The sequence below is a fragment of the Pseudomonas sp. 7P_10.2_Bac1 genome, from assembly GCF_025465935.1.
Lineage (GTDB): Bacteria > Pseudomonadota > Gammaproteobacteria > Pseudomonadales > Pseudomonadaceae > Aquipseudomonas.
The window spans coordinates 1-56,801 of sequence record NZ_JANLNV010000088.1 but is presented as its reverse complement, the minus strand read 5'-3'; the positions used below and the strand labels follow the sequence as shown (position 1 = coordinate 56,801).

General features: G+C 56.5%; 55 protein-coding genes, 1 tRNA gene and 2 pseudogenes (1 of these 58 running past the window's edge). 28 read left to right on the top strand and 30 right to left on the bottom strand.

Translation table 11 applies throughout. The annotated features are described in order from the left end of the window. From NTD86_RS20695 to NTD86_RS20675, 5 genes are all read left to right on the top strand, one after another. On the top strand, positions 1-694 hold the 3' portion of the coding sequence (locus tag NTD86_RS20695; protein WP_262205070.1) for a transporter substrate-binding domain-containing protein. 164 nt of this gene lie to the left of the window's left edge; the window shows 694 of its 858 coding nt (coding positions 165-858); the start codon falls outside the window, past its left edge; its stop codon occupies positions 692-694. 65 nt (positions 695-759) lie between these two features. Beyond that, a complete protein-coding gene (locus NTD86_RS20690) occupies positions 760-1,476 on the top strand; it encodes an ABC transporter permease (RefSeq protein WP_262205069.1) in 717 nt (238 codons plus the stop codon). Between the two features lie 21 nt (positions 1,477-1,497). Further along, entirely contained in the window at positions 1,498-2,235 is a 738-nt protein-coding gene (locus NTD86_RS20685) for an ABC transporter permease (protein WP_262205068.1), read from the top strand. A gap of 18 nt (positions 2,236-2,253) precedes the next feature. Further along, positions 2,254-3,045, top strand: coding sequence for an ABC transporter ATP-binding protein (locus NTD86_RS20680; protein WP_262205067.1), 792 nt, complete (start codon positions 2,254-2,256; stop codon positions 3,043-3,045). Positions 3,046-3,371: 326 nt separating this feature from the next. Then, positions 3,372-4,556, top strand: a complete 1,185-nt coding sequence (locus NTD86_RS20675; protein WP_262205066.1) for an MFS transporter — start codon at positions 3,372-3,374, stop codon at positions 4,554-4,556. Here the strand turns inward: NTD86_RS20675 and NTD86_RS20670 are convergent. Next, positions 4,553-5,584: an alpha/beta hydrolase family protein gene (locus NTD86_RS20670; RefSeq protein WP_262205064.1), complete on the bottom strand. Its 1,032-nt coding sequence runs from the start codon at positions 5,582-5,584 to the stop codon at positions 4,553-4,555. The two genes, NTD86_RS20675 and NTD86_RS20670, sit on opposite strands and share 4 nt — an antisense overlap. Positions 5,585-5,750: 166 nt before the next feature. Then, on the bottom strand, positions 5,751-6,362 hold the full coding sequence (locus NTD86_RS20665; RefSeq protein WP_262205063.1) for an FMN-dependent NADH-azoreductase: 612 nt from the start codon (positions 6,360-6,362) through the stop codon (positions 5,751-5,753). A 126-nt stretch (positions 6,363-6,488) separates the two neighbouring features. Here NTD86_RS20665 and NTD86_RS20660 point away from each other — a divergent pair, with 126 nt between their 5' ends. Beyond that, positions 6,489-7,397, top strand: a complete 909-nt coding sequence (locus tag NTD86_RS20660) for a LysR substrate-binding domain-containing protein (protein ID WP_262205061.1) — start codon at positions 6,489-6,491, stop codon at positions 7,395-7,397. 17 nt (positions 7,398-7,414) lie between these two features. Then, a complete protein-coding gene (locus NTD86_RS20655) occupies positions 7,415-7,759 on the top strand; it encodes an MmcQ/YjbR family DNA-binding protein (protein WP_262205215.1) in 345 nt (114 codons plus the stop codon). Positions 7,760-7,775: 16 nt separating this feature from the next. Here the strand turns inward: NTD86_RS20655 and NTD86_RS20650 are convergent, their stop codons facing one another. Together NTD86_RS20650 and NTD86_RS20645 are read right to left on the bottom strand one after the other, a co-directional pair. Continuing rightward, positions 7,776-8,174 (bottom strand): DUF1294 domain-containing protein, encoded by a 399-nt coding sequence (locus NTD86_RS20650; RefSeq protein WP_262205059.1) that lies wholly within the window; start codon positions 8,172-8,174, stop codon positions 7,776-7,778. Positions 8,175-8,209: 35 nt separating this feature from the next. Further along, complete coding sequence (locus NTD86_RS20645; protein ID WP_262205058.1) at positions 8,210-9,037, bottom strand: undecaprenyl-diphosphate phosphatase; 828 nt, start codon at positions 9,035-9,037, stop codon at positions 8,210-8,212. A gap of 241 nt (positions 9,038-9,278) precedes the next feature. On the opposite strand from NTD86_RS20645, the gene NTD86_RS20640 reads away from it, so the two are divergent. The 8 genes from NTD86_RS20640 (at position 9,279) to NTD86_RS20605 (ending at position 17,867) form a co-directional block, all read left to right on the top strand. Continuing rightward, on the top strand, positions 9,279-10,913 hold the full coding sequence (locus NTD86_RS20640; protein WP_262205056.1) for a methyl-accepting chemotaxis protein: 1,635 nt from the start codon (positions 9,279-9,281) through the stop codon (positions 10,911-10,913). 173 nt (positions 10,914-11,086) lie between these two features. Then, entirely contained in the window at positions 11,087-11,926 is an 840-nt protein-coding gene (locus NTD86_RS20635; protein WP_262205055.1) for an AraC family transcriptional regulator, read from the top strand. 52 nt (positions 11,927-11,978) lie between these two features. Then, a complete protein-coding gene (locus NTD86_RS20630) occupies positions 11,979-12,590 on the top strand; it encodes a LysE family translocator (RefSeq protein WP_262205054.1) in 612 nt (203 codons plus the stop codon). A 115-nt stretch (positions 12,591-12,705) separates the two neighbouring features. Then, the gene (locus tag NTD86_RS20625; protein WP_315974764.1) at positions 12,706-13,728 is read left to right on the top strand and encodes a LacI family DNA-binding transcriptional regulator; all 1,023 of its coding nucleotides are present in this window, start codon (positions 12,706-12,708) and stop codon (positions 13,726-13,728) included. A gap of 86 nt (positions 13,729-13,814) precedes the next feature. After that, complete coding sequence (locus NTD86_RS20620) at positions 13,815-14,597, top strand: sugar phosphate isomerase/epimerase family protein (protein ID WP_262205052.1); 783 nt, start codon at positions 13,815-13,817, stop codon at positions 14,595-14,597. Then, positions 14,590-15,534, top strand: coding sequence for a sugar kinase (locus NTD86_RS20615; RefSeq protein WP_262205050.1), 945 nt, complete (start codon positions 14,590-14,592; stop codon positions 15,532-15,534). The genes NTD86_RS20620 and NTD86_RS20615 overlap by 8 nt, the downstream gene beginning before the upstream one ends. A 57-nt stretch (positions 15,535-15,591) precedes the next feature. After that, the gene (locus NTD86_RS20610; protein WP_262205048.1) at positions 15,592-16,887 is read left to right on the top strand and encodes an MFS transporter; all 1,296 of its coding nucleotides are present in this window, start codon (positions 15,592-15,594) and stop codon (positions 16,885-16,887) included. A gap of 20 nt (positions 16,888-16,907) precedes the next feature. After that, positions 16,908-17,867: a 2-hydroxyacid dehydrogenase gene (locus NTD86_RS20605; protein WP_262205047.1), complete on the top strand. Its 960-nt coding sequence runs from the start codon at positions 16,908-16,910 to the stop codon at positions 17,865-17,867. Positions 17,868-17,949: 82 nt separating this feature from the next. Here the strand turns inward: NTD86_RS20605 and NTD86_RS20600 are convergent, their stop codons facing one another. The 4 genes from NTD86_RS20600 to NTD86_RS20585 form a co-directional block, all read right to left on the bottom strand. After that, the gene (locus NTD86_RS20600; RefSeq protein WP_262205046.1) at positions 17,950-19,029 is read right to left on the bottom strand and encodes a polyamine ABC transporter substrate-binding protein; all 1,080 of its coding nucleotides are present in this window, start codon (positions 19,027-19,029) and stop codon (positions 17,950-17,952) included. Positions 19,030-19,091: 62 nt separating this feature from the next. Then, a complete protein-coding gene (locus NTD86_RS20595; protein WP_262205044.1) occupies positions 19,092-19,433 on the bottom strand; it encodes a cupin domain-containing protein in 342 nt (113 codons plus the stop codon). 29 nt (positions 19,434-19,462) lie between these two features. Further along, positions 19,463-20,869, bottom strand: a complete 1,407-nt coding sequence (locus NTD86_RS20590) for an NAD(P)/FAD-dependent oxidoreductase (RefSeq protein ID WP_262205043.1) — start codon at positions 20,867-20,869, stop codon at positions 19,463-19,465. 49 nt (positions 20,870-20,918) lie between these two features. Further along, entirely contained in the window at positions 20,919-21,737 is an 819-nt protein-coding gene (locus tag NTD86_RS20585) for a helix-turn-helix domain-containing protein (RefSeq protein WP_262205042.1), read from the bottom strand. A gap of 247 nt (positions 21,738-21,984) precedes the next feature. Here NTD86_RS20585 and NTD86_RS20580 point away from each other — a divergent pair, with 247 nt between their 5' ends. Beyond that, positions 21,985-22,257, top strand: coding sequence for a DUF1652 domain-containing protein (locus tag NTD86_RS20580; protein ID WP_262205041.1), 273 nt, complete (start codon positions 21,985-21,987; stop codon positions 22,255-22,257). Positions 22,258-22,330: 73 nt separating this feature from the next. On the opposite strand, the gene NTD86_RS20575 is transcribed toward NTD86_RS20580, so the two are convergent. Further along, positions 22,331-24,805: a UvrD-helicase domain-containing protein gene (locus tag NTD86_RS20575; protein WP_262205040.1), complete on the bottom strand. Its 2,475-nt coding sequence runs from the start codon at positions 24,803-24,805 to the stop codon at positions 22,331-22,333. Positions 24,806-25,076: 271 nt separating this feature from the next. Here NTD86_RS20575 and NTD86_RS20570 point away from each other — a divergent pair, with 271 nt between their 5' ends. Next, positions 25,077-25,772, top strand: coding sequence for a pirin family protein (locus NTD86_RS20570; protein WP_262205039.1), 696 nt, complete (start codon positions 25,077-25,079; stop codon positions 25,770-25,772). Positions 25,773-25,860: 88 nt separating this feature from the next. Here the strand turns inward: NTD86_RS20570 and punC are convergent, their stop codons facing one another. Beyond that, positions 25,861-27,045, bottom strand: coding sequence for a purine nucleoside transporter PunC (punC, locus tag NTD86_RS20565; RefSeq protein ID WP_262205038.1), 1,185 nt, complete (start codon positions 27,043-27,045; stop codon positions 25,861-25,863). A gap of 118 nt (positions 27,046-27,163) precedes the next feature. Between punC and punR the strand changes: the two genes are divergently transcribed. Continuing rightward, a complete protein-coding gene (gene punR, locus NTD86_RS20560; RefSeq protein WP_262205037.1) occupies positions 27,164-28,108 on the top strand; it encodes a DNA-binding transcriptional activator PunR in 945 nt (314 codons plus the stop codon). A gap of 139 nt (positions 28,109-28,247) precedes the next feature. On the opposite strand, the gene NTD86_RS20555 is transcribed toward punR, so the two are convergent. From NTD86_RS20555 to NTD86_RS20540, 4 genes are all read right to left on the bottom strand, one after another. Further along, complete coding sequence (locus NTD86_RS20555) at positions 28,248-28,775, bottom strand: DUF4174 domain-containing protein (protein WP_262205036.1); 528 nt, start codon at positions 28,773-28,775, stop codon at positions 28,248-28,250. Between the two features lie 169 nt (positions 28,776-28,944). Further along, complete coding sequence (locus NTD86_RS20550) at positions 28,945-29,532, bottom strand: DedA family protein (RefSeq protein WP_262205034.1); 588 nt, start codon at positions 29,530-29,532, stop codon at positions 28,945-28,947. Between the two features lie 59 nt (positions 29,533-29,591). Beyond that, positions 29,592-30,638 (bottom strand): EamA family transporter, encoded by a 1,047-nt coding sequence (locus NTD86_RS20545; RefSeq protein ID WP_262205033.1) that lies wholly within the window; start codon positions 30,636-30,638, stop codon positions 29,592-29,594. 66 nt (positions 30,639-30,704) lie between these two features. Beyond that, positions 30,705-30,884: a hypothetical protein gene (locus NTD86_RS20540; RefSeq protein WP_262205031.1), complete on the bottom strand. Its 180-nt coding sequence runs from the start codon at positions 30,882-30,884 to the stop codon at positions 30,705-30,707. A gap of 233 nt (positions 30,885-31,117) precedes the next feature. Between NTD86_RS20540 and NTD86_RS20535 the strand changes: the two genes are divergently transcribed. Then, positions 31,118-32,332 (top strand): EAL domain-containing protein, encoded by a 1,215-nt coding sequence (locus NTD86_RS20535; protein ID WP_262205030.1) that lies wholly within the window; start codon positions 31,118-31,120, stop codon positions 32,330-32,332. A gap of 131 nt (positions 32,333-32,463) precedes the next feature. Here NTD86_RS20535 and NTD86_RS20530 read toward each other — a convergent pair whose 3' ends face one another. From NTD86_RS20530 to NTD86_RS20515, 4 genes are all read right to left on the bottom strand, one after another. Beyond that, a complete protein-coding gene (locus tag NTD86_RS20530) occupies positions 32,464-32,916 on the bottom strand; it encodes an inhibitor of vertebrate lysozyme family protein (RefSeq protein ID WP_262205028.1) in 453 nt (150 codons plus the stop codon). Positions 32,917-32,921: 5 nt separating this feature from the next. Continuing rightward, the gene (locus NTD86_RS20525) at positions 32,922-33,521 is read right to left on the bottom strand and encodes a disulfide bond formation protein B (RefSeq protein WP_262205027.1); all 600 of its coding nucleotides are present in this window, start codon (positions 33,519-33,521) and stop codon (positions 32,922-32,924) included. 40 nt (positions 33,522-33,561) lie between these two features. Continuing rightward, positions 33,562-33,774 carry a hypothetical protein gene (locus NTD86_RS20520; protein WP_262205026.1) on the bottom strand — a complete coding sequence of 71 codons (213 nt, stop codon included), beginning with the start codon at positions 33,772-33,774 and terminating at the stop codon, positions 33,562-33,564. A gap of 480 nt (positions 33,775-34,254) precedes the next feature. Further along, entirely contained in the window at positions 34,255-35,184 is a 930-nt protein-coding gene (locus NTD86_RS20515; RefSeq protein WP_262205025.1) for a LysR family transcriptional regulator, read from the bottom strand. A 106-nt stretch (positions 35,185-35,290) separates the two neighbouring features. Here NTD86_RS20515 and NTD86_RS20510 point away from each other — a divergent pair, with 106 nt between their 5' ends. Further along, a complete protein-coding gene (locus tag NTD86_RS20510; protein ID WP_262205023.1) occupies positions 35,291-36,493 on the top strand; it encodes an MFS transporter in 1,203 nt (400 codons plus the stop codon). Continuing rightward, positions 36,490-37,062 carry an OprD family porin gene (locus NTD86_RS20505; protein ID WP_262205022.1) on the top strand — a complete coding sequence of 191 codons (573 nt, stop codon included), beginning with the start codon at positions 36,490-36,492 and terminating at the stop codon, positions 37,060-37,062. Before NTD86_RS20510 ends, NTD86_RS20505 begins: the two co-directional genes overlap by 4 nt. A gap of 45 nt (positions 37,063-37,107) precedes the next feature. Here the strand turns inward: NTD86_RS20505 and NTD86_RS20500 are convergent, their stop codons facing one another. Beyond that, a complete protein-coding gene (locus tag NTD86_RS20500; protein WP_262205020.1) occupies positions 37,108-37,884 on the bottom strand; it encodes an AraC family transcriptional regulator in 777 nt (258 codons plus the stop codon). Between the two features lie 256 nt (positions 37,885-38,140). On the opposite strand from NTD86_RS20500, the gene NTD86_RS20495 reads away from it, so the two are divergent. From NTD86_RS20495 to NTD86_RS20490, 3 genes and pseudogenes are all read left to right on the top strand, one after another. After that, a complete protein-coding gene (locus NTD86_RS20495; protein ID WP_262205019.1) occupies positions 38,141-40,417 on the top strand; it encodes a TonB-dependent receptor in 2,277 nt (758 codons plus the stop codon). Between the two features lie 138 nt (positions 40,418-40,555). Then, a pseudogene (locus tag NTD86_RS24390) lies at positions 40,556-40,876 on the top strand (PepSY domain-containing protein); the annotation flags it as partial. 41 nt (positions 40,877-40,917) lie between these two features. Continuing rightward, positions 40,918-41,376 (top strand): PepSY domain-containing protein, encoded by a 459-nt coding sequence (locus NTD86_RS20490; RefSeq protein WP_262205017.1) that lies wholly within the window; start codon positions 40,918-40,920, stop codon positions 41,374-41,376. Between the two features lie 102 nt (positions 41,377-41,478). On the opposite strand, the gene NTD86_RS20485 is transcribed toward NTD86_RS20490, so the two are convergent. Further along, on the bottom strand, positions 41,479-42,342 hold the full coding sequence (locus NTD86_RS20485; RefSeq protein ID WP_262205016.1) for a DNA/RNA non-specific endonuclease: 864 nt from the start codon (positions 42,340-42,342) through the stop codon (positions 41,479-41,481). A 465-nt stretch (positions 42,343-42,807) separates the two neighbouring features. Here NTD86_RS20485 and NTD86_RS20480 point away from each other — a divergent pair. Next, positions 42,808-42,894, top strand: a tRNA-Leu gene (locus NTD86_RS20480). A gap of 78 nt (positions 42,895-42,972) precedes the next feature. On the opposite strand, the gene NTD86_RS20475 is transcribed toward NTD86_RS20480, so the two are convergent. Continuing rightward, positions 42,973-43,155, bottom strand: coding sequence for a hypothetical protein (locus NTD86_RS20475; RefSeq protein WP_262205015.1), 183 nt, complete (start codon positions 43,153-43,155; stop codon positions 42,973-42,975). Between the two features lie 2 nt (positions 43,156-43,157). Then, a complete protein-coding gene (locus NTD86_RS20470) occupies positions 43,158-43,580 on the bottom strand; it encodes an NUDIX hydrolase (protein ID WP_262205014.1) in 423 nt (140 codons plus the stop codon). A gap of 311 nt (positions 43,581-43,891) precedes the next feature. Between NTD86_RS20470 and NTD86_RS20465 the strand changes: the two genes are divergently transcribed. After that, a complete protein-coding gene (locus NTD86_RS20465; RefSeq protein ID WP_262205213.1) occupies positions 43,892-45,220 on the top strand; it encodes an OprD family porin in 1,329 nt (442 codons plus the stop codon). 149 nt (positions 45,221-45,369) lie between these two features. On the opposite strand, the gene dctM is transcribed toward NTD86_RS20465, so the two are convergent. The 8 genes from dctM to NTD86_RS20425 all read right to left on the bottom strand — a co-directional run bounded on the left by dctM (position 45,370) and on the right by NTD86_RS20425 (position 54,001). Then, positions 45,370-46,650 (bottom strand): C4-dicarboxylate TRAP transporter large permease protein DctM, encoded by a 1,281-nt coding sequence (gene dctM / locus NTD86_RS20460; RefSeq protein ID WP_262205013.1) that lies wholly within the window; start codon positions 46,648-46,650, stop codon positions 45,370-45,372. Then, positions 46,647-47,285, bottom strand: coding sequence for a TRAP transporter small permease (locus NTD86_RS20455; RefSeq protein WP_262205012.1), 639 nt, complete (start codon positions 47,283-47,285; stop codon positions 46,647-46,649). The genes dctM and NTD86_RS20455 overlap by 4 nt, the downstream gene beginning before the upstream one ends. Before the next feature lie 139 nt (positions 47,286-47,424). Beyond that, positions 47,425-48,417, bottom strand: coding sequence for a TRAP transporter substrate-binding protein (locus NTD86_RS20450; RefSeq protein WP_262205011.1), 993 nt, complete (start codon positions 48,415-48,417; stop codon positions 47,425-47,427). Between the two features lie 63 nt (positions 48,418-48,480). After that, positions 48,481-49,308: an HpcH/HpaI aldolase/citrate lyase family protein gene (locus NTD86_RS20445; RefSeq protein ID WP_262205009.1), complete on the bottom strand. Its 828-nt coding sequence runs from the start codon at positions 49,306-49,308 to the stop codon at positions 48,481-48,483. A gap of 36 nt (positions 49,309-49,344) precedes the next feature. Continuing rightward, the gene (locus tag NTD86_RS20440; protein WP_262205008.1) at positions 49,345-50,550 is read right to left on the bottom strand and encodes a CaiB/BaiF CoA transferase family protein; all 1,206 of its coding nucleotides are present in this window, start codon (positions 50,548-50,550) and stop codon (positions 49,345-49,347) included. Then, positions 50,547-51,929 (bottom strand): MmgE/PrpD family protein, encoded by a 1,383-nt coding sequence (locus NTD86_RS20435; protein WP_262205006.1) that lies wholly within the window; start codon positions 51,927-51,929, stop codon positions 50,547-50,549. Before NTD86_RS20435 ends, NTD86_RS20440 begins: the two co-directional genes overlap by 4 nt. Before the next feature lie 33 nt (positions 51,930-51,962). Continuing rightward, positions 51,963-53,126: an acyl-CoA dehydrogenase family protein gene (locus NTD86_RS20430; protein ID WP_262205005.1), complete on the bottom strand. Its 1,164-nt coding sequence runs from the start codon at positions 53,124-53,126 to the stop codon at positions 51,963-51,965. 47 nt (positions 53,127-53,173) lie between these two features. Further along, on the bottom strand, positions 53,174-54,001 hold the full coding sequence (locus tag NTD86_RS20425; RefSeq protein WP_262205003.1) for a MaoC family dehydratase N-terminal domain-containing protein: 828 nt from the start codon (positions 53,999-54,001) through the stop codon (positions 53,174-53,176). A 142-nt stretch (positions 54,002-54,143) separates the two neighbouring features. Between NTD86_RS20425 and NTD86_RS20420 the strand changes: the two genes are divergently transcribed. Next, positions 54,144-55,052: a LysR family transcriptional regulator gene (locus NTD86_RS20420; protein ID WP_262205002.1), complete on the top strand. Its 909-nt coding sequence runs from the start codon at positions 54,144-54,146 to the stop codon at positions 55,050-55,052. 84 nt (positions 55,053-55,136) lie between these two features. Continuing rightward, positions 55,137-56,481: pseudogene (locus NTD86_RS24385) on the top strand (MFS transporter). The last annotated feature ends 320 nt before the right edge of the window (positions 56,482-56,801 follow it).

Genomic DNA, 56,801 nt, shown 5'->3' with positions numbered 1-56,801 from the left:
CGAGCCGGAGTTGATGGAGACCATCTGCCCGCGCATGCAGCTCAAGTGCAACATCGTCGTACAAAACTGGGACGGGATGATCGCCAGCCTCAACGCAGGTAAATTCGATGTGTTGATGGACGCAATCGTGATCAACGATGAACGCAAGAAAGTGATGGCCTTCTCCACACCCTACGCGCAGACACCTGCCAGTTTCGTTGCACTAAAAGCCGATTTGCTGCCGGGTAAAACCGGCGCTGACGCAGCCATCACCCTAGGCACCGATCAAAAGGAAGTCCGCGCAGGTGTGGAAGAGCTGCGCAAAGCACTCAAGGGCAAAACCATCGGGATCGCCTCTGGCACCATTTACACCTCATTCATTGATCAAAACTTCAAGGATGTGGCGACTGTCCGTGAATACGGCAGTTCGGCCGAAGCCATTCTCGATCTGCAGGCCGGCCGTATCGATGTCGTCTTCGATGACGTGACCTTCTTCAATTCGCTCATGGACAAGCCAGAGAACAAAGCACTGGTTTATACCGGCCCGATCATCGAGGGTCCGATCTGGGGTGAAGGCGAGGCACTGGGCTTCCGCCAGAAAGATCCCGAGCTCAAAGCCAAGTTCGACGCGGCGCTCAAGGAGGCCATGGCTGACGGCACGATCAAAAAACTCAGTGAGAAGTGGTTCAAGCAAGACCTTACCCCTAAGCAATGATCCGAATGGCCCGGCGGCGTGAAGGTTGCCGGGCTGCTTAAGCCTTTTGATATGTGGGACCCACTATGGACCTCTTGCAGCTACTCAGTTTTGGTGATTCAGGTTGGGGGATGGCGCTGCTCAAGGCAACGGGCATGACCGTGATACTGACCCTGGCAGCGCTGCTGGTGGGGGCGGTGTTTGGCAGCCTGGTCGCAGCGGCCAAACTCTCTCGCCACCGCAGTTTGCGCTGGGTGGGCAATCTGTACTCGATACTGTTCAGGGGGATTCCCGAGTTGCTGGTGATCTACCTGTTCTACTTTGGCGGAGCCAGTGTAGTAACAGCCGTTGGCCATTGGTTCGGCGCAGAAGGCTACATCGATGTGCCGCCCTTCCTGATCGGGGCATTGGCGGTCGGGCTGATTTCCGGCTCTTATCAGGCTGAAGTCTACCGGGGAGCATTTCTCGCGGTATCGCGGGGCGAACTGGAAGCCGGCCTCGCCATCGGCATGAGCCGAGCAATGCGTTTCAAACGAATTCTGGTGCCCCAAGTGCTGCGCTTTGCACTGCCTGGGTTGGGCAATGTCTGGCAGATGAGCCTAAAGGACTCCGCCCTGATCTCCGTCATAGGACTGGTGGAATTGATGCGTGCCAGCCAGGTTGCCGCAGGTTCCACACGTCAATATTTCACGTTCTACATCATCGGGGGTGCTGTGTATCTGGTTCTCACCGGCCTGTCCGGCCGGCTTTTCAACATGGCTGAAACTCGCGTGCGCCGCACGCGTCAGCGCAGCCCAGTTTAGTTCGAGTCCGGAGCCATACTTATGATCGATTTTGCGTTCCTTGCGGACACCATGCTCAAACTTCTGGGCGCACTGCCGACAACGCTGACGCTGTTTTTCAGCTCTCTGGTGATCGGCCTGACCTTGTCTGTCGGCATTGTCAGCCTGCGTGTCAGCCGCTGGTGGTTTTTCAGCTACCCGGCGCGTTTCTACATCATGTTGTTTCGCGGTACACCCCTGCTGATTCAAATGTTCCTGATTTACTACGGCCTGGGCCAGTTCCCGGCCATTCGCGACAGCTTCGCCTGGGTGGTGCTCAAGTCACCCTATGGTTGCGCCGTCGTTTCATTGGCCATGTGCACCGCCGGTTACACCGCCGAGATCATTCGCGGTGGGCTGCTTAGCGTGCCCCAAGGGCAGATCGAAGCCGGCAAGGCCATCGGCATGTCGCCTTGGGAACTGCTGCGCCGGGTCATTGCGCCGATCACACTGCGCCAGGCCCTGCCGGCCTACTCCACCGAAGCTATTTTGCTGGTCAAGTCCACTGCCCTGGCCAGCCTGGTGACTGTCTGGGACGTCACTGGCGTCGCGCAACAGATCATTCAGCGCACGTATCGCACCATGGAAGTGTTCATTTGCGCAGCCTTGATCTATTTGGTGCTGAACTTCCTGATCGTGCGGGCTGTTGCCTGGCTCGAGTATCGCCTTTCGCCGCACTTGCGTGAGCGCCCTGTTGATGTCGTCAAAAAATCCAGCGCTTCACTGCCAACCCATTCCTGATTTGATACGGAGCACGCCATGAATACTCAGCCCGCTTCAGCCTTGTCGATCACAAACATCCAGAAGTCTTTCGGCAGCGCCCATGTGCTCAAGGGCATTTCTCTGGACGCCCACAAGGGCGATGTGATCTCGATTCTCGGTGCCAGTGGCTCCGGTAAAAGCACGTTTTTGCGTTGCATCAATCTGCTGGAAACCCCTGATCAAGGCATCATCAGCGTCAATGGTGAAGTGATCGAAATGAAAAAACATGCCGACGGCCGCCAGACGCCAAGCAACAATCGGCAGGTCGAGCGCCTGCGCAGCAGCTTGGGCATGGTGTTCCAGAGCTTCAATCTGTGGTCGCACATGACCGTGCTGCAAAATGTCATTGAAGGCCCGATGCGCGTGCTCAAACGCCCCCGTGCTGAATGCATCGAGGAGGCCGAGTCCCTGCTGCACAAGGTCGGTCTGTACGATCGCCGCGACTATTACCCTGCCCACCTGTCCGGCGGCCAGCAGCAGCGTGTCGCAATCGCCCGCGCGCTGGCGATGAATCCACAAGTTATGTTGTTCGACGAACCCACTTCGGCACTAGACCCTGAACTCGTCGGGGAGGTGTTGCGGGTGATGCGCTCCCTGGCCGAAGAAGGCCGCACCATGCTGGTTGTCACACACGAAATGGGCTTTGCCCGCCACGTATCAAATCGGGTAGTGTTCATGCACGGCGGCTTGATCGACGCACAAGGGACGCCCGCCGAGCTGTTCGAAGGCTTACCGACCGAGCGATTCCGTCAGTTCGTCTCCAGCCATAACCACAGAAGCGCTGAGTAGATATTAAAACGCCCAAGGCCAGCGAGGCCTGGGCATCTACAATCTTCAAGCCCGGTATCCAGTTAATCGAAATGCAGCTGCGTTCACGAAAACAACAGCTCCAGTAACTGGATGCCAGGGATTTCCTTTGACAAGCACCGCAAATTCAGGGAGCTGCCTTTAATTGCAAAGAAGGCGGTCGAGTAGATATCGGTGTCATTGCTCAGGCGAAGAAAAAGGCTTATCCCCAGTTCACTGAGCCATCAAGCATATCGTTAGCCTGCTTTCTTTTATCCAACGGGCACGCCATCATAGCGCCGACCAAATGTTAGCCGGACTCGCTGCTCATGCCTGCGCAACACCCTCCCCCCGAGAGTTCTCTGTCGGTTACCCTGCAAATCCTGTCGATTGTTTTCTATACCTTCATTGCCTTTATCTGCATTGGTCTGCCCATTGCAGTCTTGCCGGGCTACGTCAATGACCAATTGGGTTTCAGCGCAATAGTTGCTGGCCTGACCATCGCGTCGCAATACCTGGCTACCCTGCTGACGCGACCTTCAGCCGGACGCATCGTCGACAAGCACGGCACCAAGCCGGCGGTGGTCTATGGGCTGATCGGCATCGCGGTCAGCGGCGTCCTGACTTCACTGGCCGTAATGCTGCAAGACATCTCTGTTTTGAGCCTGAGTATCTTGATAATCGGCCGGGTGTTTCTGGGGATTGCCCAAGGGCTTATTGGCGTTGGAACGATCAGTTGGGGCATAGCCCAGGTGGGCTCACAACATACCGCCCGGGCCATTGGCTGGAACGGTATAGCCTCTTATGGCGCCATTGCCCTTGGGGCGCCGCTCGGTGTGCTGATGATCGACTCCCTGGGTTTTGCCAGTCTGGGCGTGGCGCTGCTGGGCTTAGCCTTGCTGGCATTGCTGATCATCCGCAACAAGACCTCCATTCCTGTGATCGCCGGCGTGCGCTTGCCCTTTTGGTCGGTGTTCGGCCTGATCGCGCCTTACGGTCTGAGCCTGATGCTGGCTTCTATTGGCTATGGCACCCTGACCACTTTCATCACGCTGTTTTATATCGACCGCGGCTGGACAGGCGCCGCCTATTGCCTGTCGGTCTTTGGCGTGTGTTTTATCCTTGCCCGGCTGATCTTCACCAACAGCATCAACCGCTTGGGTGGGTACCGTGTCGCTATAGCCTGCATGGCCCTGGAGACTCTTGGCCTGATCCTGCTTTGGCTGGCTCCGTCGACCGTCTTCGCCCTGCTCGGCGCTGGATTGGCAGGGTTTGGCCTGTCACTGGTGTATCCGGCGCTGGGCGTTGAAGCCGTCAAACAAGTACCGAGTTCGAGTCGAGGTGCTGGCCTGGGTGCTTATGCCGTGTTTTTTGATCTGGCGCTGGCCATCGCCGGGCCGCTTATGGGAGCCATCGCCTTGAACCTGGGCTACCCCTGGATCTTCTTCTGTGCCGCCCTGCTCTGCATAGTGGGGATGCTATTGACTCTCGGGCTATCACGGCGGATCAACTAGTGGTCTGCCGTTCTCAGCATGCGGTGGGAATTGTTATTAAGGGCCTTGCTGAAAAAGCGTCCTGACTCGTAAATCAGGTCGCGATGGATGTCCTCACGATCAACCCCTTCGGCATCAGTACAGGCCCATGCCATGGTCGTCCGCTGTTCATCGGAGCAAGGTGCCATAAACACAAAGTGACCGGCGCCAGGGATCAAGTTGAATTGTGGGGCAACCGGCAACTTGCGCGCCAAGGCCTCGGCATTTTTGTCCGGGAACACGGTTTGATCGCCCTCACCGCTGTACAGCAATACCGGCACATGCACCTGCGCCAGAGTGTCGCGTCCGAACATCAAGCTCAGCGGCGCCATCAGCAGCAGCGCCCGTACCCGCGGGTCGGCGACAGGCAGCAAATCATTGCGATCAGGGATCAGCTCACCTTGCGTGGTGCACGCATCACGATCGTCTGGCCGCTCTTGGCAATAGTGCCGCAAACGATTCAAATCCGGCTCGGCGCCCGCCAGGATCAACGCCGTTTCGCCACCCGCTGAATAGCCGATAACCCCTACCTGATCGGCATCGACATAAGGCGACAAGGTGTTTTCATCGAGTACAGCGCTAATCGCTGCCGATATCTGCATAGGGCGCCCGTAAAGATTACTCAGGGTTCCCGTGCGGCTGTGATCTTTGAAGTTATCGCCAGGATGCAGCACTGCCACCACGACAAACCCTTTGCGAGCCAGCGCGGTGATCAGATCGTGCAACGCCAGCGGCGTGCCGACATTGCCGTGTGACAACACCAGTAATGGGTAATGGCCTATGGCAACTTTCGCATCTTCAGTGGCATCAATGTCATAGACGCCCATCCTGCTCCTGGCCTCCTCGTCGGTCGACGGGTAAAAGGCAATGGCGTTCATTGGCTGCCCATCCACCGGATCGAGAAAGCTGAGGCGATGAAACCCCACACTCCACTCAACTGCAGGTTCGGCGTGCACCACCACAGGGCAAGTTGCCATTATCAGGAGTAATACAGCGCATAAACGCATCATGGCGGCTTACCTTTACTAGCGCGCAACTTACTGCGGGCAATCAAAAAGGAGGGTCACCCTCTTCTCTGCATAACCCAAGCCATTGAAGCCAGATGCAAAAAACTCCGTACTCTGGCCAAGACGTTCACCAGAATACAGAGTTTGGGGGTACAAGCACTACACGGGTTTATGCGGCGCTGAACAGACCCTGACGGATGTGCTCATTCGCTTCGTTCAGGGCCTTGCCGCGAATTTCGTCGCCACGGCTCAAGCCTTCAGCGCGCACGAACTCGATATCCGTGATGCCCAAAAAGCCCAGCAGCACTTTCAAGTAGGCTTCGTGCGCGACACCGGTGGCTTGACCGGCATGGATGCCGCCTGAGGTCGAAACCACGATGACTTTCTTGCCGCCGCACAGGCCGACCGGGCCGGTTTCGGTGTAACGGAATGTCTGGCCGGCCACCGCAATGCGGTCGATCCAGGCTTTGAGCTGAGTAGGAATAGTAAAGTTGTACATCGGCGCACCGATCACCACCGCATCGGCTGCCAAAAACTGCGCCAGGGTGTCTGCACTCAATTGCGCTTCAAGCTTTTGTGCGGCATCGCGAAGTTCAGCCGGGGTACCAGCAGCCACCAGGGTTGCCGCCGAGAAATGCTCAATGCTTTCGCTGGCCAGGTCGCGGTAACTCACTTCAACACTCGGATCAGCAGCTTGCCAAGCCTTGACTACTTCACCACTCAGCTGACGCGAAACCGAGTTGTCGCCCAAGATGCTCGAATCGATATGCAAAACTTTCATGCTGATCTCCAAATAAAGACCGCCGCCAGGCGATCAAGTGAGGGTGATGCTACCGATGAAAGCAATCGACGATAAGTCAGCGAGCATGCGATAGTTCGTCCCACCTGTAGGACAGTGAGAACAGCAATGCAGGATCTTAATGATCTGTACTACTTCGCCAAAGTGGTCGAAGCCGGTGGGTTTGCCGCGGCCGGACGCCTTTTGGGGATTCCCAAATCACGTTTGTCGCGGCGAGTGGCCGAGCTTGAAGAACGCCTGGGTGCACGCCTGTTACAGCGCACTACACGCCAGTTGAAACTGACAGCGGTAGGCGAACGTTACTTGAGCCATTGCCAGGCAATGCTGCTGCAAGCAGAAATGGCCGACGAGGCGGTGGCCAGTATGTCCAGCGAACCCCGGGGGCGGCTGCGCGTATCTTGCCCGGTGGGCTTGGCCCACCAGTTCATGCCTGAAGTCGCCAGCTCTTTTCTGCGCGCCTATCCGCATGTGCAACTGGAAGTCAGTTTGCTCAACCGTCGCGTCGACTTGATCACCGAAGGCATTGATGTGGCCATGCGCGTGCGTGAACTGGGGGATGAAGACCCGCTGCTGGTAACCCGGCGACTGCGCAAGGCCGTGACGATCATGGTGGCCAGCCCCGAGTTCGCTGAACAATGGTCAATCACCACTCCGGACGACCTTAAAAATGCACCGGTGCTGGGTGCACTTGAGGCCGATCGCATGGTGCATATGCGTATGCTCGACGAGCACGGCAAACAGTGCGATCTGGTGCTGGAAGCACGCCTGGGCATTGATGACTTCAATGTGCGTAAAGCCTGCGCCCTCGAAGGCTTGGGCTTCACGATATTGCCCTTGATCTATTGCGAGCAGGAGCTTGAAAACGGCCAACTGGTGCAACTGCTGCCCAAATGGTCATTGCCCGGCGGCTGGCTGCAAGCTGTGTATCCACACCGGCGCGGTGTCATGCCTGCAGTGCGAGCCTGGATCGAGCACCTGGCTGAAACCTTCGAACGCTGTGGAGAAAAAACCCTATGACCCGTACATCCAACACCCTGACCAAAGCCCAGGTCGCCGAGTTCTGTCGCAGCCTGCCAGGCGTCAAAGAGGATGTTAAATGGGGCGGGGTCGAAGTGTTCTATGTCGATCAAAGCAAGATGTTCGCCCTGTTCAACCTCAACAGTAATGGCTTGTCATTCAAGGTCGAAAAGGAGCTGTTTTTGGGCTATGTCGATCGCCCCGGGATTCGCCCCTCGCCTTATCTGGCGCGGGCCCACTGGATCAACATGCAAGCGCCCTTCCCGATGGACGCAGAAGAACTGCAAGACCTGTTGCAACGCTCCCACCAGTTGGTGGTTGCCAAGTTGCCGAAAAAGCGCCAGATCGGCTTACTGATCTGACGCCATCGGCAGACGCTTACAGGTTCAGAAAGGTGTTTTTCAAGAACAATACGTCAACCCAGACTGCTTGATGGACGGCTACGATCAACCAGAACCAGACCTGAAAAGACACCTTGCGCGTTTTGTGGCGAAACACCTGTTGCGCCACCAACGCACCCGGCCAGCCGCCCAGCAGTTCAACCCCGTGCAGCACTTTTTCCGGGGTGCGCCAGCGGCCATGCCTGGCCTGTTGCTTGTCATACGCATACAGCACGAATGCCACCCCGCTGGCCAAGCCATAAATCAGCAAGGGGACCCGCGTAATGCCGGTGAGCAACAGGCTCAATGAGCCGCCCAGTGGCATCGCGCACAGCACCAGCCACACCAGCAACTTGAGTTGCCAGCTACGCACCGACACCGCTTGCGCTTCGGGCATCGCGCCCGTGTCGCGCCGCCCCTTGGCCGAGGGCTTCAACCTGCGGCCGACCAATCAATCCAGCCGAACTTCCAGGTCGCCAGAATCAGCATGCCGAACGCAATGCGATACCAGGCAAACGCTGCATAGCTGTGGTTGGAAATGAACTTGAGCAACGCACGTACGGCAATCATCGCGAAGATGAATGCCGTCACAAAACCGATTGCGAAGACTGGCAAATCGTCTGGCTGGAACAGCTCACGGTACTTGTAACCCGAGTACACCGCGGCACCGACCATGGTTGGCATCGCCAGGAAGAAAGAGAACTCGGTCGCCGCCTTACGCGACAAACCAAACAACAGACCGCCAATGATGGTCGAGCCCGAACGCGAAGTCCCCGGGATCATGGCCAGGCATTGCGCGAAGCCGATCTTAACCGCGTCTTTCCAGGTCATGTCGTCAACGGTTTCTGCGCGGATCACATGCTTGCGACGCTCAGCCCAGAGCATGATCACACCGCCGATAACCAGGGCCGACGCCACGGTAATCGGGTTGAACAGGTACTCGTGAATCATGTCGGCGAAGATCACCCCCAGCACCACCGCCGGCAACACCGCGATGATCAGGTTGACGGTAAAACGACGCGCGCTGGGCTGAGTCGGCAAGCCCACGACAACATCGAGGATCTTGCGGCGAAATTCCCAGACAACCGCCAAAATGGCGCCCAGCTGGATAATGATGTTGAACGCCATGGCACGTTCGCCGCCGAAGTTCAGCAAGTCCGCCACAATGATCTGGTGGCCCGTACTTGAGACCGGCAAGAATTCAGTAAGGCCCTCTACTACGCCGAGTATCAACGCCTGTGTGGCAGTCCAAAGATCCATCGTTCCCCCATTGAAGCCCAGCTTCATGCCGCGCTGATTAGTCAAAAATTAAGTGTTCGCAATCACTGCCATGCTGTGGTTGCCGGTGTTGCATGTTCACTACCGTGATGTGAAATAACTGTCAGAAATCAATAAAGATTCAGCTTTCTGAATTTCGGCCGAGATCCTATCAGACACGTTCCACTTTCGCTGCTATCACTACGAGCGATGACAACAAGAAAAATCAAGGAGTGACCGTTGTATGAATACCCTGCGCAAGTTGTCCATTAGCCAGCGTCTATGGCTGATCCTGATTGTGGCCATGGCCATGCTGCTAGCGTTGGGTTTACTGATGCTAAAACAGATTCATGACGATTTGAATGAAGGCAAGGCGCAGAAAACTCGGCATGTGGTGCAGGCTGCCAGCGGGGTTCTGGATTATTACCACGGCCTGGAAACGGCCGGAACATTGAGCCGTGAGGCCGCGCAACAACAGGCGCTGCTGGTCATCGGCAAGATGCGTTATGACCAGGATGACTACTTCTGGATCAACGACCTGCGCCCTTTTATGGTCATGCATCCCACCAATCCAAAACTCGACGGCACGGACCTGTCGACCATCAAAGACCCGGACGGCTTTGCGATCTTCAATGAGATGGTTGCTTTGGCCAAGTCCAAGGGCTCAGGGCAACTGGCCTACCGCTGGCCAAAACCCGGGGCTGACCAACCGGTGCAAAAGACTTCCTACGTTCAGTTATTCGAGCCATGGGGCTGGGTGATCGGCTCGGGGGTCTATATGGACGACCTGCAGGCCGAGTTTCAAACCCAGATCTGGAAAGCCAGTGGTGCAGGGCTGACGATTGCCCTGATCATGATCGTGCTGGTCCGACTGATTGCCCGCAGCATTGCCCGTCCGTTGAAAGAAGCCGTGCACGCAATGACCAATATCGCCAGCGGTGAAAGCGACCTGACCCGCAGCCTCGATACCCACGGCCGCGATGAGGTCACTGAACTGGCACAGCACTTCAACACCTTCACCGCCAAGCTGCGCACGGTGATCAGTCATTTGCAGTCCACCGCCAATGCGCTGGAGCAATCCTCAACGGAACTGGGTAGCAACGCAACGCAAGCGCAACAACGCAGCCAGCAGCAAGCTTTGCAAATGGATCAGGTGGCCACGGCCATCAACGAAGTCACTTATGCTGTGCAGGAAGTCGCGAAAAACGCCGAACATGCTGCTGACGAAATGCGTGGCGCCCAGACCCAGGCTGAACTGGGGCAACGCAACATTGACAGCAGCCTGCAGCAGATCGACCAGTTGTCGCTCACCATTGACCAGGCGGTCGAGGTGATTCGCACGCTGGCCACACAAAGCAGTGGCATCGGCAGCGTCCTTGAAGTGATCCGCTCCATTGCCGAGCAAACCAACTTGCTGGCGCTTAACGCCGCAATCGAGGCCGCACGGGCTGGTGAACAGGGGCGTGGCTTTGCCGTGGTCGCCGATGAAGTGCGATTGCTGGCCCAACGCACGCAAAAATCGACTGCAGAAATCCAGACCATGATCGAGGCGTTGCAGCAGCATTCCGAAGCGGCAGTGAACGTCATCGCCAGCAGCAGCCAAGCTTCGCAAGCCACCATCGAACAAGCGACTCAGGCTGGCAACAGTCTGACCACCATTGGGCAGGCGCTGAGCAATCTCAATGGCCTCAACGCCTCGATCGCCAGCGCCACCTTGCAGCAGGCGCACGTCGTGGAAGACATAAATCAGAATGTGACCCAGGCGGCCGGGCTTTCACAAAGCACCGCCCAGGCCGCAGAGCAATCGAGCGCCGCCAGCCTGCATCTCAAGGAATTGAGCGTGCAACTCAATGGGCTGTTGCGCCAGTTCAAGGTCTGATCGTGTAGTCGCTAGCGAAAATGAGGCTGTGATGGGTTGCGTACTCGCAGCCTCGTTCTCCGTCAGCAACTACAAGCACACGCCAATCAGACACTGGCCACTGCACAAACCTTCTAGACGTACCCCGCTCGCCTCATGGTAAAACTCGGACTGCAACAGTACGAGTACCCATCATGACGTCTAACAACTGGATCAACCTGGCTCAGGACGACGAAACCGGCATCGAAACCCTGCATGCGCATTTTGAAGGCCATGCCTATGACCCGCACTGGCATGACAGTTACCTTGTTGGTGTAACTGAACAAGGAGTCCAGCAGTTCAACTGCCGCCGCAATCGTCATAACAGCACGCCCGGAAACGTTTTTTTGCTTGAACCGGGTGAAATCCATGACGGGGATGCGCCCGAAGATGCTGGCTTTACCTATCGGATGCTGTACCTCGAGCCGCAGTGGCTCGAAGATGAATTACGCTCAGTGTTTGATGAAGCACCCGCCAACACCTGCCTGACCTTTGCCAGCACACTGAGTACGGACCCGCGACTGACTCAGGCCACTGCTCGCGCCTTTGAAGTCATGCATCAGCCAGAGTTGCGCATCGTCCGGCAAAATGCCCTTAACCACCTGTTGCAAGCCCTCACGTCCAACCTGCAATGGCGCCAAAAATACTCGCAAGACCCACGCTTGCCGCGCGTAGCACATATGGCGCGTGACTATCTGCACGATCATATGCACCACAACGTGGGTATCGATGACCTCGCCACCCTCACGGGTGTAGACCGCTTTCGCTTGAACCGTGCATTTAAATCGGCCTACGGGTTGGCCCCCCATGCCTATCTGGTGCAACTGCGGCTGGCCAGGGCGCGGCGCCTGCTGGCATCCGGTGAAAGCTGTGCAGACGTCGCAATCGCCCTGGGTTTTGCCGATCAAAGCCACTTGGGGCGCTGGTTCGTTCGTGCGTACGGCATGACGCCAGCGGCTTACCGAAAACGCTGCACAAACGTTCCAGACAGGTGACGGCACGCCACAGAAAATGAGCACCTTACTCATATTTTTGTGGAGCCTTTGTATGTGGTTGTCTTTGACCGGCCTGCTGCCGTTTTTGCTGTTCGCTTTCGTGGCCTCGATTACTCCCGGCCCGACCAACATCCTGGTGCTGAGTAACAGCCACCGTTATGGCGTCAACGCCGCACTACCGATCATTTTCGGCGCCAGCGCCAGTGCCGCAGCCCTGGTGCTGGTGGTCGGCAGTGGTTTCGGTCAATCCATCAGCGGGTTGCCCTGGGTGCAGCACACGCTGCAAGGGTGCGGTATTGCCTGGTTGAGTTACTTGTCCTGGCAAATCTATAACGCCCCCGTCAGCGCACCACATGAGACCGGCACTCCCCAGCGTCGACTCGGCATGTGGGGCGCTGCCAGCCTGCAATTGATCAACCCGAAAACCTGGATGATGGCGGTTGCCGTAGTCAGCGTGTTCGCCACTCAAGGCGCGGACCAGCAAACCCATATTGAAATATTGGCGCTGGTGTTCTTTGTAGTGTCGATGCCTTGTCTGGGCATGTGGGCCTTGCTCGGAGCCGGTTCGGCGCGTGTCTTGCAAACCCCGCGGGCCATGCAGCGTTTTAACCGGTGCATGGCGTTGTTGTTACTGGCCTCGGCGTGGCTCAGCCTGTTTATTTAAATAACTGTTCATACGAGACACTTGACGAAACCGGGTGATTTGAGTTTTCCTGAAACCGGTTTCAAAACCTCTCTATAGAAACCGCCTGCGATAACACCCATAAAAGGTTCAGGCCGTGAACAGCTTTTCTGCAGCCCAGCGCACCCGCGTGACCATGCTTGATGTTGCTCAACGCGCTGGCGTTTCCAAAGCCAGTGTGTCGCGCTTTATCGGTGATGACCGAGCCTTGTTGTCGGAGGCGATTGCCGAACGCATCGAGCAAGCCATCAACGACCTCGGGTATCGCCCCAATCAAATGGCCCGCGGGCTGAAACGTGGCCGTACGCGGCTGATCGGCATGCTGGTGGCCGACATACGCAACCCCTACTCGATTGCCGTGATGCATGGCGTTGAAACCGCCTGCCGTCAACATGGTTACAACCTGGTGGTGTGCAACACCGACCGCAACGATGAACAAGAACATCAACACCTTGCCGCGCTGCGCGCTTACAACATCGAAGGTCTGATTCTCAATACCCTTGGGCATCATCCAGACGTGCTGCAAGCGCTGCACAACGAAATGCCCATCGTGCTGATCGACCGCAAAGTCGAACAACTGCACAGCGATCTGGTTGGCCTGGACAACACCGGGGCCGTGCGCATGGCGCTGGAGCACCTGCAGCAACAGGGTTATCGCGACCTGCTGCTGGTTAGCGAACCGATTGACGGCACCAGTTCACGCAGTGAGCGCATCGAAAGCTTCACTCAGCAATTAACCGGGCACCCGACACTTGCCGGCGCAGTGGTACACACTGGCCCGCACCTACGCGCCGGCCTGCAATCCTTCCTGCAGGCCCCTGGCCCCGGGCCCAAAGCGATCTTTTGCGCCAACGGCGTTGCCGCACTGGCCTGCACCCAGGTCTTACGCGAAGTGAACTGCGGCTTGTTTAACGATATTGGCCTGATTGCCCTGGATGACCTGGACTGGTTCCCCTTGGTTGGCAGCGGCATCACCGCCCTCGCCCAGCCGACGCAACAGATAGGTGCCAGCGCTTTCGACTGCCTGCTCAAGCGCCTGAAAGGTGATACCGCACCTGCCCGCCATCTGGACTTCGGCGCACAACTGATCATTCGAGGCTCAACGCAGCGCGCAACCTAACACCGTTTTAGGGGCTGACGACCGTTATTCGGCCACCCGCCCTTGACCCAGCACAAAAATGAAACCGGTTTCAGAGAACAATGACAATGACTACATTTCCCGTTTCCATCAGCCTGTCGAGCTACGGCGCCGACCTTGTTCGCGAACGCGGCCAAGCCGATTTTATTGAGCTGCTGGCCAAAGCCGGTGCGACACGCATCGAGCTGCGCGAAGAGCTGCTGACCGTTGAAGACCCCGCCAGCTTTAGCCTGGCCACACAAGAGCACGGTCTTGAATGCCTGTTCTCCTCCCCGATGGAGTTGTGGGAAGCCGGCCAGTCGCGCCCCAATCCGCAATTGATCCCGACCCTGCAGCGCGCTCAGGCGTTCGGCGCGCAATGGCTGAAAGTCTCACTGGGCTATTTCACCGAACATTGCGATCTAGCACAGCTTGCTGCCTGCCTGAACCAGCAACCCGTGCACCTGCTGGTGGAAAACGACCAGACCTCACAGGGCGGGCGTATCGAACCCATGTTGCGATTTTTCGACACTGTCGAGCAGGTGCAGGCGCCAATCAGCATGACATTCGACATTGGCAACTGGCACTGGCAAGACCAATCGGCCAGCACCGCAGCGCGCCTGCTGGGTCACCATGTGACTTATTTGCACTGCAAAGGCGTAGTACGACGCCCGGATGGCAAATTGATCGCCACCCCGCCCACGGCCACCGACCTGCAAGCCTGGGGGCAGCTCATGACTCACATGCCACACGGGCTGACTCGCGCCGTGGAATACCCGCTGCAAGGCAACGACCTGACCTGGCTGACCCGGCAACACGTGCAGGTGCTGGGCAGGCTCAACCACACACAACGGGAGCTGAGCCATGTCTAAGGTCGATGTACTGTCATTTGGTGAAACCATGGCCATGTGGGTGGCCGAGCAAACCGGCGATCTGGCCCAAGTGGAGCTATTCCACAAACGTATCGCCGGGGCGGACAGCAACGTTGCCATCGGCTTGTCACGGCTGGGGTTCAATGTGCAATGGTTGAGCCGCGTAGGCGCCGATTCCCTCGGGCGCTTTGTGCTCAACACACTGCAAGGCGAAGGCCTGGACTGCCGCCATGTCGAAATTGACCCGCAGCACCCGACGGGTTTTCAGCTCAAATCCCGAGTGGATGACGGCAGTGACCCGCAAGTGGAGTATTTCCGCCGTGGATCTGCCGCCAGCCATCTCAGCCGCTCGGTTATCAACGACACAGTGCTCAGCGCCCGGCATTTGCACGCCACCGGCATCCCGCCTGCCCTTTCCCCGAGTTGCAATGAATTGTCTTTTGAACTGATGCGTGCCATGCGCGCTGCGGGCAACAGCGTGTCGTTCGACCCCAACCTGCGACCGTCCTTGTGGGCTAGCGAGCAACAGATGATTCGCGACATCAACGCCCTCGCCGCCCACGCCCACTGGGTGTTGCCGGGGCTTGAAGAAGGCCGCCTGCTGACCGGCTACGGGGCACCGAGCGACATTGCCGCGTTCTATCTGGACCAGGGCGCCGAGGCGGTCATCATCAAACTCGGCGCCAAGGGAGCCTTCTTGCGCACTGCCACCACTGAGCAATTCGTACCGGCCGTACCCGTGGCCCGCGTGGTTGATACCGTGGGCGCCGGTGATGGCTTTGCCGTGGGTGTGATCAGCGCCCTGCTGGAAAACCTCGACTATTGCGAGGCGGTCAAACGTGGCAACTGGATCGGCAGCCGTGCCGTGCAGAGCCGTGGCGATATGGAGGGTTTGCCGACCCGCGCCGAACTGGATCACTACACAACCACCGCCTGATTTATTGCTCTAACCGTTACCTGCTGCGACAAAAACAACAAGCTCAGGAGCATCGCTATGCACTCACTGAAACTCGCCACCCGCCGGTGGTGGTACATCATGCCGATCGTGTTCATCACCTACAGCCTGGCGTACCTGGACCGTGCCAACTATGGCTTTGCCGCTGCCTCGGGCATGGCCGAAGACCTCAATATCACCCCGGGCCTGTCGTCATTGCTGGGGGCGCTGTTCTTTCTGGGGTATTTCTTTTTCCAGGTGCCTGGCGCGGTTTACGCGCAACGCAACAGCGTTAAAAAGCTGATTTTTGTCAGCCTGATTCTCTGGGGCGGCCTCGCCACCTTGACCGGCGTGGTGTCCAACGCCTACAGCCTGATCGCCATTCGCTTCATGCTCGGTGTGGTTGAAGCAGCGGTAATGCCGGCCATGCTGGTGTACCTGTGCCACTGGTTCACCCGTGCCGAACGCTCGCGCGCCAACACCTTCCTGATCCTCGGCAACCCGGTGACCATGCTGTGGATGTCCGTGGTGTCGGGTTATCTGGTGCAGCACTACAGTTGGCGCTGGATGTTCATCATTGAAGGCTTGCCTGCAGTGCTCTGGGCATTTATCTGGTGGCGTCTGGCCGATGACCGCCCTAGCGACGCCAAATGGCTCAACGCCCAAGAGAAGCAAGACTTGCAGGACGCGCTGGACGCCGAGCAGGTCGGGATCAAGCCGGTCAAGAACTACGCAGCGGCTTTCCGCTCACCCAAGGTCATCCTCCTGGCCTTGCAGTTCTTTTGCTGGAGCATCGGCGTGTATGGCTTTGTACTGTGGCTGCCGTCGATCCTCAAGCAAGGTGCGCACATGGACATGATCGAAGCGGGCTGGCTGTCGGCCCTGCCCTATCTGGCCGCAGTGATTGCCATGCTCGCGGTGTCGTGGGGCTCGGACAAACTGCAAAAGCGCAAACGCTTTGTCTGGCCGCCGCTGCTGATTGCCTCAATCGCTTTCTACGGTTCATATGCCTTGGGCGCCGAACATTTCTGGTGGTCCTACGCATTGCTGGTCATTGCCGGGGCTTGCATGTACGCCCCTTACGGCCCCTTTTTCGCCATCATTCCGGAAATCCTGCCTTCTAACGTAGCAGGTGGTGCCATGGCGTTGATCAACAGCATGGGCGCACTAGGCTCGTTTGGCGGTTCTTATCTGGTGGGATACCTGAACAGCGCCACCGGTTCGCCAGGTGCGTCCTACTTGCTGATGAGCGGCGCTCTGCTGATTTCGGTGCTGCTGACCCTGATGCTCACCCCCAGCAGCAAAGACCCGGTTGCCCCGAAAACACGCGCGCCCCAGCGCTTGGCCCACTCCTGAATTGAACCTCGGTGATTCCCGTGAAAAAACATGTCGTGCTGTACAAAGAACTGTCCGAACCGCTGATGCAGCGCCTGCAAGCCGAAACAGACGTCACGCTGATCAAGCGTCTTGACGCCCAAGGGCTGGAACAACTGCGCGCAGCCCTGCCCCATGCCCACGGGTTGCTGGGTGCCAGCCTCAAGCTCGATGCCGAACTGCTGGATCTGGCGCCACGGCTTGAAGCCGTAGCCAGTGTGTCGGTGGGTGTCGATAACTACGACATCGACTACCTGACACGCCGCAAGATCGTGCTCACCAACACCCCGGACGTACTCACCGAGACCACCGCAGACACCGGTTTTGCCTTGATCCTGGCCAGCGCCCGGCGTGTTGTGGAGTTGGCGATCAAGGTGCGCAATGGCCAATGGCACAAGAACATCGGTGCGCAGTCGTTCGGCACCGACGTGCACGGCAAAACCCTGGGCATTATCGGTATGGGCCGAATTGGCGAAGCGTTGGCCCAACGCGGCCACTTTGGTTTCGGCATGCCGGTGATTTACCACAGCAACTCGCCCAAACCTGCGGTTGAAGCCCGTTTCGATGCGCAGTACCGCAGCCTCGAAGCGTTACTGCAACAAGCCGACTTTATTTGCCTGACGTTGCCACTGACCGCGCAAACCGAGGGTTTGATCGGCGCCGAAGAGTTCGCCTTGATGCGCCCCGAGAGCATCTTTATCAATATTTCCCGAGGCAAGGTGGTGGATGAGGCAGCAATGATTCACGCCTTGCAACACGGCCAGATCCGCGCTGCCGGGCTGGATGTATTTGAGCGCGAACCACTGGATGCGGGTTCGCCGCTGCTGCAACTGGATAACGTGGTGGCCACACCGCACATCGGCTCGGCCACCGTCGAAACCCGCGAAGCCATGGCACGCTGTGCGGTCGACAACCTGCTGGCCGCCTTGGCCGGTAAACGCCCAGCCAATCCGGTCAATTAACCAGAGGCCCTGTAGGGATGAGCTTGCCAAGCGATCTTTTGATCATTTAGAAGATCGCGAGGCAAGCTCGCTACGGGATGTGTTATTCGCCCGCCTTGATTTTGGTCCACAGACGGGTGCGAATCCGGTCAATTTTCAGTGGCATGGCTTCCAGCGCGAACAACTTGCCCATCATCGCAGGGGTCGGGTACACCTTGGTGTCAGCCTTGATGTCGGGGCCGACCAAGGCATCGGCCTGCTGGTTGCCGTTGGCGTAATGCACATAGTTGGTAATACCGGCCATCACGTCCGGGCGCAGCAAGTAGTTCATAAAGCTGTACGCCGCTTTCTCATCCGGGGCATCGGCGGGCATCGCAACCATGTCAAACCAGATCGCCGCACCTTCCTTGGGAATCGAGTAACCGATGTCGATGCCGTTCTTGGCTTCCTTGGCACGGGTTTCGGCTTGCAGGATGTCACCCGAGAACCCTACCGCCACACAGATATTGCCGTTGGCCAGGTCGCTGGTGTACTTAGAGGAGTGGAAGTAGCTGATGTAAGGCCGCACTTTCATCAGCAGGTCTTCAGCTTTTTTGTAGTCGTCGGGGTTTTTACTATGGGGCGGCAAGCCCAGGTAATTCAGCGCGGCCGGGAGGATCTCCGGCCCATTGTCGAGGATCGCTACCCCACACTTGCTGAGTTTTTCCATGTTCTCGGGTTTGAAGATCAAGTCCCAGGAGTCGACCGGCGCGTTATCGCCCAATACCGCCTTGACCTTGGCCACGTTGTAGCCAATTCCGGTACTGCCCCACAAGTAAGGGAAACCATGTTCGTTGCCCGGATCGTTGACTTCAAGCGCCTTGAGCAGCACCGGGTTGAGGTTCTTCCAGTTCGGCAACTGGCTCTTGTCGAGTTTCTTCAGCGCCCCGCCCTGGATCTGCCGCGCCATAAAGTGGTTGGACGGGAACACCACGTCATAACCGGAGTTGCCGGTCATCAACTTGCCGTCCAGCGTCTCGTTGCTGTCGAACAGGTCATAGGTAAAACCGATGCCGGTGTCGCGTTGAAAATTCTTCATTGTGTCGGGGGCAATGTAGTCCGACCAGTTATAGACCTTCACCGTTTCGGCGGCCTGACACAACGTACCAACAAGCATGAGGGGCAACAGGGTCATACGTATCATGGTTCGATTCCTAGCAATTTTGGGCAGCTTTTTTATAGGCAGGTATCGGCAGGTTTAAACGATCAAAAGATCAATACATACGTCTTGCGCACGGTTTCCTGAATGTCCCAGATACCGGTGCTGTTGGCAGGCAACATCAGTGCATCACCTGCTTCTATGGTCAGGGGTTCACCACCATCAGGGGTGAAGGTGCAGCGGCCCTGGATAAAGTGACAGAACTCTTGCTGGACGATTTGCCGACGCCAGCGGCCCGGCGTGCATTCCCAAATCCCGGTTTCAACGCCGTCGCTGCGTTCAACACAGGTGACCGACGTCACCGCTACGGGCGTGCCCAGCGGTACGGCCACCTCGAACGACTCTTGCAACGCGACCTGTCCGGTGTTTTTAAAGTGCGTGATGCTCATGAAAAACTTCCTGATAAAGACAACAAGGGTTACTGCATGAAACCTTCCATAAAATCCGCCATACGACTGGCAAATTGCCGACGCCACGGCGGGCTGTTTAGATTCGCCAGGGTTTTGTCTTCATAGACAAAACTGCGAATAATTGCGTTGTAACCCAGCCAGCGGCAGGGTTCTGGCTCCCAGGCCTTGAGGGCATTCAACCCACCTTCAGTCAAGACCCAGGGTTGCTTAACTTCCAGGGTGTCACGCTGCAGCATCAGGTCAGCCAAAGTCCGACCACCCAGGTGGCTGGCCCCTACGCCTTCGCCACCATAGCCTCCAGCTAGGGCAATACCCTGCTTGCGGTCACAAAGCATGTGCGGCTGAAACCGTCGCGACATCCCCAGATTGCCGCCCCAGGCGTGGCTGATTTCAACGTCTTTTAATTGTGGGAAAAGTTCGCTGAACAGGTAGCGACGCAGTTCTACCTCACTCGTGGTCAGGTCGAAGTTTTCCCGCAGCCGCCCACCGAACTGGTAGCCACCACGGGCACCGAACACCAGTCGGTTGTCGGCGGTACGCTGGCCGTAGGTCACTTGGCGGCTGCTTTCACTAAACGCTTGCCCCTGCGACAGGCCGATGGTGTCCCATAAAGCGGCGGACAACGGCTCCGTGGCCACAATCAGGCTTTGCACTGGCAACTGATAACGCCCCAGCGGTGCCAGCGTATTGGCATATCCCTCCACTGCCGGTACCACCCAACGGCTGCGGACGTGTGCCTTGGCCGTTCGAGCACTACCGGGCTGCCAGTGTTGCACCGGGCTTTGTTCAAAAATCTGTACACCCATGCGCTCAACGGTGCGGGCCAGCCCTCGCACCAGCTTGGCCGGGTTAATCGTTGCAATATGCGGGGTAAAAATGCCACCGTAAGGCTTGGCCACACGGATCTGTTGCGCCAACTCGTTCGGGTTGAGCCAGCGATAATCGGCTTCGTTCAAGCCCAGGCCGCGCAATTTGGCCAGATAACTGCGCATGCTGGCCTCTTGTTCGGGATAACGCGCTGCACAGTAAAGAGCCCCGCCTTTTCGGTAGTCGCACTCGATGCCTTCACGGTCAATCACGGTTTTCACTTCATCCGGGATGCCGTGCAGCAGGTCGAAGGCGGTACGCCGTTGCTCGACAGACAGCCCGGCAAGCATGCGGTCCTCGCCGAGCAAGTTGCCCATCAGCCAACCACCGTTACGGCCTGAAGCACCGAACCCGACGGTCTGCGCTTCAACCATGGCAATGCTCAATTCGGGCGCCTGGCGCTTGAGGTAATAGGCAGTCCACAGACCCGTGTAACCCGCGCCAATGATCAGCACATCGACATCCAGGTCGTGCTCGAGCGCAGGCCGAGGGTTCAGCGGTTCCTCAAGCTGGTCCATCCATAAACTGATCCCGCGCCATGCTGGCATTGCCGACTCCACCTTGTGTTCAAGAATGGGTCGATCCTAGCGCCAGTGCTCAGCAAGCGTCTTGCGTGCGTACCCGCAAAGAAATTTGCTTGGCGTACGCCTTGGGCGACTGCCCAGTGTGTTGGCGAAAGCAGTTATAAAACGCCGAAATGGAGTTAAACCCCGCCGAAAACGCGACCTCATCGACCTTGATCGGCGAAGCTGCCGCATCCATCGCTGCCAGCACATGCCGCAATCGCGCCTGATTCACATAGCGATAAAAGCTTTGGCCCAACACTTGATTGAGCAAATAGGACATTTGGTTACGGGTATAGCCACAGGCTTTGGCGACCTGCTGCAGGTCCAGGTCGGGATCAAGATACGGTTGTTTGCGCTCGAAATAGCTCTGCAGGTCTTGCGCCATAAAGCTCAATTGGCGAGCTGAGAGCCCGAGCCGACTGACCGCCGGGCGCAGAGGCGGCTGCTGCGCTGTCGCTGCGGCGGGTTCGTGCACCAAAGAGGCATATTCATTGACGCGCCAGATCAGGCCATCGCGCACGGTAATCGCCTCACTGGCCCGAAACGACACTAATCCCTGGCTTCCACGCAACGTCATGCGGTATTGAATGAATGCCGTATTGCCATCCAGGCGAATCCGGTCGCTATGCTCCAACGCCTCGTCCGGCGCTCTGGGCATCGACATCTGCACGTACTCACGCAATTCATCGAGCACCATGACCCTGTTCTGAAAGAAATCGTGGTAACGCACGTCTGGGTGATACAGCGCCATCACGCCGTCCAGATCACGGTACTTCCAGCACAAGTGATAGCGCATGACCGTTTCGCCAGTCGCCTGGGTATTTTCGGGACCGTCGTCGGGTAGTGACATAGGACGCTCTGCGGGGCAAAAACACAGCATGCCGAGTTTGAATCCACGCTTCAATAACAGCCCTTGGGGTCTGTCAATCTCATCATCGAATGATTTGCATCAAAACTGGCGCTATTAAATCGACTTATCGAAAAATAAGGCTTATCGCCATCACTCAGGGGTGGTAGGTTAAACACGAAAGACTCGCAAACACTCAGGGAGAGGTTCGCGCTTCTCCATCACGTCAGAGCAAAAGGAATCGCTCTTAATGAACCCAGTAAGCTCCATCGATAAATTCAGCTTTCCCAACGCTTGCCAATTGATGCGCTGGCACTTTCACCCAATCGGCTTCGAGGCCACCATGGACGCGCCCAAGAGCATGGTCGCACGCCTGTTTGACCGAGCTACCGGTGAAACCATGATCGCCATCGCCGGCATCCCCTGCGCCTCCATCATGAGTACCGGCGAAGTGGCCCGAATCATCCAGGCCGTGGAGGACGAACTCGAAAGCTTTATACCGCCCCTGGCCTGGCAGGCGTAAACCTTGGCCGGGTAGAAGCGAGCGCGTTTTGCGATCTTTTGCCCCTATACAAGATCGCGAGGCTAGCCCGCTTCTATTCAGGCGCCTTCGAACGACGTAAATCCTCAAAAAACGCCTTCCCCTTGGGAATCCGGTCCGAGGCCTTGGGCATGTTCGGCCCTTGAGCGTCCTGGCTTTCCAGATACCAATAGCAATGGGTCACGGCACGGGTAATGCCGACATAGGCCAAACGCAGGATTTCGTCCTTTTGCGCCGAGTCATAAGGCTCTGGATCACCCTCCTTGCCCAAGCCCGCCATGCGGTAGACCTGGTTTTTATAGGGTGATGAAGTCAGGTGCTGGCAATCGCCCAGCAGGAACACTGCATCAGCCTGCAGACCCTTGGAACTGTGATAAGTCAGCTGTTTGAGCCTGCGATCCTCGGGCGCCAATCTAGAATCCACATTAACTACTGACTGTATATCCTTTTCAATCAGTAACTTATCGCTGCTTTTTCGATACAACATCAAGATCCGATCACCCGCATGGTAGTGTTCGGTCAATCGTGCAGCCAAATCCTGCTCATCCCGATTCAGCACATTAACGGGCACGGCCTGCCTGGGTACTCCACTGGCCTTGGCCCGCTTGCCGGCAATCGACGGTGCCGCACGCACAATGTGTTCAGCCGCGTCGATGATGTGTTGATGGCTGCGGAAGTTGTCACTGAGCATTACCCGCGTCGTGGCTGGCGACGGGAACTCTTTGTTGAATTCCATAAAGTACTTGGGCGAGCTGCCACGCCAGCCATAAATGGATTGCCAATCATCACCTACACACAACAGCGACGAACGCTGCGCACCCCGCCCGACGTGCATTGCCGGGCCACGGCTGCGGATTTCCCGCAAGCTGGCCCGCAGCCACGAGACGATCTGCGGTGACACGTCTTGGAACTCATCGATCATCAAATGCGATAACGGGCGCAGTTGATCGTGGCTCAGTAGCTTGAAGTTTTGCGGGGTATTCTCGCTAAACAACGAGAACATGCGGTTGTAGGTCATCACCGGCGGCGTTTGCGCCAGCAGGTGGTCTTCCAGGGCACGCCAGTAGCGGCTCAAAGCTTCAAAAAAGAAACGGTCCGGGTCATCCTTGGCAAAACGCATCTCGCCCACCGCCGCGGCCACATCAAGCCCCAGGTTCTCGATAAAGCTGGCAGCGGCGACAAAACAATCGAGCAACGGTGCTGAAGTCAGCTCGCCCTTGAGCTTGTAATCAAAGCCAGGACCGGCACTGGCGTCCCCTGCGAGGGAGGCAATGACTCGTTTGGCATCCGCATAACTTTCTAACCAAATCAATGGCTTACTACAGAAAGCTCGAAATAGTGTGCGTTTTACCGCCCACTCAGCCCGTACCGTAAGCTTGGCCCCGGGCCGAGCGATCTGCGGGTTCTCACGCGGATCAAAGCCCAACACGACCCAGGCATCCAACTGCGGGATATAACCGTGGCAATGGAATTGCGAACCGTTGATCTCCAGAGTTTCGCGGTTCGGCTCGATCCCTTTGATCGGCCATGCCCCGGCGGCAAACCACAAGTCTTCAAGGGTGTCACACAGCTCTTCATCGCGCTTGGCAGCCAGTTCAGTCACAGCCATGCGCTTTTGTACATCCGGGTGATCGCGCTCCAGTTCCTTAAGCTGCAAGGCATGCCGACACAACGGCGCCAGTGTTTCGCGGAAACGCTCATCGCGGGTGTACAGCCCGTGGTAACACGCATTCAGTTGTTGGCGTTGGGCGTCGTTGATACGCAGATCAAACGGGTTGCTGTCGGCGTCGTCGTCACTCAGCAGACTGCGAGAATTCAGGGTTTCGAAGGCTTGCAACTGACCATAGCCGGGCAAACTGCGCACCATCGGCAAGATACGCGAATGGAAGGTCCGTACCACCTCACGGGCTTGCTTCAGGCTCAAAGTGCGGCCCCACAGGGCGAAAATCTCTTGTAGCTTGCTGATGAAGTCCTTGCGCGACTCGCGGGTGAAGGTCACTACGGTCATTGAATCAAGCTCAAAGCCCAAGTAGTGAGTCAGCAACAGAATGCGCAAGACCAGCGACGTCGACTTGCCCGCCCCGGCCCCCGCGACCACGGAAGTCGACGGTGTGTCACTGAAGATCATCTTCCACTGCGCCGCACTCGGCTGTGCGTGTTCGGGCAGCAGTGCCGCGACATCGGCCTTGATCTGCTTTTTCAGCTCAGGGCTCAGCGGCAGGCGCCAATCATCAAACAGATGGTCATCAACTCCTGGAGCACGAAGCTCCTGCGAACGAGTGTCACTGATAAGCAGTACCTGGCGCCCTTCCTCGAAACCTTCGCTGTGGCCTTCCTTGAAGCCATAGTCGAAGCCTTGGGTGTGCCCGCTGCGAAATCCGTCGGCCTGCCCTTGTAACCAGGACGCCGCATGCTGGGCGCGCAAACGACTCAAACCGCTGCCAAACAGGCGTGCGGCCAAGCGTTTAAACCACGGCAGTTGAGTTTCTGGGACGAGTTGTTCCGGCAGATCGGGGGTGTGTTGCGTCACGCTGACTCCATGGGTGAGGCTGTCTGGGCACAAAGGCTATGGTCGCCCCATTGCACACAGATTTCTAGCTAATTGCTTGGCCGTCAGCCATTTAGAGGATGTTGTGAAGGTGAATCTGAATATGCCGCCCGACGTATACATCTATTTAACTGATCTTTTTTAGGCATTTTTTGCGCTTTTTATCGATATGTTCTTGCCGGAGAATCAACGCCATCATCAATCAGGTGGCCATTTACCTATCTTGCGGGCGACCTGAAACAGGAGAAGCTTCATGCTTGAACTCAGACCCTTCAACACCCTGGGCGGCGCAAACCACGGTTGGCTGGATGCCCATCACCATTTTTCGTTCGCCAACTATTACGATCCCCAACGCATGAACTGGGGCAACCTGCGGGTCTGGAACGATGATGTGATTGCTCCCGGCACCGGTTTCCCGCAACACCCGCACCGCGACATGGAAATCATCACCTATGTGCGTGAAGGGGCGATCAGCCATGAAGACAATCTGGGTAACAAAGGCCGTACTGAAGCCGGTGACGTGCAGGTCATGAGCGCGGGCACCGGGATTGCCCACAGTGAGTACAACCTGGAGTCGACACCAACCAAGATCTTCCAGATCTGGATTATTCCTGATCAAGCAGGTGACGCTCCGTCATGGGGCGCAAAGCCATTCCCGAAAGGCCATCGTGAAGGCTTTGTAACCTTGGCCAGCGGTAAACAGGGCGACCATGAGAGCTTGACCATTCGCGCGGATGCCCGTTTGGTCGCAGCCAACCTCAAAGCCGGAGAAACCGCCGAATACCGCCTGGACAGCGACCGCCGTGCTTACTTGGTCCCGGCCACCGGCGTGATCGAAGTCAATGGCCTGCGTGCACAAGCCCGCGATGGTGTGGCCATCTTCGACGAAAGCGTAGTGAGGGTTACGGCCATAGAAGACAGCGAAGTCGTGCTGGTGGACGTGGCCTGATATCACCGACTCACTTGTAGGAGCTGGTCTGGCGATCTTTTGATAGTTAAAAAGATCGCGAGGCTAGCCCTACAAAGTGATAAGGGCTTCAGGACGTTGCAAGCGCCTCGGCATTGGCCTTGCGCCGCTGGATAACATACCCCAACACCGCCAGAGGCGCTGTCGCCAGCATGACTTCGACAGTAATTTGCAGCGGCTGGCTGATGTAGGCCGATACCAGCAGGCTACTCAGGAAACACAACCCAAGCTGCAGGGTGTTTTGCAAGCCTGCAGCCTTGCCAGAGTTCTCGGCAAACGGCATCAGTGCATTCGCCACCACAATCGGATAGCTCGCGCCATTAACCATGGCCATTAGGCAAAACGGTATCAACAACGTGGCCAGTGTCGGTTCGGTCTGGGTCGCCACCCAATACAAACCCAGCATGCTCGCGCAATAGGCCACCATCAGCCAAGGCAATAGCGTGCGCCCCTTGATGCGCTGCAAGACACTGCGGCAACCATACCCACCGGCCATGAACGCCAACGTCGGCAAGGCGTAACTCAAACCAATATCACTCGGGCTGTAGCCCATATTCCCTAATATGAATGGCGATGCGGTCAGCCAAGCGAAGAAACTCGCGGAGCACGCAGCGAAGATCATCACGTTGCCGCTAAAACTTGCCGAGCAGAGCAGCGCCCAATAGCTAACCCGGTTTGCCTGAGGCTCGCTGACTCCTGTTCGGGCTTGCTCCTTGAGCAGCAGTGTCGGAACGATCAGCAACAATGCCAATCCCATCAACACGGCAAAAATCGCCTGCCAGCCCAAATGATTCAACACCACAGCGCCCAACAGCGGCGCCAATGCAGGCGACAGGCTCATCAGTGGCATGATCCCGGCAAACACCCGATTGGCCTTGTCCGCCGGGTATCGGTCAATCACCAATGCCTGCCAGGTCACTGCCGCCGCGCAGATACCGATGGCCTGGATAAACCGCAGTGCCAGCAACAGCGCTGCATTATCAACAAACAGCATGCCCAGACAGCCCAGCGCAAACATCGACAGGCCTGCCAACAACACCGGCTTGCGCCCCAAGCGATCCGACAAAGGCCCCCAGAGCAATTGCCCAAAGGCGAAACCGGCCAGAAAGATGCTCAGACTCGCGCCCACTGCCCCCGCCGACAGCCCCAGCTCACTGCCCAGCGTACCGAAAGCCGGCAGGTACATATCCATGGCCAAGTAGCCCAGCATGCTGAGCCCCGCCAAATAACAGGTAAAACCAAATGAATTTTTCATGCGCACCCAAAAACTTGCCATCAAACAATTTGTTGACTGACGCGCATTATCCGGCTGAGCATTGGCTTGTGAAGCGATAATAATTGCCTGATGGCATCAAATTTTTAGAAGGCAATTTATGTGGTCCGAATACTCTCTGGACGTGATTGATGCGGTTGCCCGACACGGCAGCTTCAGTGGGGCCGCGCAAGAACTGCACCGCGTTCCCTCAGCCGTCAGCTACACCGTGCGCCAACTGGAGCAATGGCTGGCCGTGCCGCTGTTTGTGCGACGTCATCGGGATGTCGAACTGACTCCAGCCGGCCAGGTATTCGTTAAAGAAGCCCGCGACGTGATGAAAAAAATGCTTGGCACCCGGCGCCTGTGCCAGCAGGTGGCCAATGGCTGGAGCGGTCAGTTGCGCGTGGGGGTGGACGCCATCGTCAAACAGCCTCGATGCCAGCAGATGGTGCTGGACTTTTATCGACACTTCCCCGACGTGGAACTGTTCGTTCACTACGAAGTGTACAACGGCGTGTGGGATGCTCTGGTCGACGGGCGCACGGACCTGGTGATCGGCGCTACCCGGGCGATTCCGGTTACGGCCAGTTTTGCGTTCCGCGACATGGGAGCATTGGACTGGCTGTGTGTCGTCAGCCCGGCACATCCCCTGGCCTCGCTGGAGGGCCCGCTCAAGGACGACCAACTGCGACCTTTTCCATCGCTATGCCTGGACGACACCTCACGCAGCCTGCCAAAACGCGATACCTGGACCCTGGACAACCAGCAACGCATGATGGTCCCCGACTGGACCACGGGGCTCGCGTGCCTGAGTGACGGGCTGTGCGTCGGCATGGTGCCAGCCTATATGGCCCGGCCCTTGATCGGACAAGGCCGCCTCGCGGCTCTGCAGTTGCAACGGCCCTTCCCTTCTAGCCCTTCGTGCATTGCCTGGGACCCGTCTCACCACTCTCCTGCCCTGAGTTGGCTACTGGAATATCTGGGCGACACTCAGACCCTGAACCATGAATGGCTCAACGATCAGTGCGTGGCAGAACAGGATTTAGGGGGGCAAACAGGCTGATCCGGCGGGTTAGCGTTTTGACGACATGGTTTTCACACCACTTTCACATCGCCAACGCTACTTTTAACTCACTCCTTTAGTGAATCCCGTTCGGCCCGCTCCCCCCAGCGGGCTTTTTTTTGCGTGCGTAATAAGGCGGTCAGTCTTCCAGCGCCTTTGGCTGTTTTGCAGCCTTGACGGCCTTGCCCGGTGCCGCTGTCTTGTCGGGAGCGGCCGTCTCGGCCGGTGGTTGGGTTTGTTTTTCGCTGGCAGGCAAAGCATCGATGGTGGCGAACAGTTTAGGGAGATCGGCATCGCCCTCGCCTTCGAATTTCCTTTCACCATCCTTGCCGATCAAAATCACCTTGGCCTTATCAATGATCATTCCAGGCTTGAGCCCGCGTATCAGTGACATCGTGGACTGCGTTTCGAGGTCTTTGCCATCGCGTTTTCCAGAGATACCGACAACTTCATAAAGCACCAGATTGCGCTCCTTGAAGCCCTGCGCAACAGCCGGATCCTCAAGCTCCTTCTTGAGTGCGGTCAGGGTCGGGTCAACCTGTGTTCGAGCGACAATGATCAACGGGCGGGACTTGCCACGATCCTGTTCAAGTGGGCTTGGAACCTCAACAGCCTGCACCGAGCTCGTTGCCAGCAAGCTGGCGAGGATCAATAAACGGATAAACATCCAGATCTCCTTTTCTTATCGGACCGGGTCCGCGAATGTACCGCCAAGCGTCTCAAACCCTTGGCGCTGAGCCTGTTTCAGAAAGCATAAGCGCAACCGGGTTCCCGGACTTTGCCTTCCATGTTTATTTATTGCAACCGCAGCTAAATATCTTGAAATACCTGCATTCTCAGAGTGACTTGGCTGCAGTGCGACGCTTGGCCCGGTGATGGCGAATCAGGCCAATGCCAACCATCACTGCAATAACGCACAGCGCTATCGGTAGGCGGTAGGGCTTGAGATCGCCAAACACCCTTTGCAAAAATTCCCCAGCCCAATACCCGGCATTGACGAACAGCGTCGCCCACACCACCGCGCCTAACAGGTTAATAACACTGAATTTGAGTGGTGAAACCTTACTCGCGCCGATCACCACCGGCCCAACCAGACGCATGCCATACAGAAAACGAACAGAAAAGATGGATACCGTCGGGTATTGATTGATCAACTGCGACACGCGGTCGATGGCCGCTTGTTGTTTGTACAGGCGCGGCAGGAGCCGCTCCCCGAAATAGCGTCCGGCCCAGAACAGCAACTGATCCCCCAGCATCCCGGCCACACTGGCGTAACCGATCACCGGCAAGATTTTGAGGACATGCTGGTGCGCTGCCATGCCACCCAGAATCAGAATGGTTTCACCTTCGAGCAGACAACCGATAAAAATGGCCAGATAGCCATAGGTCGCCAGCAAGTGGTTGAGATCGAGGTGTTCAAACATGTGCGCTCTGACGCTCCTTAACGTGAAAAATGTCACTGCTTCCTGCAAAGCGTTCTGGCTCAGTGCGTGTGCCGGTGATGAATATCCGGAAAATGCGGGTGACTGTGCTGAATGGGCAGATGTTGATGCATATGACTGTGGACAATGCCAGAGGGTTCATCCCCGGCATGCTCATGCTGATGATGCACGTCATGGGTATGCCGGTGCGCATGCTCCAGCGGCTCGTGCAGGTGCATGTGTGCATGGGTCTCGGTCAAGTGCAGCCACACTCCAAAAAGCATGAAGGCTGCGGCCAGCCAAAACAGCAGCGACACTGACTCCCCGAAAATCAGGATCGAAATCGCCGCCCCCAAAAAAGGCGCCGTCGAAAAATAAGCCCCGGTACGCGCGGCACCCAAGCCGCGTAATGCCAGCACAAACAGCACCAGGCTGACGCCATAGCCTAGAAATCCGATCAGCAAGGTTGGCGTCAATACGTGCACGGGCACACAGTGCGCGCCCAATGCCAGCGCAATTGCGCAATTCACCAGCCCGGCAAACAAGCCTTTGGAGCCCGCGATAAACAACGAGTCTGAAGCCGATACCTTGCGCGTCAGATTGTTATCTATTGCCCAGCACAAACATGCAAACGCCACCGCAATCGGCCCTAGCCATGACTGCGAAACACCACTCGCATGCCCTGAGGGCCATGACAGAACAATCCCGCCCGCGATAATCGCCAGCATCCCCACTACGATCCTGCGATCTGCGTTCTCCTTGAACACCACCCAGGCCAGCAGAGCCGTCAACACGGGCTCAATGTTCAACATCAGCGACGCAGTGGCGCCACTGGTGCGTGTCAAACCAAACATTAAGGCAACCGGCCCCAGCACCCCGCCGAATACAATGGCTCCGAGCAGCCATGGCCATTCGCCTGCCAGTAGCCCGGAACGCTTCCAGCCTCTATCCCTTATACAACGCACCAGCGCCAGGCCCGCTCCGCTCCCCAGATACAGCAAACCCGCCAACAGCACCGCAGAGACCTCTGCTCCCAGCCACTTGGCCAGCGGCGTACTGGCACCAAACAATGCGGCCGCTGCCAATGCATAAATTACGCTGGTATTCATCGTATGCCGCCTGCTCAAAGGTTCACAAAGCCTACCCATACAGCCCTGAACAGCAGCTAAAGGCAGTCATGACTTATTGCGTTGCAGCCAGCCGGTCAACATAAAAACCAGACCAGGAATCAACAGGCCTGGCGCCATGTAGGCAAACGTCCTTTCAGTCAACAAACCGGTCAGGCCAAAGCTGAAACCGCAGATCACCAAGGGTATTCCGACCAGAAACATTGGATTTTTAAATGCCTTGCCCATAGCCATGACTCCCGCCAAACATGTCGTAAAAAATCGTTACACGTTACTAGCTCGAAGAGTATCCCGGTAGAAAAACAAGCGCAGCAAAATCCGGCGCTGCCATCCTTCATTGAGACGCCGTTTGCTCCGTGCCCCCAACCAAGCGCCGGACATACCGTGCCAAAAACAGGAATCGTCTTAATGACGAGGGTTTCTTGTCTATTTACATTCGCAGATAGACAAGGAGTTAGGTCATGAAGACGTTGAGTGTTGTTATCTTTTGTGCAAGCCCCGTGAAAAACAAAGCCTTTACCGGACTACTGAAAACGCTCGGCATCACCAATATTCATGCGTCCTGTAATGACACAGGCGCAGCTACCTTCACACCTCCATTCCAAGAACTGGACGTGGTTATTTGCGATTCATTTTATTCCCTCGATGAACTCAACTACTTTAAAAGACTGTGCGAGCACTTCCCCTTTTTTTCAATCATCGAGTCAGAAAAACTGGAAGACTCCCTGAAGTGGGGTACAGACAATTTGGTAACCCACTATAAAAAATATCACTTGGGTCTTTATGAAGATGACCTCAGCAAAGCCAAAATACACAGCCTGCTGAAAAAAGCGCTCACTCTGAAAGACATCACCCAAAACAACATATACAAGGCCGACATCGCGCAAGAAGCGCTGAATTCCCTGTTGCACGAGCACTTCAATCATCAGGATGCACTTGCAGACTTGCAGACCGACAGCGTGACAACCTACTTTCAGCCTCAGTACTGTACGCAGACAAAAGCGCTGACAGGTATTGAAGTCACGGCCACCTGGGGTTATCCCGCCCCCAGCAAGCCTGGCAATCACGAGCCATGCCCCCCTGAATACACCCTTCACTGGAACCAGTTTTTCACTGTCTTAGCCAATGCCACCCAGTTGCACCGGCACACACTGAACATCGATCCCACTATTATTTTCACGTACATCATTGATGCATCCCTTTTAAAAACAAAACATTTTGCAAGCAATGCACTTGAAACGCTAAAGCTGCGCGAAACACCGTTGAACAAAATTGCCTTTGAGGTCTCTGGCCACATAGAAATCCCAATGAGCCTTGAGTGCATCGATAACATAACGACCCTGATGAATAGCCATATCGGATTATCACTGGGCAATTTTGGTGCTGGAGACTCACCGTTCGATATCCTTGCAGACATGCCTTTCACGCAAATCAAGCTCGACACGACCTTCGCGCTCAAAAATGGCTCGCCCAAAAAAAATCAAATCATCAGCTCCATTGTCTCGCTTGCAAAATCACTGCACCTCAAAGTGATTGCCAACGATGTCAGGACAGAAAAGCAGTTCGTACAGCTTCAACACCTGGGTGTTGATGCAGCACAGGGCAACTTCTTTCACGCGCCCATGACCGGCGAAAAACTGCTCACGCTTTTGTTGGACATGCACATGCCCCGTTGAAGGCTTGTCACTCGCTATTCGCCACTTGAACAGGCGCTGGCCTGTAAATTTCAGACAAAAAACTGGGCCTGGTCCCGCTTCATTGATCACAATGAAACAAAACCAGACCCAGCGTGTGTAACGGTAACTAGTCAATCTTGCGGATTATTTTCTTCCAGGGTTTTGTTCAGAAAATCCTTGATTGCAGCCTCAGGCGCCCCCAGCAGTTGCGTATTGAAGGAACGATCATCGGTCGACCGTGTTGCCAACAATCCCCAGGCTTTCTTTTTGTCCGGGCTGAAAACAACAATCAATTGATTGTCACCACAGTCATGTGGCTTGCACATTTGCCCAAGTGTGTATTTTTGCCCACCAATTTCTACCTCTTGCAACGGGGTCGAAGTCCCTTGCCCCGTTCGGACCCAGTCCGGGAAAGCCAGCATTTGCTGATAGGCTTGTTTATAAGGGCTCTTGTCAGTCACATCAAACAGGTACTCAGCCGCCTGCGCGTCAGAAAGCCCCAAGGTCGATGAAGCACCAATAAAAGCCAACGCTATCAATGTTTTCATATGCTCGTCCCTTCTTATCAAAATCCGATTATTCATACCGCTCAATCCAACAACTGATAACTGAAGGTATGACACTGGTTAAACTCGCACTGCACTCCTACCGAGACAAAATTGATCACTGCGATTGCAATCACATAAAGGCTCAACATCACCGCGATCGTCTTCAAGGCCGGATACATTCCGATAGATTTATCGGCGACCGCCTTATTGCCTCCCCAGATCAGCAATTGCAGGGCCAGAGCAGTCAACAGGCAGGCCGCAATAATCACCGACCAGACCGGCATATGCAGGCCAAACACCGCACTGCCCACGTAGGCATGCCCCGGCCGCGGGTAAATATCAAGCAGGGTTTGCCGCACAGAGACAATCAGCAGAAACACAGAGAACGCCAGGCAAACCCCGACATTGAAATAGGAATACCCATGCCTGAACTGCTGGATAATCCCGAAACACACTCCCAGCATGGCGGCGCGTTGCAACAGGCACAGCGGGCAAGGCAATTCACCCTCGACATATTGCAGCGTCATGGCGGTGGTCAATATCCCCGCAATCACCGCCATCATGCCCAACAAGTAGACATAGAGCAGAGGTGACACATAATCACCCCAAACTGCAGCTACCTTGTTAGAAGAATTATTCATAACATCCCGCGCTCCATCGCTGATTTATTAGTGAGTCTGTTCACACCGCTGAGCTGGTGGGGTATTCATTGAAGGCATTATTCACCTGAATCCACGGCATTCTGTAGCCGTAGTCCGGGCTGTAGATTTCCCAGAGAAACACCTTGACCGCCAAAATAAAGAATACAAGCAGCAATAACAGAGAAAACTTCCTGTTCCCGAACCATCCCACAACGAGTGCCAATGCCAGCACACCAAAAACGACAAACATCATAGTGGTCTCAACTCCCTTTGATTAACCTGTACCCTTAGCTTTTAATTACGATGCAGCATGTTCTAAATAGAACACCGCTAAATGCTCATCAGTGCTAATCAGGAAACGTCAAAAAGTCAGGTTAGACCAGCACTTTTCAAATGCAAGAAGTCGCTGTGCATGCCTCTCTGCGTGCCAGAAAATCATGAAATGCGACGGTACACCCCTGACGCTAGAGGTTCGCGGGCAGCTGACTTTTATGACATACGCCCAGCTCTGATTACCACACGTTCGGTTACTGAGCGTGTCCATGTACGCTGGCAGTTCGCCGCCGAGCATCTCCAGGCAGGCGAGCTTGAAGTTGTCCTAGAAAACTGCAGCCCGCCCAATGAGTCGTTCTATTTCTAACACCCACAGCGCACGAAAATACTCCCCGAGGCTAAAAGTATTCATCATGGACAAGAATAAATCGGGTTGATGATCAATTTCACAGGACGCTGATTATCCAATCAATTCAACATCCGGAATCGCCGCTGCCGTGGTTTCACGGAGCAACGAAATAAACTCCACCACATAAGGCTTGCCGCTCTCTGCCGGTAATGTAGCCGCCCAGATATCCGACATCAGCCCCTCAGGAGTGATAGGTCTGGCTGTCACATACTGGCGTTGCAGATACGTTTGCACTGCCCAGCGCGGCAGTACGGCGATACCGCGACGTGCTGCCACCAGCATCAAAATGGCCACAGTCAGTTCAGCTGTCCGGCGGACGGGTTTTATCCCGGCTGGGCGCAGCAGAGACCTGACAATGTCGAGTGCCTCCTCTTCGACGGGATAGGTGACGAGGGTTTCGTCACGGAAGTCTTCAGCCACCAAATACTCGCTTTGCCCCAGGCGATGATCGTTGGCCACCAAAGCGACCAGCGGGTATCGAAACAACGGGTGAAAATCTACGCCCTCCTCATCCTTTTCAGAACAGGAGACCAAAGCAAGGTCTGCGGTGTGTTGATGAAGCAGGCCGACGGGGTCGTCGTGATAACCGGACACCAGGTCGACCTCCACTTCCGGCCAACGCGCCCGAAAAGCATCGACGGCCGGCATCAACCAATCGAAACAAGTATGGCACTCCACGGCGATACGCAACGTACCGCTGGTGCCATTGGCCATTTTCAGCACATCGCGGGTAGTTTGGTTGAGGAGCGGAATGACTTTGTCTGCGGCCTCAAGTAGCTTTTTACCTGCTGGGGTAAAGGCCACCGGTGATGATTTGCGAACAAACAAGGGCGTGCCGAAAAAGTCCTCCAGCGCCTTGATGTGATGCGACAAAGCACCTTGGGTCAGACGCATCCATGAGGCGGCACGAGACACGCTACCACTGTCACGCAAGGCCACGAGGGTTTGCAGGTGGCGTACATCTATCGGGATTCTGTCCATTAAAATTACTGATGATGAGTCTATATATTATTTGTTTGAATAATATATCAGCAATTCTCATACTTTTCGCCTCGACTTTAAATACATGGGCTGAGGCCATACTCAGATGAATAAGACACAGATGCACCACCAGGTAGGTGTTCTGGCAGGCGCACAAGCACTATTCCAGACTGTCTCCGTATTAGTTATGACCATTGGCGGACTGGCGGGTGCACAAATGACATCCCGTGCGGAACTGGCAACTTTGCCTATTGCCAGCATGTTTTTGGGAACAGCGCTGGCGATGTTCCCCGCTTCATCATTAATGGCCAGGGCCGGGCGACGGTTCGGGTTCATGCTCGGATCGCTACTCGGCATTCTCGGCGGAACCGTGGCCGCCTACGGTATCTGGCTGAACTCGTTGGCGCTGCTTGCGCTGGGCACTTTCTTTGTCGGAACCTATCAGGCTTTTGCACAGTTTTACCGCTTTGCCGCAAGTGAAGTCGCAGACGATAGCTTCCGGCCAAAAGCCATTTCACTGGTGCTGGCGGGGGGAATAGTCGCTGCACTGGCAGGGCCCCTTTTGGCACGCCTTGGTCAGTCCTGGCTGGTACCGCAATATTTCGGTTCGTTCGTCCTGTTAAGCATCACCGCAACGCTCGCATTGGGTGTGCTGGCGTTTTTGAAAATGCCAAGCACCGAAAAGATCGCCATTTCGCTCGATAAAGGCCGTTCGTGGGGGCAGATTGTGTCGCAACCTGCGTACCTGGTTGCGCTTTTCGGCGCGGTGACCGGCTACGGTGTAATGATTCTTGCAATGACCGCCACACCGCTGGCCATGGTTCATCACCACCATTCGCTCTCGACTGCCGCGACGGTGATTCAGTTGCACGTGCTGGGGATGTTTCTGCCTTCTTTTTTCACTGGCGCACTGATTTCTCGCATAGGCACCTTGTGGGTGATGCTACTGGGCGTTTTGCTGCTGACGTTGCATGTCATGACCACCTGGACAGGCACCGGTTTCAATTCCTTTGCCAGCGCTTTGGTTCTGTTGGGGGTTGGCTGGAATTTCCTGTTCATTGGCGGCACCACCTTGCTGACTACCACCTACAGCCCGGCGGAAAAAAGCCGGGCACAGGCAACCAATGACATGGCTATTTTTGCGGTGGGCCTGGCGTGCTCATTTGGCGCCGGCGGCTTGCTCAACATGTTTGGCTGGCAGACGCTGAACGCTCTGCTGCTGCCGTGGCTTGGACTCTCGGCCGCAGTGATTGTCTGGCAACTCTTCGCCAATAAGCGCCCGCTCCGCAAAGCAGTCCGCCAACCTTGAACAAAGGCCGCCACGCATCATGGCAAACGCTGAACACTTTTGCGTATTCCGTTAACCCGTCACTCACCGAGGTTACTGCCGCATGCCATGCCGTCGTTGCTCCGGCGTGGGCAATTGGCCAATTGGCAGCTACCGGTGGCCTGACAGATCCGCAAGCTCTGGCCGATCTATATGCCGCCGGTGCCGCGCCATATTTGTTTGCCAGCATTTACACTGACTTATTCATCCACTTGCTACAAGGCAGAGCGCAGCAAACACTCGAGGCCTATGAGGCGGTCTATTCCAAGGAGCTGTCCCATGAGCAGTCCGTAACAAGAGGTGCCACTGGTCTCGATGTACCGGCTCTGGCGCTGATGGACCGCTACATTAAAGGCGACAACGTGCATGCAGACGGCCAGACCGGAGGACGTGAATACCTGCGCGAAACTGAACTGGCCTACACCATTCAGGAGGGCGCCCTGAAAGACCTCGACCTGCGCTGGCGTAACATCACAGAACGGCGCAGCTGGATGCCGTATAACTTCGATGAAAACCGGCTGACCTTGTCTTATCCCATCTCCCTGTTCTGAAAACCCACAAAGCCTCGTACATCCGAGTTCCGTCTTCATCCACCTTTACGAGGTGAATTTGCCGGGTGTTACGCCAAAGCGTTTTTTGAACATCGCGATAAAAGCGCTGAGATTCTCATACCCCAGGTCTATCGCAATGCGGGTCACCGGCTCGCCACGCGCCAGCATTTCCAGAGCTCGCATCAGCCTGGCTTGCTGGCGCCATTCACCAAAATTGAACCCCGTTTGCTCGACAAATAAACGGCTCACGGTTCGCGGCGCGATGGATGTCCAGGCCGCCCACTCTTCCAAGGTACGCTGGCTGGTCAAGTCCGCGAGGAACTGAGTTGCAATCCGTAAAATCCGGCTATCAGAGGGCATCGGCAACCCAAGGCGTTCTTCAGGCAAGTTGCCGATTTCATCGAAAATGACTTCCACGAGGTGCATTTCGGCGCTGCCCAGTGTGAGTGTCTGCCAGGTAGCTGCCCGGCCAACCGCCTCCCGCAACAGTCTGGATACGCGAAACGTTCGCGGCGAAGCAGGCAAGCGCGCGCACGCCTGCTCATCAACAAACACGCTCCAGCCGTGAAACGGACCGTGAGACACCGAAGAGTGGCGCATATTGGGCGGGATCCAGACCGCATGGATGGCCGGGACAATCCACTGCTGTAAATCATCGCCAATACCGACTGTCGCCAAGCCCGTAAAGGTGCCGAGCAATTGACCATGAGGATGGCTGTGGGGCGGAACCTGGCGAACATCATTTTGCTTTCTCTCTACAGCCAACAGGACAGGTGCCAGAGGCGAATTAATTTCATGGCCTTTCACGATCGGGTCAAACATGACCAAACCTCCGTACTGTTTGACTGATTCACCGCAGCCCTGCAACGCATGAGCATTTAAATTCTCCAGGCTTTACAGCGCAGGCTCCAGGCCGCCAGGCACTGCCCTGATGACACGCGCTTCACTTCAGGATTTCCCGCCCTTTCTTCGACTGCTTTCGCTCGGCAATACCGAGTGAGGGGGCGCTTCGAACAAGACGCTAATAGTAATAATTATCGTTGGCTTTAGCACCATATGAATTAAACAGGGGAACATGATGCAAAATCTGTTGAAGCTACCCACCTCAACGCAGAACCACTTGGCATGCGCAATCGGGCTGGCAATCGCAAGCCAGACCTCTATGGCCGCTGCAGTCGACAAACCGCTCGAGTTGAGTGTCACCACTGTCGACGGTCAAAAAGATGCTCCGTCCCTGCAACCGCAACCCTCCTCCCCCAAGTACACCGAGCCGCTGCGCGATATACCGCAGACCATCACCATCGTCCCGGAACTGGTGATCAAGCAGCAGAATTTGCTGTCATTGCAAAACGTACTGAGCACGGTGCCTGGCATCACCTTCAACGCCGGTGAAGGCGGTGGTGGCTTTGGAGACTCGCTGAACATGCGCGGGTTTTCAGCCAGCAACGACATCACTGTCGACGGGATTCGTGACAGTGCCCAATACAGCCGTTCAGATACGTTCAACTTGCAGCAGGTGGAAGTCATCAGCGGCGCCAACTCGGTGTACTCAGGGGTAGGCGCCATTGGCGGCACCATCAACTTGGTCAGTAAAGCCCCGAGCTTGACCGACTTCACCCATTTGAGCGCGGGTATCGGCACAGACAGCTACAAACGCACCACGGCCGATATCAACCGTCAGATAGATGACACCACTGCTTTTCGCCTCAATCTGATGGCTCACGGCAACAACGTTTCAGAGCGCGATAAAGTGGATTACAACCGCTGGGGCATTGCACCGTCGATCGCCTTCGGCCTGGGCACAGATACTCGATTTACACTGAGTTACCTGCATCAAGAAGACAAAAACACGCCCGATTACGGCATACCCTTCTTAAAGGGTGGAACCTTGCCCGGCGTTAAACGCAGTAATTACTACGGCTACAGCAACGTTGACCAACAGATTGATCAGGTCAACTCTCTGACCGCCAAGTTTGAACATGACTTCAGTGATGCCTTGAAGGTCAGCAACATCACGCGCTACAGCGTAACGGATCAAAAAGCCACGGTTAACCCGCCCCAAGGCACATGGTGCCTGAGCTCGGGCGTGACACCCGGGGGCGCGAGATGCTCATTGCCCGGCACATTCACCCCTGCCGGCCCGCGGGGTACGGTTCTGGATACCCAGAACACCATGTTGTTTAACCAGACCGATATGACGTCTAAATTCGCCACCGGCTTTATTGATCACACGTTGGTGGTGGGCGTGGCGTTAAGTAAAGAGCTCTATGACCTCAACTCCGGTAACGCGCAACGCACTGCCAACGGCGGAACGTATAGCTATGTGCCAATGGATATCCGCAACCCGAACTCACATTACGACGGTCCGCAAAACTACTACCGCAGCGGGCACAACGACGGCGACCTGACCAATAACGCGCTCTATGCCTTTGACACTCTCAAACTCAATGAACATTGGGAGATCAATGGGGGCATGCGGTATGAACGCAACGAAGACACAATGATCGCCAAAACCTACGCTACCAACGGCAACCTGCAATCGCGCACGCGGTCTGAAAATAATGAAGACCTGTTCTCCTGGCGTGCCGGGCTGGTTTACAAACCCGTTGAAACAGGCAGCTTTTACTTCGCCTTCAGCAATTCAAAAACACCGTCCGACGCGACTGTTAACGGCTCATGCCTGAACGCACTGGCCCGCGCCGATAACTGCAATGTCGCGCCTGAAACCGCCAAGCTTTATGAACTCGGTACCAAGTGGGACTTGCTCAACGAGAAGCTGTCCCTGACCGGTTCGATCTTTCGCAATGAGCGTACCAACTACAAAGTCAGCTCCGGAGACCCGCTCATTCCCGAGCAACAGTTACAAGGGCGTGCACGCGTAGACGGGATCACCCTTGGCGCATCGGGCCTCATCACTAAAGATTGGTCGATTTTCGCCAACTACACCTATCTCAAAAGTGAAGTGCTGCAAGGTGTATCCGATCTCGTAGCGGCTACCTCAGGAGACCCAAACAAAGGCAATCCGCTGCCCTTCACACCTCGTAAATCGTTGAACGTCTGGACAACCTATGACCTGTCCCGTGACTGGCAAGTGGGCTATGGCTTGACTGCTCAAAGCTCGCAGCGCGTCGACAGCACTGACGAAGACTCAAACATTCAGGTAAAGGGTTATGTCACTCATCGAGCCATGGTCGACTACAAGATCAATCGCAATCTGGACCTGCAATTGAATGTAGACAACCTGTTTAACAAGGATTACTACACCAACGTGCGCGGTGGCAGCAACACCGCTGCGGGCTGGGCAACACCGGGTGCCGGCCGCAGTGCCACCCTGACCGCCAACTACAACTTCTAACCCCTCAAACCCCTCACTAAGCCTTGAAGGCTGCTGGCGTCTGACCCGGCACCTCTGGCATCTGCGCTCGGGCGCTGTTGACGGTTGATGGCAGAACGGTCAACAGCGCCTGGTACTCAACAGCCATAACAATGCCGGGTGTTTGCCGTGTGGAAAAAGCGTTTGTTTCACATTCATGGATTGCTGAGCCTTACGCTGGGAGCCATTCTGACAGTCGTCGGTATTTCGGGAGCGATACTGTCCTTTCAAGACGAACTGATTGATCTGCTCAACCCGGGTTTGTACCACTGCGCGTCTAGCCATTTGTCCCCTTTACCACCGGCTGAACTGATTGACCGTTTGGAACACTCAACAGGTTTGACGGTTACATCACTCGGGAGCAACGGACGCGTTGTGTTCGCGGCCCCCACAGGCCACACCCCACCGACAGTCAGGTATTTCGACCGCGATACCGGCCAGTTACACGAAAAGATGCACCGCCACTCAAGGGCAATGCGGTGGTGTCCGGCAATTACGAGGGCCTGCGTCATGTGCGTCCCGTACGGCCCGCCACTGAGCCAGCGCAAAACACCTCGTTTCAGATCGACAAAACAACCTTGCGGGAAGACATTTCACGTGCTGTCGGCCCGCAACTGGGCGAGTGGAGTTTGCGGTTACCCGAGACACAGGGCCAACCTGTGATTCTCTTTTATGTGCTTACTGCACCTGAACATCCAGGCGCCCTCAATGAGCTTATCGTCGATCCGCAAACAGGTGAGGTTATGACTCATAAACGCTACACGGATCAACCCGTTATTGATCGGCTCCTGATCAGCAATTTCACACTGCATGTCGGCAGCTACTTCGGCATCGCAGGCCGGATTGCAGTATTAATGGCCTCTGCCTGCATGCCGCTGTTTTTTGTGACAGGCTGGCTTCTATACCTGGCACGTAGACCTGTACCTGCAAAGACAGTGTGACCCCTCCCCTACAGGGCACCGCACGCCAGAATGGCGAAAGGCACGCGCAATGACACGCCGTAACAGAAAGTTGAGCGATGTCATCACTCAGCGGCCAGATCATCACGAGCAGCCAATCAGTGTGGGCAATCGACCTTTAACAGTACGCAACGCTGTTTTTTCTTGACTCCCCAGCCCACTCCACATTATTAACCCAGACCGCCTCTCGACCTCTTCAAGAGTGACCTGATAGTCGCAAAAGTTCGCGGTGCGCGGCGTATCTTGATCCATTAAAAAAGAAGCAAACATTCCATCATCAGGACGGCTACCGGTAAAAATGACTTTCCAGTAACCGCTGGGAATCGTGTGTAATTTAGTTGTTCCAGGCAAAGTCCCAATATAACGCTCATACAAAGGACCCGTTAGCACATAAACATGCTCAATAGTGGTTCTATTACTGAGCTCCCGTTCCTTGACCTCAAGTTTCTCCCACGGCCCTTGATTCAAATCTGCTTTCTGCGGGGTGATATTGGACAAGTAGTTCAGAGATTCCCAATCTGGCATTACAGCCATGGAAGCGAGATTCGCCTGATGGCCGCGGTTGATTTTCAATGCGGCGCTTGCGCCTTTGTAATCCGCGGGGCTGAGCGTCTCTCCTACTGGGATGTCAGGATCCGTAAGCCAGTGACGCTTACGCCCGAAGCCCTGGCCGGATTTAGTGATTTTATATGCCACCCAATTAGCAAACTTGGTTGAAGCATTGTTATTGAGCGTATAACTGTGCCGGTAAATATTTACCGCACCGCCTCCCAGCGGACAACCCACTGAGCAGTTATCAATCAATGCGGGGCTAGCAGGAACTTCAACAATCGCGTCCGGCCCATGACTTGATTGTTCTGCTTCCTCTCGCATACCCTTTGAAATACAGCCGGATAACAGCGGCATGAACAAAAACGGCAGCCATTTACATCTCGCCTTCCTTTGCATCTTGATTCCTTAACGTCGTGATAATTAACGTTTAATCGCCAAAGATTAGTTCGCAATAGTGTCAGCCTCATGTAAGAAACTGTTTCCGAACAAGTCACCTCCCCTGTGCATCAGCGACTACAGCCAGTTAAAAGTTATTGTCATGACCGCAACGCCAGCAAAGTGCGGCAAATGCGGTCTGTGCTCCACGTAAATCGGACGGAGCAGACGACCTCATGTGACTTGATGCATGTTTTTATCTGCGCCCCTAGGGCGAATAATCCATCACGAGGCTTCCCGGATTCACCTAGCCCTCTGATTTTTCGAGAGTTTTAATCGCGACAAAAACTCAAAAAAGTCACTAAAAATGCAATTACCAACTTGCCTCATCGGCGCAGGCTCTATATATTCGTCCACCTGTCACGCAGGCTACTGAGTCAACCGCGCACAGCGCACCGCCTGCTTGACCCGCTTTACAGCGCTACCGCCCGAATGGCGAAATTGGTAGACGCATGGGACTTAAAATCCCCCGTTCGAAAGGACGTGCCGGTTCGATTCCGGCTTCGGGCACCAAACAATTCAAGGGCTTGCACGCTTTCAGCGCGCAGGCCCTTTGTTTTTTGTTCCGCAATTCTGGAAGCTGTTCCGCTTTCAAGACCTCGATTTTTCGCACGCCTCCCTGAGGCGCTGCATGGCGTCCGGCGCCATGGGGGCGGTCATCATTGAGCGGTAGGTCATGCACTCTCGGGTTTCCTGATATTCCGTCTCTTTGGACTGATTAGCCGAACACCCAACCAACATGCCCAGCGCCGCCAAGCCTAAGATTTTCTTCATACTCATCCTCCAGTTGAACGTTGATTGTAGACCCGCTGAAGAAAGCTTAAAGCGCCGTTGAACACCTGATGCCAGCTCTCTGACGGTTCACTCATCAACGGATGCCAAAAGAATCTGAATTCATGGCCTCCGTCATCTTGCGCAAAATGCACCCAGGTATCAGGAAGTTCATGAGCAACATGGCATTCATGAAACGCCCATACATGCCCAGTTGACGTCGAATACCACGCGCCCAACGCTTGTTTGGCCGAGGATCGAATCCCAGCTTCTTCCATCAGTTCTCGCACCGCTGCCTCATCGGATGATTCACCCAGCTCTACGCTGCCTTTGACCAATTGCAATCCAGCCAAAGGATGCTCAAAGGCCAGGATTTCCAGCGTTTCACGGTTTCGCAGAACCACTGGGCAAGCTTTGTCCGCTGTCATTCCAAGACCCCTTTCATATGAATTTCAAGTGCGTGATGAGCACTCCAAGCGTCTGATCTAGCATTCAACGTCTGTCATTTTCAGGCTGCTCCTGCGGCACTCACAGGGCCGTCCGCGGGCGGGCCAAAATAGTCCAAAAACACCCTGAACCTCCCGTATCCATTGACTTTCTTAAATTTAATTTCATCTACCAAAACCCGCTTTTGACTCAGAACTGTCACATGAGAATCGCCTAATTATGTGAAGCGTTTGACGCTTTCATTTCAGAATAATGTCGGAGACCGGGATCAATGAAGAAGTTAGCAAGCCCTATGGTGGGGGTCGCCATGGCGAGCTTTATGCTGTCAGCACACGCAGACTTTATCGATGACAGCCATGCCGATTTAACCCTGCTCAACCGCTACCTCAACCAGCAAGGCCGCGATGTGGTGAACAGCAACGCCAAGGCCCACAGCGTTCGTGATTGGGGTCAGGGCTTTGAATTCAACTTCAAGTCTGGTTATACCGAAGGCACCGTTGGCTTTGGTCTGGACTTGCAGGGGTTCTACGGTCTGAAACTGGACTCCGGTGGTGACTTGAATGACAAGTCTCACCAGGGGCGCTATCCAGGCAGCATGTTTCCGCTGGACGACGGCAAGTCCGCCGACCAGTTCGGCGTGCTGAGCCCAACCTTCAAAATGCGCTTTGCCAAAGATGAACTGCGTGTCGGCACGCTATTCGGCAACAACCCGGTTCTGGCCAACACCGACGGCCGCTTGTACCAGCAGACCAACACCGGCGTGCAACTGGTGTCCAAGGACTTGACCGACTTCACCTTCACCGCAGGTGACATCCTCAAGAGCAAAATCCGCAACGAAACCGGCGACCAGGGCATGATCACCGCTGGCGGTACCAAAGAAAGCGATCGCTTCCTCTACGGCGGTGCCGACTACACCGGCTTGCCGGGCACCACCCTCAGCCTGTGGTACTCCAACCTTGAAGATTACTACCAGCAGTTCTACTTGGGGGCCAAACGTCACGACGCGGTGGCAGTAGGTGCATTTGACACCGACGTACGCTTGTACCGCAGCCTTGGAGTGGGCGGCAACGCGGATGGCGACAAGGACTATTCCGCTGCCGGCCTGTACGACAATGGCGTCTCCAAGGGTCGCATCAACCAGTCCACTGTCAGCCTGCTGGAAAGCTACACCCTGGACGGCCATACCGTCGGGCTCGGCATACAGAAGAACAGCGGCGACAGTGACTTCCCGTACCTGGATTCCGGTTTGAACAGCGGCGACAACCGTCAAGGCCCTGGTTCAGGTGCCGACACACCGACCATCACCAACATGCAACTGAACAAGTTCCAGCATGCGGGCGAACGCACCTGGTTGGCACAGTACAAATATGACTTCAGCAAGCTGGGCATCAATGGTCTAACCTTCGCAACGTCCTACGCCCACGGTGATGACATTCGTACCGCGCAAGGCACCACCACCGAATGGGAACGCAACATCACCGTTGCCTATCAAGTCCCGACCGGCACCTTTAAAGGCCTGGGCGTGACCTGGCGTAATGCCCACGCCAGCCCGGATATCACAGGCGCCACCGAACAAGACGAAAACCGCTTCTATGTCAGCTATGTAGTTCCACTCTGGTAGTAAAACCGGCAGCACAGTAGTTGCTGATCAAACATGAGGCGGCCTGCCGTCCGCATCGCAGCCCCACACTTGGTCAGCGACTACAAAAACCGCAATAAAAAGGGCCTGCACGTTGCTCACGTGCAGGCCCTTTGCACTTTTAGTGGCGCTTACATCCCGAGCCAGTTCGGCAGTGCCAGCGACACAAACGGTACGTACGTCACCAGAATCAAGAACGCCAGCATCACCAGCAGCCACGGCGATACTGCGCGCACCACACGTGTCAGTGGCATCCCTGTCACGGCCGAGGTGACAAACAGGTTGAGCCCGGTTGGCGGAGTGATCAGCCCGATTTCCATGTTCACCACCATGATGATGCCCAAGTGGATCGGGTCGATACCCAATTGCATGGCAATCGGGAACAGGATCGGCGCCAAAATCAAAATGATCGCCGACGGCTCCATAAAGGTGCCTGCCACCAGCAAGACGACGTTCACCACCAGCAAAAACTCAATCGGCGTAAAGCCCTGCTCAACGACCCAGGCGGTGATCGACTGCGGGATCTGTTCTGTGGTCAGCACGTGCGCGAAGAGCATGGCGTTGGCGATGATAAACATCAGCACCACGCTGAGCTTGCCGGCTTCGACAATCACCTTCGGGCATTCGCGAAAGGTCATGTCTTTGTAAATGAAGATGGCCACGAACGCGGCATATACCGCCGCCACAGCCGCCGCCTCGGTCGGTGTGAACATGCCTGAATAGATACCGCCCAGAATGATCACGATCAGCATCAGGCCCCAGCCTGCCTTGCGGCCCGCCGTGACGATTTCCTTGAAGGATGCACGAGGCAAAGCGGGCATGTTTTTGATCCGCGCCAGGATGTAGATGGTGATCATCAACACGACGCCCAGCAACAGCCCTGGAACAACACCGGCCATAAACAGCTTGCCTACCGAGGTTTCGGTGGCCGTGGCGTACACCACCATCACAATCGACGGCGGAATCAGGATGCCCAAGGTACCGGCGTTACAGACGATACCGGCGGCAAATTCCTGTTTGTACCCAGAGCGCACCATCCCGGCGATGACGATAGAGCCCACCGCAGCCACCGTAGCCGGCGATGATCCGCTCAATGCGGCAAACAGCATGCACGCCATGATCGCCGCAATGGCCAGGCCGCCCTTGATATGGCCGACGCAGGCGTTGGCGAAGTCAATCAGGCGGCGAGCCACACCGCCGCTGGTCATGAAAGCGCCCGACAACAGAAAGAAAGGAATGGCGAGCAGCGTGTAGTGCTCACTGGTTTCGAACAGTTTGATTGCCAGTGAACGCACCGAGTCGTTACTGAAGAACAGGATCGTCATGGCCCCGGACAGTCCCAGGGAAATCGCCACCGGAATGCCGATGAACATCAGCACGAACAGAGCGACAAATAGAAAACTGATAGTCATTTGACGGTCTCCGACGTGTCGTTTTCGGCCAGCTTCACGGCCTCGTCCACTTCACTGTGCATGCCCAGCCCTTGCTGTTTACCCTGGATCACACGGATAAACACTTGCAGGAACCGCAGGAACATCAGCGCAAAGCCGATCGGCACGATCATTACGATCTGCCACTGTCGAATACCGAAACGGTCCAGGTCTTCGGCGCTGGTCCCGACGCTGTACAGCGTGGCGACCCACTGTTCGCTGGAATAAGCCATCAGCGCGCAGTAACCCAGGCAGATCACCAGTGCCAGCAACGCTACGCGACGCTGGTTTTCAGGGCGGAACTGGCGCACCAGCAAATCGATGCCAATGTGAGCGCCAATGCGCACGCCCCAGGCCAGCCCGACAAAGATCAACCAGCCAAACATGGCCTTGGTCAGCGCCACGCTCCAGGTCATCTCCTGGGCGATATACAAAATGCCGTCACCCATGCTGAGCATGGCGTCGTTGGCGAAGGGCAAAGAGTCGCCCAGCGAATAAAAAACACCGTAAAGGTTGTTGAACACCACGTACGAGAACGTCACCAGGGTCATGCCTGCGAGCAGGAACGCCACCAGTATTTCTTCCACACGGTTCCAGACACGAAAAAAGGCGTCCATGGGCTATCTCCCTTGATAGAGCGGTCACAAAGCGACGACTAAAACCAATCAAGCCAAGGCGCGACAGGCCTTGCAGGCTGTCGCACCTTGGCAATGCCGCCGGTAAGCGCATCTGTGAATACCGGCGGCAATTGAGGCCTTAACTGCTTTGGTTGGATTGCTCCGCTGCCTTGATCAGGTCGACACCAATGTCGTTTTCAAACTTTTTCCAGACCGGGCGCATCGCATCTCGCCATTGCTCACGCTGCTCCGGCGTGAGGGTGATGATCTCGCTGGTTCCCGAGTCAACGATGGTTTGCTTGGAGGAGCGGTTCAGCTCTTCAGCTTGTTTGTTCACCTCAACCGTGACCTCGGCCATGACCTCGTCCAGCGTGGTGCGCACGTTTTCGGGCAGGCTGTTCCAGAACTTGGTGTTGGTGATCACCATGTAGTCAATGGCGCCGTGATCAGACTCGGTGAAGTACTTTTGCACCTCATTGACTTTCTGGCTCTCATAGTTCGACCAAGTGTTCTCTGTACCGTTTACCACACCCGTTTGCAGGCCTTGATACACCTCGGCGAAGCTCATCTTGCGCGGAGCTGCTCGCAGCGCCTTGAACTGCTCATCCAATACAGCCGACGCCTGCACACGGAACTTCAAACCGCGTGCATCCTTGGGCTCGTGCAGCGCCTTGTTGGCCGACAATTGCTTCATACCGTTATGCCAGTAATTAAGGCCGGTAATCCCCTTGCCTTCCATGGACTTGAGCAGCCCTTGGCCTTCAGGACTTTGCTGGAAGCGATCAAGCGCATGGATGTCGTTGAACAGAAACGGCAGGTCAAAAATCTGGATGGGCTTGGAATAGTGCTCGAACTTGGCCAGTGACGGTGCCAACAACTGGACGTCGCCCAGCAAGAGCGCTTCCATTTCCTTGCCATCACCAAACAGCGAGGAGTTCGGATAGACCTCCACCTTCACCTGACCCGGCAGACGCTCCTCCGCCAGTTTTTTAAACATCAGGGCGCCCTGCCCCTTGGGGGTATGTTCGGCAACCACGTGGGCGAACTTGATACTGATGGGGTCTGCCGCGCTAGCCAGACCAGCGAACAGTGGCAAGGCGCAAACCAGAGCTTTAAGGGTGTGTTTAAACATGGGGCATGTACCTCTTGTTGTTATTGTTTGGTAGTGCTGAGTACTGCAGGGGTTTCTTTCGGGTCAGGCAGACGTCACGCCTGCCCGATTTAGAACGTGCCGGGCATGCCCGATCACAGGTGCATCGACCATCTGCCCATCAACGACATAAACCCCGCCCCCAGTGGCGACCGCGTCCAGTACCCGACGGGCCCAGTCCAGTTCTTCGGGGCCAGGCATAAACGCCGCATGAATCAATGCCACCTGGCTTGGATGAATGCACAACAGGCCGCCAAAGCCCATGTCTCGGGCATCTTCAGCCATGCGGGTCATGCCTTCCGGGTTTTTAATGTCGGGAAAAACGCTATCCAGCGGCGGCGCCAAACGGGCCAGCGTGCTGTGCAGCAAAATAGCGTAGCGGGCCTGGTCAAGCATGCGCTGCGCCGCAGCCGTGCCGCTCATCAATCCCAGGTCCAGGCCCAGATCCAGCGCCCCGAAACTCAGACGCTCAACCTGGCGGGCCCGGGCAATTTCAGGCAACGTCTGCAAACCTTTAGCGCTCTCGATGAGGGGCCAGACAGGTTTGCCGCAAGACGCGGCCAGCTCAACCTGTGCCGCGCTTTCGGCCTTGGGCAGCAAGACCGCGACCACACCTGGGTAACGCGCGCACAGCGCCAGGTCATCGGCCTGCTGCTGGTGCTGCGGCGCATTCACCCGCACCAGCACTCGAGCCTCAGGGTTGGCCTCCAGGCAGGCCTGCAGATTGGCGCGTGCTTGAACTTTGAAGTCTTCTGCCACGGCGTCTTCGAGATCGACGATCACGGCATCGGCGCCGCTGTCCAGCGCCTTGGGAATGCGCTCCGGCCGCGTGGCTGGCACAAACAGCGCCGAGCGAATCAGGGTTGTGTGCATGTATCAGCTCCGTGCTTGCAAAGTGAGGCGTCGGCCTCACACCGCTCCTTGTTGATGGAGGCGCTGAATCTCATCCGCCTCATAACCCAGTTCCGCCAGCAGGCTGTCGGTGTGTTGCCCCAACTCTGGCACCGCATCCATACGCGGCTCGAACGCCGTGTTACGCCCCGGTGGCAGTAGCGCCGCCAACTTACCGGCCGGGCTATCCACCTCACGCCAACGATCACGCGCCTCAAGCTGCGGATGCGCCCAGACACCGGCCATGTCATTGACATGCGCGTTGGCTATCAACGCCGTGTCCAGCCGTGCAATCACTTCATCAGCCGTCATTGCGGCAAACGTCTGAACAATGATTGCCCGCAATTCGGTACGGTTCTCAGAACGTTGCGCGTTTGTATTAAAGCGTGTGTCAGAGACAAGATCAGGTCTCAGCAACACCTTGTCGCAAAACTGCCGCCATTCACGCTCATTCTGCAGACCGAGCATCACCGTACCGCCGTCACCGGTCGGGAACGGGCCATAGGGGTAAATGGTCGCGTGGGCCGCCCCGGCTCTTGGCGGTGGCGTCGCGCCTTGGTAGGCGTAATACAGCGGGTAGCCCATCCATTCCACCAGGCTTTCCAGCATCGACACATCGACGCGGCCGCCCTCACCGGTCTTATCGCGCAACAACAGTGCCGAGAGCACGCCTGTGTAGGCATACATGCCGGCAGCAATATCGGCAATCGAACAACCGGCCTTGGCCATCTCGTCATCACCCGGCCCGCCGGTGACAGACAAAAAGCCGCCTTCGCTCTGGATCAACAGGTCGTAGGCTTTTTTCTGCTCGTAGGGGCCGCCTTCGCCGTAACCCGAAATATCGCAGACGATCAATCGCGGGAAGCGCTTATGCAGGTCGGCAAAAGACAGCCCCATGCGCTGTGCCGCCCCCGGTGCGAGGTTCTGCACCAGCACATCGGCGGTGCTCAGCAGCTTGTCGAGCACCTGCCCCGCTTCCTCCTGCTTGACGTTCAGCGTCAGGCTTTCCTTGGAACGATTGGTCCAGACAAAATGCGAAGCCAAGCCATTGACTCGCTCGTCATAGTCGCGGGCAAAATCGCCGGAACCGGGACGCTCAATCTTGATGACTCGCGCGCCCAGATCAGCCAGTTGCCGGGTACAGAACGGCGCAGCGATAGCGTGTTCCAGGCTGACAACCGTAATACCGTCAAGCGGGCGAGGTTTAGTCGTGAGGGTGTTCATACTGCGCTCCCTGCATGCGTCGTGGTTGTGGTCAGCGCGCCCAAATCGTTCAGCTCACGCAGGTGCCAGACCAAGCCGATCAGCTGCGTCGCCTGCTGCTCGGTGCGCGCGCCGGAGAACGCCAACAGGCGTCGAAACTTGTCTTCCAGCTCGGCACGACTCAGGGTATTGCCCGGATCACCTTTGGGTTCGTCGATGCGCCCGTGCAAGGTTTGCCCTGCAACCGTGGTCACCTCCACGCGCCCCAGCCAACGCTGCGGATAGGCGCCGTCAACCTCCTCATCCAGCACCATGCGCACCTTGTCGCGGAAGTCGGCCACACGAGAATCGGTGAGCGCATGCTGATGAAATTCGGGTAACCCGGCCTTGCCGTACACGGCAATCAAGCCCAGCACCGTGCCCATCGAAAACTTGGCCTGGTGCACGCTTTGCGGCACCTGCACCCGCCCCAGCACATCGATGGCGCCCTGATGAACGCGCGTGGTGACGCCAGCGATGTCGTCCGCGCCGAGGTTTTCGCGGTGCATCAGCGCCAGCAATGCGTCTGCCGCCGGGTGGGTGTGACGACACGACGCGTGATACTTGAACGAAGTCTCAACCAGCGCCCAGCGCTCGCCCAAGCCATCCGACAACTTCTGCGGATCGGCATCGCTGGACATCCCGGCCGCCATACCCTGCTCGCCTTCCAGAATGTTCTGCGCGCCAGTCAGCCCTTCAGCCGTCAGGTAGGCGGCCAGCAGGCCGTCAGCGGCGGCTTTTGCGGTATGTAACTGCTTGGAATCCGCCGCGTCGCGCAAGAACTCCCACAAGCCTGCCGCTTGCGTCCCGGCAGTGCCGAGCAGACGGGTGAATTGCACTTGATTGAACGCCATCAACTTGCCGACACCTACGGCGGCCGCCAGCGTGCCCACCGTGGCGGTGGTGTGGAAGATGCGATAGTGCGAGCGGCCAAGAAACTCACCGATGCGAATCCCCGCTTCATAGCCCGCTACCGCTGCAACGATGAGCTCGCGCCCGGTTTTACCCAGTGCCTGGGCTGCCGCCAGCACGGCTGGAAACACCACCGTTGCCGGGTGCAGCACCGAGCTGTTGTGCAGGTCATCCTGTTCGACCAGGTGCGAACTGGCGCCATTGACCAACGCTGCGAAATACGCCGAGGTGGTTTTGCCGCTGACCACAATACCGGCCGGGCCACTGGCCGGGCCCATCATCGCGGCGTAACGCTCGAACAGCGGGATCGGGTGCGCCCCCTGGCTGGCCAGCGCCGAGCCCAGCCAGTCGAGAAACAAATCTTCGGTGCGATCAATCACCGCTTCAGGCAACTGTGCGTACTGCAGATTGGCCAAAAACTCAGTAAGCGCTTGAGTGTGCTGACTCATACAGCGTTCTCCATGCAAAACGTTAAAACGTGGTCAGAAAGAACGCGGCAGCTCGAGCAGGTGCTCAGCCACGTAAGACAAGATCAGGTTGGTCGAGATAGGCGCTACCTGATACAAACGGGTCTCGCGAAACTTACGCTCCACGTCGTACTCGTTGGCGAAACCAAACCCGCCGTGGGTTTGCAGACACGCGTTGGCGGCCTCCCAACTGGCCTTGGCTGCCAGGTATTTGGCCATGTTGGCCGCCGCGCCGGCATTGCGCCCGTTGTCGTACTCTTCACAGGCACGCCAGCGCATCAAGTCGGCGGCCTCCAGCTCGATATGGGCTTCGGCGATCGGAAATTGCACGCCCTGGTTTTGACCAATCGGGCGACCAAAAACCACGCGATCACGGGCGTACTGCGCAGACTTTTCGTTGAACCAGCGACCATCGCCAATACACTCGGCAGCGATCAAAGTACGTTCGGCATTCAGCCCATCAAGGATGTAGCGAAAGCCCTTGCCTTCTTCACCGATCAGACTGCTGGCGGGGATCTGCAGGTTGTCGAAAAACAGCTCGTTGGTTTCGTGATTGACCATGTTGGCAATCGGCTGCACGGTCAGGCCGTTACCAATGGCTTCACGCAAGTCGACAAGGAAAATCGACATGCCATCGGCCTTTTTCTGCACCTCGGCCAGCGGCGTGGTGCGGGCCAGCAAAATCATCAGATCGGAGTGCTGAATCCGCGAGATCCAGACCTTTTGCCCATTGATGACATAGGTGTCGCCATTGCGCACGGCCGTGGTCTTGATCTTCGTCGTGTCAGTGCCCGTGGTCGGTTCGGTCACACCCATGGACTGCAGGCGCAATTCACCGCTGGCGAGCTTGGGCAGGTAGTAACGTTTTTGTTCCTCACTGCCATGACGCAACAGGGTAAACATGTTGTACATCTGGCCATGCACAGTGCCGGAGTTACCGCCACAGTGGTTGACTTCTTCCAGAATGATTGACGCTTCAGCCAGCCCCAATCCTGAGCCGCCGTACTCTTCGGGGATCATCGCCGACAGCCAGCCGGCCTCGGTCATGGCCTTGACAAAGGCTTCTGGAAAGCCCTTTTCTTCGTCGATTTTGCGCCAGTATTCCGCCGGGAACTCGGCGCACAAGGCACGCACACCCTCGCGGATCGCGTTGTAGTCGTCGTTCAGATACGGATTCATCTCTGATCCTTATTGTATTTATTGTGCTGAAAGCCATTGGCTGACGGTCAGTCGAAGGTCACTTCACCTTGCTGTGCGATCCCTTCGGCATTTCCGGCCCACAACTCAGCTGTGCCCTTCGCTACGATTCGCCCGCCCACGACAAAGGGCTGCGGCGCTATCAATGGCCGCAAACCGCGATAAGCAAAACGGCGCAGACGCGCGTCAGGGTGGGCACGGCAAAACGCGCGCAGCGCGAGCGTGGCGATCAGCGGCCCATGCACTACAAGCCCCGGATACCCCTCGACTTGCGTCGCGTAAGGCCAGTCGTAGTGAATGCGATGCCCGTTAAACGTGACCGCCGAATAGCGGAACAACAACGTTGGATCGGGCGCAACCGACTCCTCCCACGTACCTGTCGGTAACGGTGCGCCGCCAGCCAGTTTGGGCGGCGTAGGCTCGCGATACACGATGTCCTGTTCTTCACGAATCGCCAATTGCCCGTCTTGGAGGTAGTCATGCTGGACCGTGACAAACAACAACGAGCCGGTCCTGCCGTGCTTTTCCTGAACATTGGTGATGGTGGAAAGACGCGTGGCGTCGGCCCCTACTTTGAGCGGGGTGAAAAACTCGAAGCGGCCACCCGCCCACATACGATTGCGGTTATGCGCCGCAGGAAGGAAACCGCCGCGGGCCGGATGCCCGTCGCCGCCAAGGCCGCCCGCTTCAACGGCAGGCTGGAAGAAGCACCACTGCCACAACACGGGCAAGGGCTCACCGGCTTGCGGAACGCGCTCACCCAATGTCGCGGCAATGCGGGTAACCAGGTTCAGACTGAGATGATCATGGATCTGCTCGGTGCGACCGATCCAGGTGGACAGTTCGTTATCGCTCATCGGTGATGTCTCGTGGCTTGTTGTTTTAACCAAGATTGCTAAAAGCCCGGCGATCTGTGAATCTGCGATTTCGTAAGGGGGCGTTCGGATCTAGTTAACGCCAACTGTGTTGAACAGCATTCAAGCCCAGTGGAAACCTGCCATGCACTTCGATTTAGTCGACCTGCGCCTGTTCATTCAAATCGCCGAATCCCCCAGCATGACCCAAGGCGCGCGCAAGGCATTCATGTCGCCAGCGGCGGCCAGTGCGCGGATCAAAAGCCTCGAAGAAAGCCTCGCCAGCAGCCTGCTTTATCGGGACAGCCGGGGCGTCGAACTGACGCCGGCTGGCAAGCTGTTTCTCAACCATGCGCGGGTGATCATGCGTCAGGTGGACTACATGAAAAATGAGTTCACCGAATATGGCGCCGAAGCCAGCGGGCATATCAGAATCTTTGCCAACACCACCGCAGCCACCGAGTTCTTACCGGAAATCCTCGCTGGCTTTCTGGCCGAACGCCCCGGCGTGACAGTCGATCTTCAGGAGCGCTTGAGCCGCGATATCGTGCGGGGCGTGATGGACGGTACGACAGACATGGGCATCATCGCCGGCCCGATCAAAGCCGATGGATTGCAGGTGATCCACTTCAGCACCGACCAACTCATCTTGGTCACCCCCCTCAATCACCCCTTGGCCAAACGCAAAAAGGTCAAACTGGCCGAAACCCTCGCCTACCCGCACATTGGCTTGCACGAAGGCACCACACTGCTGCGCTTCTTGAATGAACAGGTCGCCTTGAGCAGCCAGACCTTGAACATGCGGATCAAGGTCTACAGCTTCGAAGCCATGTGCCGCATGGTCGAAGCTGGCGTGGGCCTGGCCATCCTCCCCGAGTCCTCGGCGCTGCGCCATCAGAAGACCATGGGCTTGTCGATCATCGAACTGGATGAACCCTGGCGTATCCGCGAGCGCAGCATTCTGGTGCGCGACCTCGAGGCATTGCCCAACGTGACACGCACCCTGATCAATATTTTCTTGCAGCAAAACATCGGCGCCGAGCGTCGCTCCTGACTACGCCGAGGGCACTTTTGAAGCGCTCCTGCCATGCAACAGCCTCGATAATCGGTTAATCACTGACGAACGCTCGAGGCTCCCATGGCAACTACCACGACTGGGCAAGTCAGCCCGAAAACGCTCAAAAAAGTGATTGTCGCCGCTTCGATCGGCAATTTTGTCGAGTGGTTTGATTTCGCCGTGTATGGCTTTTTGGCGACCACCATCGCGCAGCAGTTCTTCCCCAGCGAAGATGCCAGTGCAGCACTGCTCAAGACCTTTGCAGTATTCGCTGTGGCTTTTGCCTTTCGCCCGCTGGGCGGAGTGATTTTCGGCATGCTCGGTGATCGCATCGGCCGCAAGCGAACCTTGGCCATGACCATCCTGCTGATGGCTGCCGCCACCACGTTGATCGGCGTGTTACCCACCTATGCGGCCATTGGCGTGATGGCGCCGATTTTATTGACGCTGATCCGTTGCGCCCAGGGCTTTTCCGCTGGCGGCGAATACGCAGGCGCCTGTGCCTTTCTGATGGAGCATGCCCCGGACCATAAACGAGCCTGGTACGGCAGCTTTGTACCGGTATCAACCTTTTCCGCGTTCGCCGCAGCCGCCGTGGCGGCCTACGCCCTTGAGGCGACCCTTTCGGCAGACGCAATGAACAGCTGGGGTTGGCGCGTCCCCTTCCTGATCGCTGCACCATTGGGACTGGTCGGCCTTTATATGCGCAGCAAACTGGATGAAACCCCGGCGTTCCAGGCCGTCACCCAAGAGCATGACGTCGCCCACTCCCCGCTCAAAGAGACCTTGCGCAACCATGGCGCGGCAATCTGCTGCCTGGGGGCCTTTGTCTCACTCACCGCATTGTCGTTATATGTTCACCACCTACTTCGCCACCTACCTGCAAGTGGCTGGCGGGCTGAGCCGTGCAATGGCGTTGCTGGTGTCGTTGATCGCCCTGGTATTCGCCGCCGCCATCTGCCCGCTGGCGGGCTGGTACTCAGACCGGGTCGGGCGTCGTGTCACGGTCATGACCGCTTGTGCACTGTTGATCGTGGCGGTGTACCCCTCCTTTTTAATGGCCAGCTCCGGAGGGTTCGCGGCGTCGGTTATCGGCGTCATGCTGCTGGCCATTGGCGCGGTGCTGTGTGGCGTGGTGACCGCCGCTTTACTATCCGAAACCTTCCCAACCCGTACCCGCTATACCGCGTCGGCCATCACCTACAACATGGCCTACACCTTGTTTGGCGGTACGGCACCGCTGGTTGCCACCTGGCTGATCAGCACCACCGGCAGCAACCTGTCACCTGCGTTTTACCTGATGGCGGTTGCCGTGCTCGCGTTGGCAGGTGGTTTGGCGCTGCCGGAAACATCGCGGATATCACTGCACGATGTGCCTGGCGCAGAAGGGAAAATCGCCTTGCGGTCTGCTTCTTTAAATCTGTAGTCGCTGCCCAAGGATGCGATCTGGCGCGAAGCGCTTTTATCGGGGCGGTGTATATATCCGTAACCCAAAGTGGCCATTACCCATCGAATGGATATGTACCCAATTACTCAATCGTTATCCCGGTGTACATATCCATTGGATGCGCAACGGCGATCTACGGGTTTCGCCCTTACGGCGAGGCACTTTTGTCAAACAGTCACAAAAGTACCAAAAAGGCCTCGCCCACAGCGTACGGCCTTCGCTGCGCTCAGGTTCCCTCACTCCGGCCCCGCTCACGCCGCCACGGGCCATCCATGGCCCATCGCGGCTCTCCCGGCATC

Excerpts from the sequence above, each read along its gene's own strand:
- NTD86_RS20520 (WP_262205026.1), bottom strand. The coding sequence starts at position 33,774 with ATGATGTTTGTCGTTTTTGGTGTGCTGGCATTGGCACTCGTTGTGGGA.
- NTD86_RS20590 (WP_262205043.1), bottom strand. The coding sequence starts at position 20,869 with ATGCCAGCATGGCGCGGGATCAGTTTATGGATGGACCAGCTTGAGGAA.
- NTD86_RS20525 (WP_262205027.1), bottom strand. The coding sequence starts at position 33,521 with ATGAATAATTCTTCTAACAAGGTAGCTGCAGTTTGGGGTGATTATGTG.
- NTD86_RS20440 (WP_262205008.1), bottom strand. The coding sequence starts at position 50,550 with ATGAACACCCTCACGACTAAACCTCGCCCGCTTGACGGTATTACGGTT.
- punC (WP_262205038.1), bottom strand. The coding sequence starts at position 27,045 with ATGAAAAATTCATTTGGTTTTACCTGTTATTTGGCGGGGCTCAGCATG.
- NTD86_RS20485 (WP_262205016.1), bottom strand. The coding sequence starts at position 42,342 with ATGCAAAGGAAGGCGAGATGTAAATGGCTGCCGTTTTTGTTCATGCCG.
- NTD86_RS20500 (WP_262205020.1), bottom strand. The coding sequence starts at position 37,884 with ATGTTTGACCCGATCGTGAAAGGCCATGAAATTAATTCGCCTCTGGCA.
- NTD86_RS20555 (WP_262205036.1), bottom strand. The coding sequence starts at position 28,775 with ATGTTTATCCGTTTATTGATCCTCGCCAGCTTGCTGGCAACGAGCTCG.
- NTD86_RS20530 (WP_262205028.1), bottom strand. The coding sequence starts at position 32,916 with ATGAATAATCGGATTTTGATAAGAAGGGACGAGCATATGAAAACATTG.
- NTD86_RS20620 (WP_262205052.1), top strand. The coding sequence starts at position 13,815 with ATGACTACATTTCCCGTTTCCATCAGCCTGTCGAGCTACGGCGCCGAC.
- NTD86_RS20550 (WP_262205034.1), bottom strand. The coding sequence starts at position 29,532 with ATGTTTGAACACCTCGATCTCAACCACTTGCTGGCGACCTATGGCTAT.
- NTD86_RS20435 (WP_262205006.1), bottom strand. The coding sequence starts at position 51,929 with ATGAGTCAGCACACTCAAGCGCTTACTGAGTTTTTGGCCAATCTGCAG.
- NTD86_RS20580 (WP_262205041.1), top strand. The coding sequence starts at position 21,985 with ATGAACCCAGTAAGCTCCATCGATAAATTCAGCTTTCCCAACGCTTGC.
- NTD86_RS20670 (WP_262205064.1), bottom strand. The coding sequence starts at position 5,584 with ATGATGCGTTTATGCGCTGTATTACTCCTGATAATGGCAACTTGCCCT.
- NTD86_RS20685 (WP_262205068.1), top strand. The coding sequence starts at position 1,498 with ATGATCGATTTTGCGTTCCTTGCGGACACCATGCTCAAACTTCTGGGC.
- NTD86_RS20455 (WP_262205012.1), bottom strand. The coding sequence starts at position 47,285 with ATGGACGCCTTTTTTCGTGTCTGGAACCGTGTGGAAGAAATACTGGTG.
- NTD86_RS20465 (WP_262205213.1), top strand. The coding sequence starts at position 43,892 with ATGGTGGGGGTCGCCATGGCGAGCTTTATGCTGTCAGCACACGCAGAC.
- NTD86_RS20475 (WP_262205015.1), bottom strand. The coding sequence starts at position 43,155 with ATGAAGAAAATCTTAGGCTTGGCGGCGCTGGGCATGTTGGTTGGGTGT.
- NTD86_RS20585 (WP_262205042.1), bottom strand. The coding sequence starts at position 21,737 with ATGTCACTACCCGACGACGGTCCCGAAAATACCCAGGCGACTGGCGAA.
- NTD86_RS20510 (WP_262205023.1), top strand. The coding sequence starts at position 35,291 with ATGAATAAGACACAGATGCACCACCAGGTAGGTGTTCTGGCAGGCGCA.
- NTD86_RS20425 (WP_262205003.1), bottom strand. The coding sequence starts at position 54,001 with ATGAGCGATAACGAACTGTCCACCTGGATCGGTCGCACCGAGCAGATC.
- NTD86_RS20540 (WP_262205031.1), bottom strand. The coding sequence starts at position 30,884 with ATGGGCAAGGCATTTAAAAATCCAATGTTTCTGGTCGGAATACCCTTG.
- NTD86_RS20640 (WP_262205056.1), top strand. The coding sequence starts at position 9,279 with ATGAATACCCTGCGCAAGTTGTCCATTAGCCAGCGTCTATGGCTGATC.
- NTD86_RS20445 (WP_262205009.1), bottom strand. The coding sequence starts at position 49,308 with ATGCACACAACCCTGATTCGCTCGGCGCTGTTTGTGCCAGCCACGCGG.
- NTD86_RS20660 (WP_262205061.1), top strand. The coding sequence starts at position 6,489 with ATGCAGGATCTTAATGATCTGTACTACTTCGCCAAAGTGGTCGAAGCC.
- dctM (WP_262205013.1), bottom strand. The coding sequence starts at position 46,650 with ATGACTATCAGTTTTCTATTTGTCGCTCTGTTCGTGCTGATGTTCATC.
- NTD86_RS20645 (WP_262205058.1), bottom strand. The coding sequence starts at position 9,037 with ATGGATCTTTGGACTGCCACACAGGCGTTGATACTCGGCGTAGTAGAG.
- NTD86_RS20535 (WP_262205030.1), top strand. The coding sequence starts at position 31,118 with ATGAAGACGTTGAGTGTTGTTATCTTTTGTGCAAGCCCCGTGAAAAAC.
- NTD86_RS20570 (WP_262205039.1), top strand. The coding sequence starts at position 25,077 with ATGCTTGAACTCAGACCCTTCAACACCCTGGGCGGCGCAAACCACGGT.
- NTD86_RS20450 (WP_262205011.1), bottom strand. The coding sequence starts at position 48,417 with ATGTTTAAACACACCCTTAAAGCTCTGGTTTGCGCCTTGCCACTGTTC.
- NTD86_RS20665 (WP_262205063.1), bottom strand. The coding sequence starts at position 6,362 with ATGAAAGTTTTGCATATCGATTCGAGCATCTTGGGCGACAACTCGGTT.
- NTD86_RS20630 (WP_262205054.1), top strand. The coding sequence starts at position 11,979 with ATGTGGTTGTCTTTGACCGGCCTGCTGCCGTTTTTGCTGTTCGCTTTC.
- NTD86_RS20595 (WP_262205044.1), bottom strand. The coding sequence starts at position 19,433 with ATGAGCATCACGCACTTTAAAAACACCGGACAGGTCGCGTTGCAAGAG.
- NTD86_RS20635 (WP_262205055.1), top strand. The coding sequence starts at position 11,087 with ATGACGTCTAACAACTGGATCAACCTGGCTCAGGACGACGAAACCGGC.
- NTD86_RS20495 (WP_262205019.1), top strand. The coding sequence starts at position 38,141 with ATGCAAAATCTGTTGAAGCTACCCACCTCAACGCAGAACCACTTGGCA.
- NTD86_RS20600 (WP_262205046.1), bottom strand. The coding sequence starts at position 19,029 with ATGATACGTATGACCCTGTTGCCCCTCATGCTTGTTGGTACGTTGTGT.
- NTD86_RS20690 (WP_262205069.1), top strand. The coding sequence starts at position 760 with ATGGACCTCTTGCAGCTACTCAGTTTTGGTGATTCAGGTTGGGGGATG.
- NTD86_RS20470 (WP_262205014.1), bottom strand. The coding sequence starts at position 43,580 with ATGACAGCGGACAAAGCTTGCCCAGTGGTTCTGCGAAACCGTGAAACG.
- NTD86_RS20675 (WP_262205066.1), top strand. The coding sequence starts at position 3,372 with ATGCCTGCGCAACACCCTCCCCCCGAGAGTTCTCTGTCGGTTACCCTG.
- NTD86_RS20615 (WP_262205050.1), top strand. The coding sequence starts at position 14,590 with ATGTCTAAGGTCGATGTACTGTCATTTGGTGAAACCATGGCCATGTGG.
- NTD86_RS20545 (WP_262205033.1), bottom strand. The coding sequence starts at position 30,638 with ATGAATACCAGCGTAATTTATGCATTGGCAGCGGCCGCATTGTTTGGT.
- NTD86_RS20650 (WP_262205059.1), bottom strand. The coding sequence starts at position 8,174 with ATGCCCGAAGCGCAAGCGGTGTCGGTGCGTAGCTGGCAACTCAAGTTG.
- NTD86_RS20680 (WP_262205067.1), top strand. The coding sequence starts at position 2,254 with ATGAATACTCAGCCCGCTTCAGCCTTGTCGATCACAAACATCCAGAAG.
- NTD86_RS20420 (WP_262205002.1), top strand. The coding sequence starts at position 54,144 with ATGCACTTCGATTTAGTCGACCTGCGCCTGTTCATTCAAATCGCCGAA.
- NTD86_RS20610 (WP_262205048.1), top strand. The coding sequence starts at position 15,592 with ATGCACTCACTGAAACTCGCCACCCGCCGGTGGTGGTACATCATGCCG.
- NTD86_RS20430 (WP_262205005.1), bottom strand. The coding sequence starts at position 53,126 with ATGAATCCGTATCTGAACGACGACTACAACGCGATCCGCGAGGGTGTG.
- punR (WP_262205037.1), top strand. The coding sequence starts at position 27,164 with ATGTGGTCCGAATACTCTCTGGACGTGATTGATGCGGTTGCCCGACAC.
- NTD86_RS20515 (WP_262205025.1), bottom strand. The coding sequence starts at position 35,184 with ATGGACAGAATCCCGATAGATGTACGCCACCTGCAAACCCTCGTGGCC.